Origin of the sequence: Streptomyces sp. NPDC091280 (assembly GCF_044768565.1) — a bacterium.
Lineage (GTDB): Bacteria > Actinomycetota > Actinomycetes > Streptomycetales > Streptomycetaceae > Streptomyces.
On the sequence record NZ_JBIVUZ010000010.1, the window covers coordinates 281,024 to 338,694 of the forward strand.

Consider the following 57,671-nt stretch of genomic DNA (forward strand, 5'->3'; position numbering starts at 1 on the left):
CGCGGCGGAGTTCACCTGGGGGCTGCTCCAGCGGACGGCCGTCAGGGAGTAGCGGCAGCCGCGAGCACCGCCTCCGCCACCACCGCCACCGACCCCGGATGCAGATCCAGGAACAGGTTCGGCTCGACCAGCTCCAGCTCCATCACACACGGCCGCCCGTCCGGCCCGTCGACCAGGTCCACGCGCGCGTACAGCAACTCCGACCCCTCCGGTACGGCGGCCAACGCCCGCGCGGCGACGTCGAGTTCGGCCTCGGTCGCGGTCCACGGCTCCAGATCCGGGTGGGACACCTTGTCGTCGTCGTAGGCGGTACCCCGCGCCAGCACGGCACCCTTCCGGGAGGCGTGCACATACCGCCCGCCGAAGAACAGCAGCGCCCGCTCCCCGCTGACGTCCACGTTCGTCAGATACGGCTGCACCATCGCGGTGAACCCCTCCGCGTGCATCCGCTCCAGCTGCCGCAGGGCCGTCTCGTGCTCGTCGGGCGTGTACCGGGCGGCGAAACGGGCCCCCGCGCCGGAGGTCGGCTTGACGACGTACTCGTGGTCACCGGGAAGCTCGACCGGATCACCGGCGGCGACATAACGGGTCGGCACGACGGGCACACCGGCCGCCGCGAGATCGCCGAGATACCGCTTGTCGGTGTTCCACCGCACGATCCGCACCGGATTGGCCAGCCGCGTCACCTTCCCGACCCGCTCGGCCCAGGCCACGAACTCGGCGGCCCGCCAGCTGTAGTCCCAGGTCGACCGGATGACAACCAGATCGAAGGCCCCCCAGTCGATCCCCTCGCCGTCCCAGGGCACGGCAACGACCTCACCCCCACCCACCCGCAACGCCTCGACCAGCACCGGCAGATCACGGTCCTTGCTCGGTTCCGCTCCGGGGTCGTAGGTGGCGAGTGCGATTCGGGGCACGGAAGTCTCCAGCTTCGTCCGACGACAGATCGTTTCCGCAGGGTAACCACGGCCCGTGCGCCCGGAGCAACCGGATTGACCTTCACCCTCGGCGAAGCCCCGGCGACGGCGGACGTGGTGTAGGAACGGGGGTGTCCCCGGCGTCCGGGGACCCATGCCCCGACAACCAAGGAGCGCGTCGCGTGTCCACCCTCTTTCCGGCTCTGGTGCGTCCGGGCCCGCGGCCCGCTCTCAGGTTCGGTGAACGGTCTCTGACCTATGCGGAGCTGGGCGCGGCGGCGGACGCGCTCGCGGGGCGGTGTGCGGGCGGTGGGCGGGTCGCGGTGTGGGCGGGCAACTCGCTGGAGACGGCCGTCGCCGTGGTCGGTGCGCTGCGGGCCGGGGTGGCCGCCGTGCCGCTGAATCCGAAGTCGGGCGACAAGGAGCTCGGGCACATCCTGGCGGACAGCGCGCCCACTCTGGTGCTCGCGGCGCCGGGTGACGAACTCCCGGACGCGCTACGGCACTTGGAGCGCGTCGACGTGGATGTGCGCGCGGTGGGGCCGGTACCCGAGGTGCGGGCGTCCGACGAGGATCCCGCCCTCGTCGTCTACACCTCGGGCACCACCGGCCCGCCCAAGGGTGCCGTCCTCCCGCGCCGGGCCATCGCCACGACGCTGGACGCGCTCGCCGACGCCTGGCAGTGGACCGGGGACGACGTGCTGGTGCACGGGCTGCCGTTGTTCCATGTGCACGGGCTGGTGCTGGGCATCCTGGGCCCGCTGCGGCGCGGCGGCTCGGTGCGGCACCTGGGCAGGTTCAGCACGGAGGGCGTGGCGCGGGAGCTGAACGACGGGGCGACCATGCTGTTCGGCGTGCCGACGATGTACCACCGCATCGCCGAGACCCTCCCCGACGACCCCGGACTCGCCAAGTCCCTTGCGCGGGCACGCCTGTTGGTCTCCGGTTCGGCCGCGCTGCCGGTCCACGACCACGAGCGGATCGCGTCGGCGACCGGGCGCCGGGTGATCGAGCGCTACGGCATGACGGAGACCCTGATGAACACGAGTGTCCGGGCGGACGGTGAGCCGCGCGCCGGGACGGTGGGGGTCCCGCTGCCGGGCGTGGAGCTGCGGCTGGTCGAGGAGGACGGCACACCGCTCGCCGTGTACGACGGCGAGAGCGTGGGCGAGATCCAGGTGCGCGGGCCGAACCTGTTCACCGAGTACCTCAACCGCCCCGACGCGACGGCCGCGGCCTTCACCGCCGACGGCTGGTTCCGCACCGGGGACATGGCGGTGCGCGACCCCGACGGCTATGTGCGGATCGTCGGCCGCAAGGCCACCGACCTGATCAAGAGCGGGGGTTACAAGATCGGCGCGGGCGAGATCGAGAACGCGCTGCTGGAGCATCCCGGGGTGCGCGAGGCCGCCGTCACCGGTGAGCCGGACCCCGACCTGGGCGAGCGGATCGTGGCCTGGATCGTCCCGGCGGACCCTCAATCCCCGCCCGCACTGGCCGAGTTGGCCGACCACGTGGCGAGCCGCCTCGCCCCGCACAAGCGTCCCCGTGTCGTCCACCACCTCGCCGCGCTCCCGCGCAACGACATGGGGAAGATCCTGAAGCGCTCCCTCGCCGAAGCCGACGACTGACGGTTGGCGGCCGGCGGCCGGCCCCTGATCGTCACTCACCGACGCGCTCCCCCTTGCCCTTTATCCGTTCTTTAGATCGGGCATATGCGACAAATACCCCCATTCAGCGGCACCCCGCCCGGCCCACCACAAGGCGCGCCGACCGCCCCGCCCCCGCACGATGCGAAAGAGGCCCGCCGCCCGGCGACGCCCCGGTCCGCTCTCGGGAGAACCTTCCATGACCGTCAGTCTGGAGCAGTTGCGACGCTGCCACTTCGCCGTCGACCTGGGAGCGGCCCGCACCCGTGTCTACGTCAAGGGCGCCGGGCTCGTCGTCGACCAGCCGTCCGCCGCCGCCGTGAACACGCGGACCGGCGCGCTGATCGCCGTAGGAGAGTTCGCGGAGAAGATGACGGGCCGTACGCCCGACTACATCCGGGTGGTGCGGCCGGTGTCCGGCGGGACCGTCGTCGACATCGAGATGGCGCAGCGCATGCTGCGGCACCTGATCGGCGACAAGGTGCGCCGCGCGCTGCGCCGCAAGCCCCGGCTGCGGGCCGCCGCGTGCACCCCGCACGACGCCGATCCGCTGGCGCAGCGGGCCGCGATCGAGACGCTGGTCGGGCTCGGGGCGCGCCGGGTGGAACTGGTCGACACGCTGATCGCCGCCGCCGTGGGCTGCGGGCTGCCCGTCGAGCGGCCCGAGGCCACCATGATCATGGTGTGCGGGGCCGCCGCGACCCAGGTCGCCGTGCTCTCCCTCGGCTCGATCGTGACCGCCGAGCGCATCCCGGTGGGCGGCGAGGCCGTCGACCACGCGATCGTCCAACACCTGCGCCACGAGCACGAGTTGATGCTCCCGAGCCAGTCCGTACGGCCCTTGCAGCTGGCGCTGTCCGGCAACGGTCTCACCCCGCAGGGCCCGACCACCACCGAGATCCACGGGCGGGACGTGGCGAGCGGCCTGGCCCGTTCCGTACGGGTCGACACCGCGGCCGTACGGGACGCGATCGAGACCCCGCTGACCGCCGTGCTCGACGGGATCGGCCGGGTGCTGCGCAACTGCCCGCCCGACCTGGTGGCCGACCTCGCGGACCGCGGGATCATGATGGTCGGCGGCAGCGCGCTGCTCCCCGGCTTCGACCAGATGCTGCGCGCGGCGACCGGGATGCCGGTGCACATCGCGGAGCGGCCGGACGTGTGTGCCGTACAGGGCCTGGGCTACATGCTGGAGGGCAAGATCGAGCCGCTGGTCCTGGACCCGCTGGCGACCGCCTGAACCCGGAACCGGCCGAACCCGCGGCCGAGCCCGCGGCCGGCGTCCCCGGTCTCTCCCGGCTCCTCGAAGCCGTCCTGAGCGTCGGTTCCGAGCTCGAACTGCGCACCACCCTCCAGCACATCGTGGACGGCGCGGCCGAGCTGACCGGCGCGCGGTACGCGGCGCTCGGCACGACGGACCCGGGGCAGGACGGCCTCACCGAGATCCGCAGCGGCGGGGCCGAGCCGCCGCCTCCCGGCGTGCTCAGCGTGCCGATCCACGTCCACGACGAGGTCTTCGGCCACCTCCACCTGGCCGGCAAGCGGCCCGCCGCCCCCTTCACCGCCGAGGACGAACAGCTGCTGCACGTCCTCGCCGCGCAGGCCGGCATCGCGATCGGCAACGCCCGCCTGTACGAGACGGCCCGGCAGCGCGAGCGCTGGATCGAGGGCGCGGCGGCCGTCACCACCGCGCTGCTCACCGGAGAGCGGGCGGCCGACGCGCTGACGACCGTCGCCGAGAGCGCCCGCGCGCTCGCCGACGCCGACGCGGGGGTGATCCTTCAGCCCACCGAGGCGGGCGGCATGGAGATCGTCACCGCCTCCACCTTCGAGGACCCGGGCGACATCGTCGGCACGACCATCGCACCCGGCAGCCCCGTCCTGGTGCAACTCCTGGGCGGCGAACCGGTGTTCATCGACGACTCGGCGACCGACCCGCGCATGACGACCCATGTGCGGCACCGGTTCGGCCCCAGCATGATGCTGCCGTTGCAGGCCGAGGGCCGTCTGATCGGCACGCTCGCGCTGCCGCGCCGTTCGGGCGACCGCCCCTACACGGCCGTGGAACGGTCGCTGGCGACACAGTTCGCGTCCCAGGCCGCGCTCGCGCTGGTGCTGGCCGACGCCCGGCACCGCCGGGAACGCCTCGCGATCTACGAGGACCGCGACCGCATCGCCCGCGACCTGCACGACCTGGTGGTCCAACGGCTGTTCGCCACCGGCATGTTGCTGGAGTCCGCGCAGCGCAGGGGCGGACCGGCCGACCCGGCGCACGAGGCCCTCGGACGTGCCGTCGACAAACTCCAGTCGACGGTCCAGGAGGTCCGCACGGCGATCTTCGCCCTCCAGCAGCCACCGCCCGAGGCCCCGACCGGGCTGCGCGGCAGGGTACTTCGGGAGGCGGCGGCCACGCTCACGGTCCGGCCCTCGACCCGCTTCAAGGGCCCGGTGGACACCCTCGTCCCCGACCGGGTGGCGGCCCGGCTCCTCGCCGCCCTGCGCCGCGCCCTGGCCACCGCGTGCCACGACCCGGGCGCCGACCGCCTGGAGATCACGGTCGACGTGACGACACCACTGCCGGACGGCCGGGACGCCGTACGTCTGAGGGTGTACAACGGCCATGGCACGACCGTGAGTTGGTGCTCGCCGCGATGAGCGGGGCCCCGGTGATCGGGGCCGCTCGGGTCAGTAGGGCAGGATGCGCCCCGACGGCGTCCTGCGGTCGATGGTGTCGTCGCGGGGCGTGGCGGGCCGGCGAATCACGCGAACACGGATCTGTCGGTTCATGGCGCCCTCCCGAGGCTCATATCTCCTATGCCCCTCTCCTATGCCCCACACTCTTCCCGGCGACCCCCAAGAAAATCTTCCTGGTCGCGGCGGCCTCGTACGGTGGGTGCCATGACCACGTTGACGCTTCTGCATCCCGGCGCCATGGGCGCCGAGGTCGGCCGCCAGGCGGCCCTCGCGGGTGCCCGGGTGCTGTACGTCCCCACCGGCCGCGGCGCCGCCAGCCTGCGACGCGCCCGGGACGCCGGCCTGGAGGCCGCCGAGTCCCTCCAATCAGCCCTCGCCACCAGCGACTTGGTGCTGTCGGTGTGTCCGCCGCACGCGGCGGAGGAGGTGGCCCACCAGGTCCTCGCGCACCCCTTCCGGGGCGTGTACGTCGAGGCCAACGCGATCAGCCCGGACCGTACGAGGCGGATCGCGGCGGCGTGCGCGGAGCGCGCGGTGCCGATGGTCGACGGCTCGATCGTCGGCGGCCCGCCGGGACCGGGCAGCGCGCCGCGGCTCTATCTGAGCGGCGAGGGGAAGGAAGTCGCCGGGGTGGCGGCGGTGTTCGACGGTACGCAGGTCCTGGCCCGCCCCCTCGACGCCGGGATCGGCGCGGCGTCGGCGCTGAAGATGTCGTACGCGTCGTTCCAGAAGTCCGCGCGGGTGCTGGCCGCCGTCTCGCACGCGCTCGCCGCGAGCCACGGCGTCGGGGCCGAACTCGCCTTGGAGGCAAGCTCGTTGACGTCCAACATCCTCGCCGAGACCGACCAGCTGCCGAGCGTCGCCGCCCGCGCCTGGCGCTGGGCACCGGAGTTGGAGGAGATCGCGGCGACCCTGCGCGCGGCGGGACTGCCGCCGGAGTCGGCCGAGGGCGCGGCGAGCGTGCTGCGCCACTGGGCCGACGACAAGGACCGCTTCGACCTGCCGCTGACGGAGGTGCTGGACCACCTCCGCACGGAGCGGTGAACGGTGAGCGGTGAGCGGAGGGACAACCTGAGCGGTGGCTCAGGAGGGCGACGCCTGCGGCCCGAAGGAGGGTGAGGCGGCGGGCCCGACCCCGCGCAACTCCTGTACGGTGCCGCCGAGTCGGGCCCGGAACCCGGCCAGGAGTTCCGGCCGCGCGCTGACGACCCAGCGGGTGCCGACGAGGTACTTGCCGCCGTAGACGGCCGCCGTGTCCAACCAGGTCACCTTGAACCGCTCCTCGGGGAACGTGGTGATCCGGTAGTCGCCCTGCTTCGTGCGGCACTGCCCCTCACGCAGTTCCTCGGCCTCGATCCGGATCTCGGCGGTGCAGCCGGTCAGCCCGGCGATCACCTCGACCTTCGCCGGGGCGACGACACCGGCCTCGGGCGCGGCGGTCACGGTCGCCACCCGCTTGCGCTCGGCCGCCGTCCCCTCGTCATCGCCTCCGCCGCAGGCCACGGCCAACGGCAGCAGGGCGAACGCGGCACCGCGCCGCAGACGGGAGGCGGGTCCTCGGGAGGCGGGCGGCCGGGTCTGTGTCTGGGGGGTCATGTCAGGGGGTACGGAGGTGTCGCGACGCCCGTTCACCGTGTCCCCGCCACCATGAGGATCATGACGCGCCACATTTCGGACACCGCCTCGGACACCGCCTCGGACACCGCGCCGGACACCGCGCCGGATGCCTCGACGGACACCGCCACCGACGCCGCCCCGATCCTCGCGGGGCTGCTCACCGACGAGGGGGCCGCCGACCCCCACCCCCTGTTCGAACGGGCCCGGACGCTCGGACCCGTCGTACCGGCCGGGGACGGGCTCCTGCTGGTGACCGGCTATCAGGAGGCGGAGCGGCTGACGCGCGACCGCGCCTTCGGGATCCTGAGCGGGGCGGCCCGCGAACCGGCCGATCCCGGCTCCGCCCCCGCCGCTCACCTCTCGCGGCGGATCGTCGCCGCCTCCCTCCTGGAGACCGACCCGCCCCACCACACCCGGCTCAGGTCCCTGGTGTCCTCGTTCTTCGCGGGCCGCAGGATCCGCTCGTTCGAAGCTCTGATCGCGGCCGAGGTGGACGACCTGCTCGACGGGATGCCGGACCACGCGAACCCGTCCGGCACCGTCGACTTCATGGAGGCCTTCGCCTCCCGGCTGCCGATGCGGGTGATCTGCGAACTGCTGGGCGTGCCGAGGGCGGACCGGCTGCGGTTCCGCGCCGCCGCGTCCGCCCTCACGCTCACCCTGGAACTCGCCCCGCCCCCCGACGCCGTGGCGGCGGCCGACCAGGCGGTGGCCGAACTCGTCGAGTACTTCGCGGGCTTGGCCGCCCGGCGCCGCGCGGATCCGCGCGACGACCTGGCGAGCGCGCTGGCCTCGGCGGCGCACGGTCCCGAACCCCGCCTCAGCGGCCACGAGATGCTGTCGATGTTCGTGCTGCTGCTCGTGGCGGGCTTCGACACCACGGTCAACCTGCTCGGCAACGCCACCGCCCTCGCCCTCCGACACCCCTTGGCTGCCGACGAGTTGCGCACCGGCCGGACACCCGCCACCGGCTTCACCGACGAGGTGCTACGACTCGAATCCCCCGTCCAGTACGCGGCCCGGGTACCGCTCCGTACGGGGCTCACCGTCGGCGGGGTGCCCGCGCCCCTCGGCACGATCGCCCTGGTGTTCCTGGGCGCCGCCAACCGTGACCCGAGGCAGTACGACCGCCCGGCGGAGTTCGACCCGCTGCGCACCGGCCCCCAGCCGCTGGCGTTCGGCGGCGGCGCCCACTTCTGCCTCGGCGCCCCGCTCGCCCGGCTGGAGGGGAACATCGCGCTGCCCGCGCTGCTGCGGCGCTTCCCCCGACTGCGTCCCGCCGGGGAGCCCGTACGACGGCGCGGACTCATGATGCGCGGCTACGAACGTCTGCCCGTGACCCTGGGCTGACCCTCGGCCGGTCTTCGCACGGCCTTCGCACGGGCGTTCCTCAACTCCCCCGTTACGGGTGGGCATTACGTCTCATATCACCCCCAAGGAGACAGGAAATCCGGGGTGTCACGGAGGGAATAGTTAAGCTGCAATGCACAAATAGACCGCATATCGATGCATTTCTTTTCGTCGGCCCGCCCGCTCCCCCTCCGCCGGACGAGAGGCACCACCCGTGAAGTTCCTGCACCAAGAACGCGCCACTCTGGAAGCCCTGTTGCCGGGGCTGGACGCGGCCCTGGCGCGCCACCCGCTGTCCGAGCTGGAGAGCGCGCCGAGCCCCGCCATCGCCGAGTTCCGCGCGGCGGGCGGCCCCGCGCTGCTGGTGCCCACCGAGAACGCGGGGATCGGAGCCGGCCCCCTCCAGGCCGTACGGGTGCAGCGTGCCGTCGGCGCCCGCTGCCCCTCGCTCGCGGTGGCGACCACCATGCACCACTTCTCGATCGCCGGACTCGTCCGGGCCGCCGCGTACGGGAACGGCGCGGAGGGGCTGCTGCTCGAAGCCATCGCGAAGGAGGGCCTGTTGCTCGCCTCCGGCTTCGCCGAGGGGAACACCGGCCAGAACATCCTGGGGCCGCACATCACCGCCCGCCGCACGGACAGCGGCACCGTCGTGCTGAACGGCAGCAAGATGCCGTGCAGCCTGTCCCGTTCGATGGACCTGCTGACCGCCTCCGTCATGATGCCGGACGACAACGGTGTCGACCGGCTCGCCGTCGCCCTGATCCCCGCCACCTCACCGGGACTTGAGGTACGGCCGTTCTGGAACTCCCCCGTCCTCGCGGGCGCCGAGAGCGACCAGGTCGTCCTGACCGATGTCGAACTCGACCCGGAGATGGTCGTGTTGACCCGGGTCACCGCCGACGCCGTGCCCGACGAGCTGAACCTCGCCGGCTTCCTCTGGTTCGAACTCCTGCTGACGGCCGGGTACATCGGGATCGCGAGCGCCCTCGTGGAGCGGGTCCTCGACAAGGCCGGCGGCCCGCAGGACCCGACGGCGTTCACCGTCGACATCGAGGCGGCGATGCTCGCCGTCGAGTCCGTCGCCCGCGCCATGGACACGGAGGCGTGGCACGACGCGCTGCTCGTCGACGCCCTGTCGGCGCGGTACGCGGCGCAGGACGCCATCGCCCGCACCACCACGGCCTGTCAGGCGGCGCTCGGCGGGATGGCGTTCATCACGGCACCCGACAGCACCTATCTCGCGTCCGCCGCCACCGGTCTCACCTTCCACCCGCCGTCCCGGGCCCGCATGGGCGCCCCCCTGCGGGACTTCCTCAACGGCGCGCCCCTGCGCATCGGTTGAGCCCGGCACCGACCACGGACGGGAGCGGACGGCACGACGGGCGGAGGGCGAGCGCCCCATGAAGCGGGAAGGTGGCGACCCATGAAGCGTGAAGGTGACGGAGGCGGTGCCGCCCGCCGCGTCGAGGTGCTGCGGTCGATCGACTCCCTGCCTGCGCCCGTGTGGCGCGAACTGGCCCCGCCGGACGACCCGATGTGGTCCCGTGCCGTCTTCGCGGCCATGGAGGACGGCGCCATCGGCCCCGACGGCTACGCCTACCTGGTGGTCCGCAGCGGCCCGCGCACCGAGGCCGTACTGCCCCTGGCGCTCTTCCGGAACCTGCGACTCGACGACATCGTCGGCCCGCGCGAGCGCCGACTCCTCGCCCCTGTAGGGAGATCGGCGCCCCGCCTGCTGCGGGTGCCGATGCTCTTCTGCGGCAACCTCCTCGGCCAGGGCCATGTCCTCACGCCCGGCCTGCTCACCGACGAGGTCGCCCGGGTGCTGGTCGACGCGGTGCTCCGGTTCGCACGGGCCGAACGCCTGGGCACCGTGGTCTTCAAGGACTTCACCCCGGCCGCCCTCGACCCGCTGCGCGAGGCCCTCGACGCGGCCGGCTTCTTCCCCGCGCCGAGCCAGCCCGACACCGAACTCTCCCTGCCGGCGGGCACGTTCGACGAGTACATCGAGCGGCTCCCGGCCAAGCCGCGGCGCAACGCGCGCAGCAACCTCCGCAGGTTCGCCGCCCGTCCGGAGCTGCGGATGGAGACCGTCGAGGACTTCCGCCCGCTGGTACCGCGGATGCTCGGTCTCTACGGGCAGGTCATGGACCGGGCGGACCAGCGGCTCGACGTCCTCGACGCCCGCTTCCTCACCGCCCTCGCCGCCCCGCCCGGACCGGACCGGCGGCTCGTGGCCTGCTTCGACGGCGAACGTCTCGTCGCCTTCCTGCTCTGCCTGTTCAGCGGCTCCGGCGCCACCGGGGCGCGGATCGGCCTCGACTACGCCCTCGCCCACGAGGCCCGCCTCTACCACAACGTGCACTACGCGGCGATCCGCCTGGCCCTCGACGCGGGCTGCCGGCACATCCGCTTCGCGCAGACCGCGTACACCCCCAAGATCGAGCTCGGCTGCCGGCTGGTCGAGCAGTCGTACGCGATCACCCATCTGCGTCCGCTGCCCCGCGCGCTGCTGCGCCGGCTGCTGCCCGCGACCCTCGCGGCGGCCCGCGCCCAGGCCCTCGGCCCGCACGTCCCCGCACGGGCCACCCGGCCCCCGGACCCCACCGACCGACAGCCCGGCCGACAACCCGACCGACGACCCGGCCGGGAACCCGGCCAAGACCCCGACCAGGACCCCGACGAGAAAGGCGCCCCCTCCCCATGCCCCGAGTAGCGGTCGAACTCCCCATCGCCGTACCACCGGAGGCCGCGTGGGCCGCCGTCGTGGACGTGGAGGCCTTCCCCGCGTGCATGGACAACGTGGACTCCGTGACCATCACCCGGCAGCCCGACGACCGCCACCGCACCAGCGCCTGGGCGGTACGGCTGAAGGGGTCGGTGCTCCAGTGGACCGAGGACGAGGTCATCGACCCGGTCGCCCGCCGCTTCGACTTCCGTCAAGTCACCGGCGACCTGGGCGAGTTCGCCGGCCACTGGGCCGTACGGCCCGCGCCCGGCGGACACAGCACGGTCAGCCTGGACGTCACCTTCGACATCGGCATCCCGCTGCTGGCCGACCTGCTCAACCCGGTCGCGGCGGACGCCCTGCGGGAGAACGCGGCCCAGATGCTGTCGGCACTGGAATACCGGCTGCTGACCGCCGGGGACCCGGTGAGCGTCCCCACGCCCGCCGACGAGGCCGAAGAGGAACACGACCGCGTATGAGCACCGGCATCGGCGCCCCCGCCGACACCTTCGAGCTGATCCGGCGGCACCTCTCCCCCCGGCTCGCCCTGACCGGCTCGTTCGCGGGGCGGGGCGCGACCGAGGTGGCGGCCGACGGCTGCCGGGTGGCCCTGTCCGACGGGCGCACCGCACTCGACTTCGGTTCCTACGCCGTCACCCTGCTCGGCCACCGGCACCCGGACGTGCTCGCCGCCGTACGCGCGCAGCTCGACGCGATGCCGACCTCGACCCGCAGCCTGGCCAACCCGACGGCGGCCGGGGCGGCGGCGCGGCTCGCGGAGTACTTCCAACTGGCCCTGCCCAAGGTGCACTTCGGGCTCAACGGCGCCGATGTCGTCGAGGTCGCCGTCAAACTCGCGCGGCTGGCGACCGGACGCAGCCGGGTGGTGGCGGTGCGGGGCGGCTTCCACGGCAAGTCGCTCGGCGCGCTGGCCCTCACCCACAGTCCGCTGTTCCGGCGGGGGTTGCTGGGTACGGCCGTCGACGTCGTGCACGTCCCGGCCGACGACCCCGACGCCGTACTGCGCGAGGTGCGGGGCGGGAACGTCGCCGCGGTCGTCTTCGAACCCGTGCAGGGCGAGAACGGCGCGGCCGTGCTGCCCGTCGACGTACTGCGCCGCTGGTGCGCCGACGCCGCCCGGCACGGCGCGTTCACCGTCTCGGACGAGATCCAGTGCGGGCTGCGCAGATGCGGGGAACGCTCGGTCGCCCTCGCGGCCGGTCTGCCCGTCGACGCCGTGCTGGTCGGCAAGCCGCTCGGCGGCGGGATCGTACCGCTGTCGGCGCTCGTCTGCTCCGAGGAGCTGTACGCCCCGCTGAGCGCCGACCCCTTCCTGCACTCGGCGACCTTCGGGGGCCATCCGCTGAGCTGCGCGGCGCTGCCCGCCGCGCTCACCGCGATCGAGGCGGCGGCCGGACACGGCGCGCGGCTCGCCGCCGCGCTGGACGGCGCGCTGGCCGAACTCGCCCGCAGGCACGGCGAGTCGATCGCCGGACTCCGCGGCACGGGCCTGCTGCGCGGTATTGACTTCGCCTCGCCCGCGGTGGCCGGCTCGGTGGTGGTCGAACTCGCCGGCGCGGGACTGCTGGTGTCGCCGTGCCTGGGCCGCCCGGCCACCGTACGGCTGCTGCCGCCGCTGGTCGCCGCCGAGTCGGACATCACGGAGGCGGCCGACATCCTCGACACGGCGATCGGCGTGGCGGCTCGCGGTGCCATGTGACGGCCGTACCCCCGCGGAAGAGAGAAGGACACCCATGGACCTGAGCACACCGACGGACTTGAACGCACCGACCGACTTGAGCACACCGGCCGACCGGGACGGCGCGGAGACCGCCGCCCGACCCGCCCTCACCCGGGCGCAGTTGTCGCTGACCGTCAGGACGGCCGTGTCGGACGTCCTCGGCACCGAGGTCGACGACATCAGCGAGACGACCCACCTCGGCGACGACTTCGGCATCGACAGCCTGGAGTTGATGGATGTCGGCGCCCGGCTGGAGACCGCGTTACGGGCCAAGATCCCGGTCTCCGACCTCCTGGAGGCGAAGACCGTGGGCGACGCCGTCGACCTGCTGGCGCGACGCCTGGCGGGGTCCGTATGAACGGCTCCCCGCCCGCCGGGCGGATCCGGGTCGCCGTCACCGGACTCGGCGTCAAGTCGCCCGCGGGCAACGACGTCGAGACGGCGTACGCGCGGCTGCTGGCCGCCGAGTCGACGGCCGCCGCGGCCAAGCACCTGGTGGCGGCGGAGCGCGGGCTCGCCGTCGAAATGGCCTGCCTGGTACCGGAGTTCGACATCGAGCCGTACATCACCAGACGGGAGCGGCGGCAACTCGACCGAGCGGCCGAGCTGTTGCTCTGCGCCGCCGTGGACGCGGTCTCCGACGCGGGCGGACCGGCCCTCGCCGACCTCCCGCCCTCGCGGGTGGGCGTCCAGGTCGGCACCGGGATGGGCGGCCTGGGGACGATGGAGGGCACCACCTTCGACTACGGCGCCGACCCGATGACGATGCCGGTGCACACCGTCCCCAGGACGATGGCGAACTCGCCGGCCTGCCGGGTCGCGATGCGCTACAACTTCCGTGGCAACTGCGCCACTTACGCCACCGCGTGCGCGAGCGGCAGCACCGCGATCGGCGAGGCCGCCCGGCGCATCCGGTACGGGGAACTGGACGCCGCGGTCGCGGGCGGTGTCGACACCCCGGTCACCACCACCATCGTGGGCGCCTTCGCCAAGATGCGGGCGCTGTCCCGGCGCGGCGACGAACCCGACCGTGCCAGCCGCCCCTTCGACACCGACCGCGACGGCTTCGTGATGGGCGAGGGCGCCGCCGTGCTCGTCCTGGAGCGGCACGACCTGGCCCTCGCGAGAGGGGCGCGGATCTACGGCGAGATCACCGGCTACGCGGCCAACTGCGACGCCTTCCACATCGCGGCGCCGGACCCCGAGGCGGCGACCGCGGCCGAGTGCATGCGGCTGGCCCTCGCGGACGCCGGCCTCGCACCGGCCGACATCGGGCACATCAGCGCGCACGGCACGTCGACGGTCCTCAACGACCGGGCGGAGGCGACCGCGGTCCACCGGTGCTTCGCGGGACAGTCGCCGCCGCTGACCGCCGTCAAGGGCGTGAGCGGTCATCTCATCGGCGGATCGGGCGCGTTGGAGGCCCTGCTCGGTCTGCTCTGCGCCGACCGGGGGGTGGTCCCGGCCGTCGCGAACACGCTCGGCAGCCCCGAGGCCGACCTGGTGGACGTGGTGATCGGCAGCCGCCGCACGATCGCGCGCGGCCCGGTGCTCTCCAACTCCTTCGGTTTCGGCGGCCAGAACGCGTGCCTGGTGCTGACGCCACCGGCCTGACCGCCCGCCCCCGGGTCCCCTCCTCCTCACAGAACGGTCGACACCCCTCATGCGAACCCTTGTCACCGGCGCCACCGGTGTCGTCGGCACCGAAGTCGTCGACCGGCTGCGCGCGGATCCCGCCCGCCCCGGGCCGCTCACCCGGGTGGCCCGGCGGGCACCGGACACGGCGGTGACGACCTGGAACATCGGGCACGAACCGGCCCCGCCCGAACTGTCCGGGCACTGGGACGTCATCGTCCACACCGCCGCCTCCACCCGCTGGACGATGACCAGGGCCGAGGCGCTCGCCGCCAACGTGGACGCGCTGCGGGCGGTGCTCTCACTGGCCGACCGGGACACCCACGTCGTCCATGTCTCGACGGCGTACGTCGGCGGGGTGCGGGCCCAGGAGGACCTGCGCGGACCGGAGTTCGAGGGCTACCGCAACGGCTACGAGTGGTCGAAGGCCGCCTGCGAGTCCCTCGCCCGCGAGGAGCACACCGGCCCCCTGACGATCGTCCGGCCACCGCTGATCGTGGGCCGGCGCGACGACGGGCGGATCGCCCGCTTCTCCGGGCCGTACACGATCATCCACGCCCTGGTCTCCGGCCTCGCGGCCGTCGTCGTGGGCGACCCGGACGGCTACGCGGAGATCAGCCCCGTCGACGACGTGGCGGAGGCCGTCGCCGCGGCCGTCCTGGCCGCGCCCCCGGCCGCCCCGCGCGTCGAGGTGATCGCGGGCGGGACCGGCAGCCTGCGCCTCTCCGACCTGATCGGCATCGCCTGCCGGACCCTCAACGAGTTCCGCGCGCAACACGGCGCCGCCCCCGTCGAACAGCCCCCGTTCGTCCCCACGGCCACCTGGAACCGCTTCTTCCTGCCCCTCGCGAACCAGTACCTGTCGCCGTTCCAGCACCACGCGGTCCAGCTGCTGGCCATGTTCCAGAGCTACACCAGCATGTCCACACCCTTCGAACCGACGCGAACCGTCCATGATCCCGGGGCGGTCATGGAGACGGCCGTACGGCACTGGGCCGCGCGAAAGCCCCGGCTGGCGCTGGCCCGGCCCAACCCCTGGACGCTGCTGGCGACTTGAGGACCGCGGGTACGGACCGCGTCACACCCAGAGCTTGACCGCCTCAAGCCAGCGCGTGTTCTCCAGCGCGCCGCCGAAGATGAAGCCGGGGCGTGCCTGGGTGCAGTCCGAACTGCCCCAGTCGAAGCCGTGGACCTTGGCCGACCGGCAGATCTGGCCGCTGCCGATGTTGATGGCGAAGCCCGTCATGTAGGGGGCGCCCGACTTCGTACTGCCGATGTAGTTGTTCTTGCCGTCGCCGATGATGGCCGTCCACTGCGGTTCCCACTTGCCCTGGCCGTTGGTCGACGCCGGATCGTGGACGAAGGCGTTGGCGGCCGAGCCGTCGCCGCCGTACACCGCGATGTTGAGGGCCTGGATCGGATGGGTGCCGCTCGTCGTGCCGGCGAGCGTGCCGTCGCACACGGGCTTCTGCCAGCCCTGGCCGGAGAGGTACGCGCGGTAGCAGATGTGCCGTCCCGACGGGTCGTTCTTGTGCAGCCGGTTCACCGCGGTGGCGGCGGTGTCCTGCGCGGGCTTCGCGGTCACGGTGGCCCGCGGTGGCTTCGCCGTCACGGTGACGGTGACTCCTCCCGGCCCTTCCACGCCTCCGCTTCCGCCCGTGCCTCCGGTGCCTCCTCCGGTCTTCGTCGCCTTCGCGCTCTTCGAGGCCTTCGGCTTGGCCGACGGCGAGGCGGGGGTCGCCCTGGGCGGGGTGGTCGCGGTCGCGCTGTCGTCCAGTGTGGTGTCCTCGGGCAGCGGAGTCTTCTTCTCGTCGCTCGAACGGGCGGCCTGCTTCTGACGCCCTCCGTCGTCCGACGCGCTGCTGCCCATGATCACCAGCGGCACGATGACGAGGGCGGCCACGGTGAGTGCCACCGGCCCGACGACCAAGGGCTTGTGGAGCAGACCGGGCGACTTGTACTCGTCGTCCGACTGACGCGTTCCGCCGCGCGGGGCGGCCTGCGGGCCGATGCGCGCGACGGGCGCGGGCTCCGGCGCGGGCGGAGGCGGCGGCGCGAGCGGAGGCGCCCCGGTGAGCGGCTGCTCCCGCGAGTACGCCCCGACGCCGAAGCCGTCGTCCTCGTCTTCGTCGTCGTCCACCTCCTCTTCGTCATCCTCGTCCTCGTCGTCCTCGTCGTCCTCGTCGTCCTCTTCGTCGTCCTCGTCTTCGCCCTTCACGTAGGTGTCGGCGCCTTCGGGCTCAGAGCTTTCAGGCTCGGCACCATCGGGATCCGAACCGTCGACATCGGGACCGTCGAAATCGGCACCGTCGACATCGTCGGCCACGGCAGGCTCGGACGGCGCATCGAGGTGTTCCTGCGGCTCCTGCTGGTCCAGCAGGCTGCTCGAACCGTCGGGGGCGACCTCCACGAACGCCACGTACCCCGCGGCGGGGTCGGAGATGGTCGCCGTCACACTGGCGTCCAGGTCCCGGGCGAACGCCTGGAGTCTGTCGAGGATCGCGGCGTCGACCGACTCCCCCTCCGCGACCGGTACGGGCTCACCGTCGATGGCGGCCGAGCCGTCCGCGGAGATGACCACCGAGTGGCGCGGCGCCGACTCGGGCGGCTCCCCGGCGGATTCCGGCTTGCTGAGGTCCAGCGGCGCTTCCTCTTCGCCCCGGCTCATGGCTCTTCCTCTCTGACGCCTCCCGGCCGGACGGTCCCGGGCGGGAGGCGGCGTGACGGTCTCTGCGGGTAGCGCAACGGGCGCCGCACGGGAACGGTTCAATCCCGCCGCGACGCGACACGACGACCGGGGGCAAAAGGTGACTTTCCATCAGGTGACGTTCCTGTAATGGCCGTTGAGTACAGTCCGGGGGGTGAACGGCTACGAAGCATCCGTACGTTTCGCCGTCCTGGGGCCGGTCCGGGCCTGGCGCGGCGGACATGAACTGGACCTCGGTTCGCCGCAGCAGCGGGCCGTCCTGGCAGCACTCCTCTTACGGCGGGGGCGCGCTGTCGCCCTCGCCGAACTCCTCGACGCGGTCTGGGGCGAGGAGCAACCCGCGGCTGCCGTGTCCGTGCTCCGGACCTATGTGTCGCGCCTGCGCAAGGTGATCGAACCGGGCCGGGACGCGGACGGGACCCGGCGGATGGTCGTGTCGGTCGGGGACGGATACCTGATCCGGCTGCCGGCGGACGGTCTCGATCTCACCGTGTTCGAGCAACTGGTCACCCGGGCGAGGACACTGCGCGACGCCGGGGAACTGTCCGCCGCCGCCGAGCTGTTGCGCGCGGCGCTCGACGGATGGCAGGGCACGGCACTGGCCGGTCTGCCCGGCCCGCTGGCCGAGTCCGAGGGCTCCCGGCTCAACGAGGAGCGACTGGCCACGCTGGAGACCTGGCTCGACGTCGAGGTGGCACGCGGACGCCACGGCGAGGTGGTCGCCGAACTGATCGCGCTGACCGGCAAGTACCCGCTGCGGGAGCAGCTGTGCCGACTGCTGATGCTGGCGCTGTACCGGTCCGGCAGGCAGGCCGAGGCACTGGCCGCCTACCGCGAGACACGCGCCACCCTGGTGGCCGAACTGGGCATCGAACCCGGTGCGCCGTTGCAGGACCTGCACGACCGCATCCTGGCGGCCGACGCGACCCTGGCCGCCTCCCGGCCCGAGCGGCCCGCGGCGCCGGAGGGACCGGAGGGTCCTGACGCCCTCTCGGCCCCGGCCGCTCCCGCCGTCGTACCCGCGGCCAGGCCGGCGCAACTGCCCGCGGATCTGCCCGCGTTCGTCGGCCGGTGTGCCGAACTCGACCGGGCCCGCGCCCTGTTGGCCGAGCAGGACGAGCCCCCGTCCAGCGTGGTGATCAGTTCGATCGGCGGTATGGCGGGCATCGGCAAGACCACCCTGGCCGTGCACTGGGCGCACCAGATGACCGACCGCTTCCCCGACGGACAGCTCTACGTCAATCTCCGCGGCTTCGACCCGACCGGCTCGCTCGTGACACCGGACGAGGCCATCCGCACCTTCCTCGGCGCGCTCGGTGTCCCGCCGCCACGCATACCCGCCGGCCTCGACGCGCAGACGGCGCTGTACCGCAGCATGCTCGCGCAGCGGCGGATGCTGGTCCTGCTCGACAACGCCCGCGACACCGACCAGGTCCGCCCGCTGCTGCCCGGCTCCCCCGGCTGCCTGGTCATCGTCACCAGCCGCAACCAGCTCACCGGCCTGGTCGTCGGCGAAGGGGCGCATCCGCTGCCGCTGGACCAGTTGACGCCCGCCGAGGCGCACGACCTGCTGGCGGCCCGTCTCGGCGCCGACCGGCCGGCGGCGGAACCGCGCGCGACGGAGGAGATCATCACCTGGTGCGCGCGGCTGCCCCTGGCGCTGGCCATAGTCGCCGCCCATGCCGTCGCCCACCCCGGCTTCCCGCTCAGTGCCATCGCCAAGGAACTGCGCGACAGCCACGGCAGCCTCGACGCCTTCGCCTCCGGCGACGACATCACCACCGACGTCCGGGCCGTCTTCTCCTGGTCGTACAAGGCGGTGTCCGCTCCGGCGGCGCGCCTGTTCCGGCTGCTGGGCCTGCACTCCGGACCCGACATCTCCGCACCCGCCGCGGCGGCCCTGGCCGGGCTCCCGCTCCGGGAGGCGCGCGGGCTGCTCGTCGAACTCACCCGCGCCAACCTGCTCACCGAGCACTTCCCCGGCCGCCACGCCCTGCACGACCTGCTGCGCGTCTACGCCGCCGAACGCGCCGACGCCGAGGAGACGCCCCCGGAGCGGGAGCGGGCGGTGGGGCGGCTGCTCGCCTGGTATCTGCACACCGCCGACGCCGCCTATCCGCACATCACTCCGCAGCGGCGCCGGATTCCCCTCGAACCGCTGCCGGACCTGTGCCGGCCCCTGGAGTTCACGACGCACGAACAGGCCCTGGACTGGTGCGAGACCGAGCGGGCCAACCTGGTCGCGGCGGTCCACCGGGCGGCCGGCTCCGGCCGGCCGGGGACCGCGTGGCGGCTGCCCGCCGTCCTGTGGGGGTTCTTCTATCTCCGCAGCCACACCCACGACTGGGTCGACACCGCGCGGGCCGGGCTGGCCGCCGCCCGCGCCGACGGCGACCTCCGGGGCGAGGCCCAGGGCCTCGCGGACCTGGCCGCCGCGCTGCGCGGTTCGGGCCGGTTCGACGAGGCCGCCGACCATTTCCGGCAGGCGATGGTCGCCTACCGGGACCTCGGGGACACCGACGCCAGGGCGTCCGCCGTGACCAACCTGGGAGACACGTATCTCCAGACGGGCCGGCTGGACAAGGCGGTCGAGTACATCCGCCGCGGACTGGCCGTCGAACGGGTCGTCGGCACCCCCTGGGGCGAGGGGATCTGCCTGTGCAACCTGGGGGACGTCTACCAGCGGCTCGGCCGGTTCGACGAGGCCGTCGAGTGCCTGGAACAGTCGCTGGACCTGCTGCGCGCCAACGGCAACCGCTGGGTCGAGGGCGTCACCCTCGACATCCTCGGTACGGTCCACCGCCGCCTCCATCGCTACGACGACGCCGTCGAGTACTACCACGAAGCCCTCAAGACGCACCGGGACGTCGGCAACCGGTGGGGAGAGGGCCACACCCTGGGCAACCTGGGGGACGCCCAACTCTCCGCCGACGAGCCGGAGGCCGCCCGCGACAGCTGGCGGCAGGCCCTGGCGATCTTCACGGAGTTCGACCACCGGGACGCCGAGAAGATCCGCGAACGCCTCGGCCGGCTGGCGCCCGCGGCCGGCCACGACCAGGCCGCGCCCCCGGTGCGAGCGGGGACGCGGCCGGGCGACACCCGTACAACGGACGGAAGGTGACAGGGGTTCAACTCCCGGCTCGATTCCCGTCTCGACTCCCGGCTCGACTTCGGCTCAACTCGCGTCCTGGTAAGCACGGCCACTGGCGTTGGCGGTCGTGCCGTCGTAGAGGCCGGTCGGGCTGGTCCGCGTGGAGAGCGTGAACCACGCGTAGCGCTCCACGAAGCTCAGGCTGTCCAGCATCTGTGTCGACGACGTGATGAAGGCGGTCTGCTGCTGCTCGCCGGGGTAGCGGGGAGTGGGCCCGGAGAAGTCGATCAGGCCGTACTCGGTCAGCCAGATCGGCTTGTGGTAGCGGTCCCAGACCCGTTGCAGATAGCCGCGCAGCTGGTTCGCGGCGTCCGGGCCGAAGTCGGCGCCGTACCAGTGCACCGGGATGAAGTCGACGCGCAGGTGGCGGTCGGCGGCTCCCTTCATGAAGCGGTCCAGCCAGCCGCCGTCGACATCGGCGTTGGCGGCGACCGCGGGCGCGCCCAGGCGCAGACCGGTGGCCTCCAGCCGGGGCCACAGGTCGAGCGCCTGCTCGGGGGTCATGTTCGCCTGGCCGCCGTTGTCGGGTTCGTTGAACCCGAGGAGTTCCTTGGTGCCGCCCTGGGTCGCGGCGCCCAGTTCGGCGTCGGTGACGGAGCCGGGGCCCCAGATCATCGGGACGTAGTCGACGCCGTCCGGCTTGGTGACCGCGCCGGTGGAGGAGGCCCAGTTGAAGTACCAGGAGGCGCCCGAGGCGGCGAGCGCCTGGGAGGCGCCGTCGACGGGATTGAGGCTGACGCCCTTGCGGACGGTCGCGGTGGCGGGGTTGGTGACCGTGGTGGGCTGCGCGGTGACGGGGTCGGACGGGGCGGCGCTGCCGGTCCCGAAGGCGACGGTCAGACCGCTGCACTTGGTGCACTGGTACACGACCTTGTTGCCCGGCTCGGCGTCCTGCTTCGACCAGGCGTACGCCGTCGGGCACTTCTGGTTGATCATGTCGCTGTACGGGGTCTTCGCGTCCCGGTTCGGGTTGACGCACACCAGCGACTGCCCGGTGGCCGGGTCCTTGGTCAGGTCCTCGGCCGGGCAGCCGGACAGCAGATCCTCGGCGCACCCCGCGACCGCGCACTCGCCGCTCGCGGGCGGAGTCACGTCGTTGGGCGTGATGGTGACGGGGACGGCGACGGCGTCGACATAGCTGACGTCGTACCAGGGGGCCAGCGAGTCGGCCGGGTCGAAGTTGAACTCGGCCAGCCCGGTGGGCTGTTGACCGACCGAGCAGTGATCGGCGTACGGTCCGCAGTCGCCGACGGCACAGTGGAACGTACTCCCGTCCACGCCACCGCACCCCTGGCGGGCGAAGAAGGTGCCGCGCCAGTGCCCGGCGCCCTCGTGCTCGGGGATGCTGATCGTCGCCGACTGGCCCGGATCCAGCGTCGGCAGCCCGGTGATCGCCGCCGAACCGTCCGCGTTGACCTCACTGCCGACCCAGATACGGCTGCCGGTGCGGTTCTGGAGAGTGATGGTGTGGTCGGCGACGTCCGCGGCCGGCGTCCCGTTGATGCTCGCGCCGCCGGACCGGTGGGTCTCGATGGCCACGGCGGTGCCTGTCACACCGACGATCACCAGGAGCAGGGCTAGGAGGAGTGAGGTGCGTCTGCGCACAGGGCGGGCCTCTCCGTTGGGATGGGGTTGTGCGGGTCGACCGGTGATCGGTTCTCGCCGCCGGTGGCACGACGGATGGGAGGTGGCGGACGGTTCATCCGGCGGCGGAAGCCCTCATCGCCGCATGATCGGAGACGCCTTCGGGGCAATGGACGGAGTTGTGGCGGGAGTTGACGGGGTCGCGCGCGGGGTGACGGGCGAGACGGGGCTGGGAGCGTCGCGAAGGACATCCTGTCCGGCCGCGTCGAGAAGGTGCGGCTGGAGCGGTCCACCGGGCGACGTCGGAGTCATGGAGCTGACGCCGATGTCCTCCAGGGGGGCATCCAAGAGATGCGCCGACGCCTGTTGTGCGATGAGGGCGTTGCTGTCATAGGTGCCGGCGTCCTCGTACGGGCTGAAGGTGGCGTTGCGGCGCTGCTCCGCCACTTCGAAGGCATGGCTGTCGACCGACCCGGTCTCCCACGGCAGGTCCTCGCGGTTCGACGGGAGCCGTATCGCCCCGTGTTCGGGGGCGGGGTCATCGAAGGCGTCCACGTCCCCGGAGGGGCTGTGCGACTCCTCCCCGGTGCGGGATGTCCCTTCCAGCAGCTCCCGCGTCTGCGCGTTGGCGACGTACCGCGCGACGGTCGGTATGCGCTCCGGGTACTTCTCGTAGGCCTCCTTCCACCGCTCGTCGAACATGACCAGGCGCATGATCTCGTTCTCGAAGGCCTCGTGTTCGAGCGTCGGATTCGTCTGGCCGGGTCCTCCGGTCCGCTCGGGGTGTACCAGCTGTCCGCGGGCGCTCTCCTGGGCGATGGTCAGCAGCGCCGACTCCTCGGGGGACAGCCTCTGTTGCGAGACCTCGCCCGACATCACCCGGCTCTGGTCCCGAGCCCGGTCCCGCGCCTGAGAGTACGGCTGTCCTTCCCCGCCGTACGCGTGCGCGGCCTGCTCGGGTGACAGGCCGGGGCCCTCGTCGCCGGGCAGCGAGGAGTAGTTCCCGCCGGACTCCGACGAAGACCTGCCCAGGACACGGTTCACCGCGCGGCGCAGTGACTTCCACATGTCCCCGATGAGCTGGTCGACTTCGGCCGAGAAGCTCGCCACGGAATCGTACGCGTCGTCGAAGATCCGCCCGATTCCCCGGCCGACCCGGCCGAGGGACGATTCCTGTGCCGGTCCGGGGGGATTCTTCCGCAACCTGTTCGGCTGCCGGCCTGCCCCGTTGTCGAACGCCACGTCGTCTCTCCTTCACATCGGAGGCGCCGCCCGGAGCCCGGACGGCGCCCGCACGGTCCGCTGCCGCGGCCCGTGGTTCACCGGCCGGCGGGCACCGCGTCGCGCAGGAGCCGGGCCGGGGTCGTGACCGTGGGGTCGAAGGACGGCCGCACCGCGGCCGGCGACACCGGTTCGAACCCCGCGGGCAGGAGCAACAGCCGGGCCGGCAACGGGACTTCGGGCGGCCTCGGTGCGTCGCCGACCGTGCGCGGCAGGTCCCAGCGGGGGTAGCACCCCTCCGCGTCCGCGCCGGGCGGGCGCCGTCGCAGCAGCCCGCGCGGAGCGAACCGGCCTCTGCCAAGGGGTATGGCTGCGTTTCCTTCGGACATGTGCGTTCCTCCCCGATCCGCCGACCGGGCTCGGTCGGCTGCGCACCGACGCCGGTTCAGGATGCCCAACGGATTCGGCACGCCCTGCGGTTCAACGGCGGTGGCGGAGCTGAACCGTTCATCTCACTCCCGCCGTTGTGCCGCCCGACCGAGTGGGCCCCGGTGCCCGCCACGAATCTCGGAGAGAGACGGTGGACAGATGCCGAACAAACCCTGGCTGGTATTCGGGCTGGACGGCAGGAACGAGAGCGACGTGCGCAACGCCGTTCAGCTCGGCTACCGGCGGTTCGACGCGGCGGAGAGCTACGGCGCGAGCACGGACGCGTTGGCACGGGAGATCAGCGACAGCGGCATGCCCCGGACCGACTTCGAGGTGCTGTACAAGTTCGACGTACGGCCGGACGAGACGCCCGAGCAGCTGCGCGGCCGGCTCACCGACGTGGCCGCGCGGTTCGGAGGGAAGCTGGAGGCCGTGGTCATCCACAACCTCGACGGCGACAACGGGCAGATCCGCGAGGCCTGGAACGTCATGCGCGACATGAAGCGCGACGGGCAGATCGGCAAGCTCGGTGTCGGCAACGTACTTCCTGAACACGCGTCACTGCTGCGGGAGTTGAAGACCAAAGAGCCCATCGACGTCGTCCAGCTCTCTCCGCTGAACTCGCCCCAGGGTTCCCAGCGTGGATCACAGCAGGGGTCGCAGCAGGGCTCGCCCAAGGGCGCCGACCGTACGCTGGGCGAGACCTCGTCGGACAGGTCCTCACCGCTGATCGGCGTGGTGGAGAACTCGGTCCGCAGCGTGCTCGCCAATCCCGAACTCCAGCCGTTGATGGCGGAGTTGGGCGACAGGACCACGCTGTACTACTACAACGTGGTCAATACCCTCCAGGAGATCCAGCAGCACTACGACCAGAGCATGGGCGCGGGCAACGCTCCCGACATGAGGTCGCAGGACGCCATGACCGCTGTCGCCCAGCTGGCCGGCTCCCATGTCGAGGGACCGTCCCACATGATCCTCAGCTCCGGCGATCCGGACAGGGCGAGGCAGAACCTGGAGGCCTACCGCGGTGACCCGATCGACCTGGCGATCACGGACTATCAGAAGTACGTCTACGACTGGGCGCAGCACCAGGAGGTGTGCCGGACCAACGACGAGACGCTCCTGCCGGACGGTGTCCTGGACAAGGTGAGGCCGCTCTTCGACGACCCGGCCACCAACCGTGCGCGGGCGGCGGCCTTCGCGGGCCGGCACGCCGACGGGAACCTGACCCGGGAGACCATGAGCAGGTGGCTCATGCAGGAGCACGGCTTCACCCGTGAGGAACTGGAGGGCGTCACCGTCCCCGACCGGGTCGGCCTGAAGCCCCAGTTCCAGAACATGAAGCTCGCCGATGTGCTCGCGGGGCATCTGGGCCCGCAGAACTGCAACCACAAGTGGGCCAACGAACTCGGCTACGCCCTGATGAACGACGCCGCTACGTGGAACAGCATCGGGCCCACACTGACCGAGATCGCGAAGGACCCGAACACCCTGCGGACGCCGTCACCGCTGTCCATGGCCGAGGCGGCGTCCCTCACCGGCGGCAGGAGCAGCGGGGCACCGTCTCCCGGCACGGAGCACAGCCCCGGGGGCACCCACGTCCCGCCGCCGCCCGTGCGTACGCCGTCGCCCACACGCTGAGTCCGGCATCCGGCCCCGGGGGCGAGTCGCCACCGGGGCCGGGTGTCTCTCGGACCGGATACGGCTCAGCCGGGGTACGGGTCCATGCCCGGTGCCTCCTTGGCACGATGGGCGCCGGGCTTGCAGCCGGCGAACGGGCCCTGGGCATCCCGTAGCGAGGCCATGATGTGCGTGAGGTAGTCGCGGTGCCAGGTCGCGGGCCCGGTTCCGGCGGACTCGGGGCCGGTCAGCTCCTGCCAGGCCATCCACAGCCCGTACAGCTGCGCCACCGCTTCCTTGTGATCCCACCAGCGGGTGCACCAGGGGGCGTTGGAGGTGACCTCTCTGCCGTACACGGGCAGCAGCAGATGGCGCACCCACAAGGTCAGACGGTTCAGGCCGTCCTGGTACTCGGCACCGTCCATGTAGAGGATGAAGGCGGGCTGCTTCGGCTGCTCCACCGGCTGCTCCTGCGTCGTCTTCGGCGCGAGGGTGGTCATGTCTGTGCTCCGTCCGCTCGATGGGCTCTTCGTCACCAGCACGACGGGGCGACGCGGCTCCTGGTTCAGTCGAGGTGTTGAACCCCCTGACGTGCGCGGTCCGTTGTGCGTGGCAGCCGGTGGCACCTGGCCACCGGGGCAGGAAGGAACGGGACATGCCCCTTCAGGACCCGGCGAACGAGCCCGAGGTGGTCCAGATGATCTGGTTCGGCGAGGAGATGAGCCAGAGCGCGAAGACAGGCCTGCGGGAGCTGAGCATCAGGTTCCCGAACTCGAAGAAGGAGCTCGTGGTGATGCCGCGGAGCCGTCCCGGGGAAGCCGGGCGGCAGCGGAGTGCGGAGCTGATGGCCGGATACCGCACAGAGGCGGAGCAGCACGGCGTCGAGGTGGTGAACGTCCGTGGCCGGACCGCTCAGCTGGCCAGGGCCGTCGAGGGCAAGTACACCGCGGACACCATCAGCGACATCTACAACATGGAGATGAGCAACCACGGCTACATCGCCGCGAAGGACCTGACCCAGTACCTGCTGCGCGGCACCGGCACCGGCCTCACCCTGGACCTGTCGCACCACCACATGACGGGCGAGGAGTGGGACGCGGTCCAGGCCGACCCCAACTTCTCCGAAGCCGTGGTGGCACCGGTCGACTTCTCCACCGCGGAGCTGAAGATCGTCGACCTCTCGCACGGCCAGGACGCCAACTACCGGCATGTCCTGCACGCGGGTTACCAGGCGCTCTCGGAGCACCACGACGAGGCCGGCATCGACTACCAGATGATGCCGCACCTCGATGTCTTCGCCATGTACACACGGGAGGGCACCCGGGGACAGCAGGTGGCGCAGGCCGCCGCGAGCCAGTACATCGGCTATCTGGCCCAGATGTCCCAGGACGAGGTGCGCAAGGGGAACGTCACCTTCCAGCCGAACGACACCAGCACACGGTTCCAGCCCGCGACCATCAACCTCGCGGACAACAACCTGCTGGCCGCCAAGTACAACACCCAGGACCCGGGCCGGGCCGACATCATCGGCCGGATGGCGGTCAGCGCCCTCGCCGACGGCATCCACCTCGTCTACGGCGAGCCAGTGACGCCGCCGGGCCAGACCTCCGAGGACATGCCGGTCATCAACGTACGCCCCGAGGTGATGAGCGACATCAGCATGCGGGCGTTCCAGGTCGGCAACTCCCGTGTCCTGCCGCAGCTGAGCCTGGGCAAGACGAACCAGGGCGAGTGGCGTACGGACGCCACGAACGACCCGGGCGACCTGAGCCAGATCCGCGGCGAGCGGGTCACCCTCGTCCAGGCCGCCAACCTCGGGGTCAGGCAGGCGGCCGAGATGGGCTTCGACGGATTGAACAAGCCGTCGCGCATCACCTACGACGTGCACCGCCAGGCCCGTTCGGAAGGCGGCTCGCCGATCCGCACGCCGAGTCCGGCCTCCTCCGAGGGGAAGGACATGAGCGAGATCGCGAGCGGTGTGGCCAATCTCCAGATGCCCCGGACTCCGTCCCCGGAGGGGGCGAACGCGACCGGCAACGTTTCCGAGCAGCCTCGGCCCTCAGTGCACCGGGCGGCGACCGCCGGGCCGGCACGCTAGAGCCGAAACGAAGGGGGTGGGGTGGCGAGCCCGACAAGGTCTCGCCGCCCCACCCCTTCGTCATGTCCTGAACCGCGCCGGCCGGGAGGGGCGGGTGGTCAGCGGCGGGGTCCCCCCTTCGCCCCCGCGAGCCACTTCAACGCGGCAGGCGGTTCCTTCGCGCTCTTCTTCGGCCTGGAGGACGATTCCGCCGACGTCGACTGCTCGAAGTGCTCCGGCTGCTCGAACTCCTTCGGCGGACTGGGAGTCCTGTTCCCCACCGATACCCCGCCCTCCGAGGACGAGTACAGAGGGACGCCTCCTCCCGAGGAGTCGGAGTAGTCGGAGAAGGAAGTAGTGGGGTTGAAGTTCTGGATGCCCTGGACCGGTGCCGTCGCCTGAGGGAAGTACTCGGTGCGGGGAAGTGTCGTCAGTGGTGAGATGCTCCCGCTGGAAAGACCATAGGGGGACATCCTGGCCATGCCCTGGCTCAGTTGCTCGGCGTTCCACTCCGCGGTGGCCGCATCGATCCGCTGCTGCTGTTGCGCCTCGAAGTGCGCGAGCTTCTCCTTCAGCGACTGCTTGCCCGCCTCCAGCGCGGCCATCTCGTTCAGGACGTTCGCCCTGGTGAGGTCGTCTCCTGTCAGCCCCCCAGTGCTCAGCGGAACACCGCCACCGGATGACGCCCTGGACAATTCTTCCGGACTCAGCGAGATGTCCGCCCCGTCGGCGTACGGGTCCGCGATACACACGATCGCGTTCGGATCGTCGAACACCCGGTGGAAGCTTTTGAGTCGTACGCCGCCGGACGAGCTGCTCTGTCCTGAACTGCTCGGAGAACTGGACGAACTGCTGGCGTTCCGCGCCTTCTCCTTGTTACGCCACCGAGTCTGCTTGTCCGCGAAGCCCGCGTCCGGGGAAGGGATTCGGTCGAACGTTCCTTGGGAGTGAACGTTGAAGCTCTCCCTTGTCGTCAGCGACCAGTTGGCCGAGTCCTCCGATTCATTCCTCCATCCCATCAGCTTGACATGCATGTGGGGAATCTTCCCCGCCTCGATCATTTTCTCCAGGTGCGGCCACTCGTACTTCGACAGCACGCTGCTCGCCACCCGCCCGCCGAGCATGACCGCGTTGACCGGTCCCGGCCCTTCGGCGCCGTCCACGTAGTGGTCGGACATCCCCGTCCAGAGCCGGGCCTGCACCGGGGCGTCCGACCAGGCCCCGAAACCGAAGTTCTTCCCGTTGAGGGCCTCGCCAGGCCACGAGGACTCCAGAATCATGCCACCGTCCGCCGCCGCCTTCCGCGCCGGATAGTACGGTTCCGTCTTGCTCCACAGGTACTTGTGCTTCTTGGCCTCTTTCGCTAGCTCCGCCAGCCTTTTGGTGAATGCCTTGGTGTAACCGTTGGCCTCGTACGCCTGCTGCCACTTGCGCGCCGGGATATGCAGCGCGTTCAGGCGATCGAACTGGGCCATCAGGTCGTCCGCAGCGGTGCCGGCCCAGGCCTCGTTGGGCGTGTGCCCTTCCTCGATCCACTGACCGTTCGCGGACAGCTGCTGCATATAGCCGTCGAAGGCCACCATGAACTGGGCGTCCTTGTGCAGCCCGAACTTCTTCAGCCGTTTCCTTACGGACGCTTCATCCGCGTTGAATTGATTCCGATCGAACGTCGCCGCCATGGCGAGGTCCTCCTCTTCGGAGATTCCGCTGATCCGATTCCGCCGCGAGGGCGGTCCCGGTGTTTCAACGGGCCCCCGCGGGCCCTTGGTTCAGTTCGTTGCGGAACTCGGTGAACCGGGTGCCCGGCCCCTGCGTTGCAGCCAGACAAAGAGTCGCTGTTCGCCACCGCCCGCCAGAGAGGACAGCCATGACGACGGTCCCGGCATCCGACGCGGAGATCCGGCCCCAACCGCCGGAGGGACCCCCCGCCGAGGCCCCGAAGAAGCCCGCCACGCCGAAGTTCATCCTCTACTTGGAGGGGCCCGAATACGGCCGTTCACTGCGCCAGTTGACCCTGTGGGTCCATCACGTGCTGCTGCCGGTCTACGGCCGTGAGGTCACCTCCCACAGCCCGTGGTGCTCCCGCTGGTGGGAGCACCCTGAAGCGGTGGCCCAGTTGCACGGGCTGTGGCTCGCCTGGGCGGAGTTGAGCGACACCGCCTCCGAGCCCGGCATGACCGGGCCGGCCGGCTGGCACCGCGACTACCTGAACCCGACCATGCAGATCCTGCGGGACCCGACGGGCCCCTTCGCCGGTTGCAAGCCGGGTTCGCACCGCTCGAAGCAGGCTCCGCCCGTCGACCTGGTCGACCCGTTCGGACCGCCGCCTCAGCCGCGCGGCGAGGACTGACGGACGCCGGACGTACGCGACGACGAGGGGCGGACCCTGACAGACCGCCCCTCGTCGTCGCGTACCCGATGTCACGCGTCCGGCCGCACCACCCCCAGAATCTCCATCGACGCCGCCGGCGACTCGTACACGTACCGCCCCGGCCGCGGCGCCGAGATGATGTTGCCGCCGCCGACGTAGAGCGCCACATGGCTGGCGTCGGAGAAGTAGATGATGAGGTCGCCGGGGCGCATGTCCTCGATGGGGATGTGCTTCAGTTGCGCCCACTGCATTTCCGATGTGCGGGGGATCGTGACGCCCGCCGCCAGCCAGGCCTGGCTGGTGAGGCCGGAGCAGTCGTAGGAGTCGGGGCCCTCGGCGCCCCAGACGTAGGGCTTGCCGATCTGTTTGACGGCGAAGGCGATGGCCTTGCGGCCGGCGGGCGTCGCGTCGGTGCCGATCTTCTTGAGGATGCCCGTGCTCTCCCACTTCGCCTGGGCCTGGTCGGACTCCCGCTGCTCCAGGGCGGCGAGGCGGGCCCGCTCCTGCGCGGCGAGCGAGGACTCCAACTGCTGTGCCTCGGCGATGTGTTGCTCGATGGTCCGGCGCTGCTTCGCCATCGCGCGGCGGCCGGCCTGCAAGCGTTCCAGTTCCGCCGCGGCCTCGTCGGTGCTGGTGTCCAGGGTCGACTTCGTCGTCTTCAGCTGGGTCAGCAGGTTCTGGGTGTTCTGCTGGGCCTGGAGCGCCAACCCCGCGTCGTCCAGGGCCCGTCCGGGGTCGCCGGCCAGCGCGAACTGGAGCTCGGCCGGCACGGTGCCGCCCCGGTACTGGGCTGCCGCCGCCGCGCCCGCCATCGAGGTGAGGCGGGTCAACTTGGCCTCGGTCGTGCGGATTTGAGCCTGGAGCGCGCTGACCCGCTTGCGCTGCGCGGTCACCTTTCCGTCGGCGGCGTTGTACTTGTCCGTCGCCACTTCCGCGTCGTGGTAGAGGCTCTGGAGCCTGGCCTGTACCTCGGTGAGGGTCTGGGGGTCGGCCTGGGCACCCTGTTGGCTCGCCGCCGTCAGGGCGCAGGCCAGGACGACGGCTGCCGCCGTCCGGTGGCCGTGTGTGCGCAGAGGCCGTCTCATCTGGGCCGAAGCTCCCTTCGTACGCGTCGGTGAGGATGCGTAGGCACAACGGGCGCCACCCGTACGGCGGTTCAGTGAAGAGGTGACGGCGTGAACCCGTGGCGGGCGGCAGACGTTGTGCGCGAAGAGGTACGACGGCCGGTGAAGGGGACCGTATGGACGCCAAGTTGCTGCTGCTCGCCCTGTGCACGGGGGTGGGTCTCGGGTTTCTCCTTCTGGCAGTACGGCAGTTGGTCGCCGTGGCGCGGCTGTTGATGCGCGGAGTGCTCGTGACGGGCACCGTGATCCCGCGGATCGCGGGCGACCGGCGGCGGACCGGGCTCGTGCTGTTCACCGACCATCTGGGACGGCCCGTCGTCGTCGACACCGGCGCCTACGGGCAGTTGCGCGGAGTGCCCCGGGTCGGCGGGACGGTGCCCGTGTGCTATCTGCGGACCCGGCCCACGGCGGCCCGGCTCTGGATCCCGCGGTATCTGCTGTCGCCGGCGTTCGGATGGTTCCTGACGTCGACGGTGCTGTTCGTGTGCGGGACCAGGCTGACCCGGTGAGCGGGCGCGAGGCGGCCGGTGCCGGGCGGGTCCAGGACGTCGATGTGCTGCGCGGGTTCGCCCTGTTCGGCATCCTGCTCGTCAACGCCCAGCTGATGGCGGGCCCTTACACGGCGCTCGGCGGTGGTCCGCACGCCTCCGGCGCCGACCGGGCCGCCGCCTGGGCGGTGACCGCGACCACCACCCTCTATCAGCTGTTCTCGTTCCTCTTCGGCTACAGCTTCGTCCTCCAGCAGCGCTCCGCGCATCCGGACGGCGGGCCCGCCGGACGCCATCTCCGGCGCACGGCCGGGCTGTTCGGCCTCGGTCTGCTGCACGCGGTGCTGCTCTTCAGCGGCGACATCCTGATGACGTACGCCGTCCTGGGACTGGTCCTGTACGGGCTGCGCGGGCTGAGTCCCCGGGCCGCGCTGCGGGTCGCGGTCTGTCTGGTGGCGGGCCTCGCGGTGCTGCTGCTGGGGTACGGGCTGCTGACCGTCGCCTTCACCCAGCCGGTCACCCCGGCGCGGTACGCCGCCGAGGTCGCGCCCAGTGTGACCGCCTACCGGGGCGGTTTCCTGTCCGTGGTCGGGGCCCGGCTGCGCGAGCTGCCGACGACCCTGGGCACGAACGTGCTGTACGCCCCCGACATGCTGGCCGCGTTCCTGGCCGGCCTCGCGGCGGCCGAGGCGGGCCTGGTGGAGCGGCGCGGCCGGGACCGCGAGTGGCTGCGGAAGGTCGTCGTACGGTGGCTGCCGGTCGGTCTGGCCGGTGGCGTGGTCACCGCGTGCTGTGCGAACGGGCCGCTGGACAGCCGCTGGTTCCTGGTCGGGCACGCGGTGTCGCTGCTGACCGCGCCCGCGCTGACGGCGTCGTACGCCTGCGGGCTGCTCCTGCTGCTGACGGCCGTGCGCCCGGCGGCGGCGCGGGTGCTGGCCGCCTCCGGGCGCATGGCCCTCACGCAGTACCTCTCGCAGTCCCTGGTCCTCGCGCTGGTCTTCACCGGCTACGGCCTCGGTCTCTACGACCGGGTCGGCACCGCCGCCGTCCTGGCCGGGTGCCTCGTGCTCTACGGCGTCCAACTCGCCCTGGGCGCCTGGCTGATGGGGCGGGTGCGGTACGCGCCGGCCGAGCTGGTGCTGCGGACCGTCACGCTCGGACGGCGCCCCGGTCGCTCTCCTTCCCCAGGCTCAGGCCCGGCAGCAGCCGAGCCGCTGCGCGTTCCGTGATCGCCGCCGCCTCCGCCTTCGCGTCGGCCGAGATCTCGGCGGCGCCGGGCTCCTTGTACCAGGGGCGCAGCCGGATGAGGGCCGGTTTGACGCCGGTGGCCAGCAGCAGGGCGGTGCCCTTGGGGAGGGCGCGGATCTTGTCGGGCGGCAGGACGGACTCCTGGCGGTAGGAGTACGAGCGTGAAGTGCCGTCCTTGCTGCGGGAGATGCTCGGGGTCTTCACGTCGTGCTGGCCGACCAGGGTGGAGATCTTCTGCACGAAGTCGGCGTCGTCGAGGCCCGCGCCGAGGAGTTTGACGGTCGCCGCGCTCCACAGCGCGTCCATGCCGACCTCGCCCCACACGCGGGCGCCCTGGCGGTAACTCTGGAGCAGGGTCACGACGTTGATGCCGCGCGAGCCGAAGTGGGAGTACAGGTCGGGGAGATCGGAGATGCGGCACACGTTGGCCGCCTCGTCGAGGACCGCGGTCAGCGGCGGATCGAGCCGGCCGCCCATGCGTTCGGCGGCCACGACGCCCGCCCGCATCGTCGCGTCGGCGAGCCCCGCGATGACGCCCGCCGCCGAACCGCCGCCGTCCTTGGACAGGAGGTAGAGGGTGTCGGTACCGAGGACGTGCTCGTGCGGGCGGAACTCCGGGAGGTTCGGGTCGGGGGTGACCCAGGCGAGGATCTCGGGGTCGAGGAGGCAGGACGCGGTCTGGCGGGCGGTCTCGTAGATGCCGTCGCGGGTCTCCACCGCGCCGCGCACGGTGCCCTGCAACTGCTCGGCCATCGCGACGAGTCCGACCTCGCGGAGCAGGTCGATCGGGGTGCGGTCGGCGGGGTCGGCGAGCCAGGCGAGGAGTTCGGTCAGCGGGGCGTCGCCCCGGGCCGCGGCCAGGAACAGCGCGGTGAGGGTGTTCTGGGCGGCCGAGATCCAGAAGTCCTTCTTCGCGGTGTCGTCGTTGACGGACGCCACGAAGTGCCCGGCCATCCGGCGGGCGCCCTCGATGGTGTGGCACTCGCCGAGGATGTTCCACCACATGGCGCGGGGGGCGTGGGCGATGCCCTGCGGGTCGAACGTCCATACCGTGCCCGCCCTTTCCCGCTGGGCCCGCGTGACGGCGTACACGTCGGACTTGTTGGAGGTCAGCAGGACGGCGCCCTGGGCGCGCAGTACCCGGGGCACGGCGATGCCGGTGGACTTGCCGGCCCGGGGCGCCATCAGGTCGAGCTCCACGTCCTCGTAACTGCTGCGCAGTTCGGGGCCCTTGGGGTCGAGGTCGCCGAGGAGGTTGCCGGTCTCGTCGGGGTGGAGCTTCTCGCGGCCCTTGAGGGTGGGGCGCAGTTCGCGGGCGCGGGCCTCGATGCCCTGGGGGCACATGGCGGCGAGTTCGCGCCTCCCGGCGAGGCCCTTGGGCGCCTTGCCGCGGCTCATGAAGAAGTTGACGACGAGGGCGGCGGGCACCGAGACGAGCGCCAGCACGCCGAACATGCCCGCGTAGAGCACGGCGGCCGGGGCGGCCGGCCACAGCGCGGCCGGCCCGGCGGAGAGCAGGGTGGAGACGGTGGACAGGGCGAACGGCGGGGCGTCCCAGCCGTAGCCGGCGAGACCGGCGCCGAAGGTGCCGCCGGCCCAGACCATGGTGAACGCGAGGATGCCGAACCCGGCCAGCAGGGCGATGGCCCACTGCGCCTGGTCGCCGAGGTCCGTGCTGCGGGGTCCGCTCATGCCGTCCACCCCCCGGCCGATGCCTCCGTGGCGGGGAAGCCCGGGTCGCCGGGCAGGGCGAGGGCGGCCGGGCCGCCCGGGAGGGCCAGCGGCAGCGGGCCTTCCTGGGCGAGCCGGGCGACGTCCCGGGCGGCGCGGGCGGCGGCCTGTTCGACGGCGGCCTCGTTGGTCGTCCAGCGGGTGTTGGTGTTGTGCAGGTCGCGCTCGGCGTTGGTGATGGCGACCTTGATCGGGATGCCGGGGCGGCCACCGACCTTGATGAGGAAACGGCCGCGGCCCGGGGGTTCCTCGTCCTCGCCGCGCACGCCCCAGCCCGGTGGTGAGGACCAGGACGACACGAGGTCGATCTCGCGGCGGGAGAGTCCGACGACCTTGCCGAGGTCCTCCATCTCGGTCTTCGGCAGTCCCGCGCAGACGACCATGCCGGCCCGCTCGACGAAGCCGCGTGCCTTGGCGCGGTCGGCGTCGGTGCCGAGGGCCTCGGCGTCCTTGAGGGTGTGGGTGATCTTGGCGTCGCCGAGGCCGAGGGAGCGGTTGAGGCGGGTGAGGGCGTCGATGCGGTCGACGATGCCGGAGGCGGCGCGCAGTGGGCGCCACAGCTCGTCGAGGACGGTGAAGAACCAGCGCCGGGGCGCGAGTCCGGCGTCCGCGAGGGCGTGCGAGGCGGCGACCGTGCCGAGCCCGTCGGACCAGGCGGCGAGCATCGCGGCGGCGGTGAGCTGGGTGTCGGCCTCGCCGATGCCGGAGATGTCGATGCACACGGCGGGCGCGTTCGCGTCGATGCGGGTGGACGTCTCGGAGGCGAAGGTGTCGCCGAGCGGGCCGTCGAGAATGCCTAGGAGGGAGCGGTGCAGCGGGTCGACGGCGTCCCGGTAGCGGGTGTCGGACCCCCGGTCCAGGGTGACCGCGCGAACCCGGTCGGGGCCCTCGGTGAGGACCCGTAGGACGTCGGGCAGCAGTACGGGCCGGCCGGGGACGGCGCGTTCGCGCAGGTGGTGCAGGACGGCGGAGAGCACGGACTGCTCGTGGTCGTCCATGGGCCGGCCGCGCACGATGGTGACGAGGGCGGCGACCATGTTCAGCACCCGGCCGTGGGCCTCCGCCTTGAGGACCTCGCCGGCGTCGCCGCCGATCTTCGCGGCGGCCTCCCCCATGGCGCCCGGGTCCAGGACGTTGATGCCGCCCCGGCCGCGGCCGATGGAGATGACCTGGCCGCCGAGCGCGCGCACGGTGTCGGCGTAGTCGGGCTTGAGGTCGCCGAGGACCAGCGGGACGACTCCGGTCGCGGCGAGCCCGATCAGCATCCGGTTGATGAGGGTCGACTTGCCCAGGCCCGGCATGCCGAGCATGAACAGGGAGGGGTTGGAGATGTAGCGGGCGCGGGTGAACCAGTTCAGCGGGTCGCCGCAGACCGTGGCGCCGGTGAACAGGTGCTGGCCGAGGGGCACTCCGATCATGGGCGAGCCCGAACCGGCGGCGAACGGCCACATGCCGCAGGCCTGCACGGTGGTGGCGCGCCACATGGTGGGCGGATCCATGTACCCGACGCGGCCACCGCCGGCCCCCGGCCAGCCGCGCGCCGGGACGTACGGCTCCCGGGGCCTGGCCGGGGCCTTGCCCTTGTCGGCGCGCTTGGTGTCGGCCGCGGTCGTGTTCTTGCTCTTGCTCTTGCTCTTCGCGGACTTCCTCGTGTCGCCCCAGACACCGGATCCGTCCAGGCCGACCAGCCCCGACCCGCCCGCGGCCAGGTCGCGGAGCGCCTCCTCCTCGGCCATCAGGTCGGCCCGCTCGGCCAGCTTCTCTTCGCTACGGCGGCTCACAGGGCCTCCTGGAGTTCGTGCGGGACGAGGGTCTGTTCCCACGGAAGGATTCCGGCGGGCAGGGTGCAGCTGAACGCGGCGGCCTGCATCCGGTCGGCGGGCCGCATCAGCACGCGGGAGGCCGCGGTCAGGTTGCGCACGGTGACGCTGGCGTCGGCGAGTTCCTCCATGGTGTCGACGGTGACCGTGAGCATCAGGGAGAACTCCACGAGCCCGGCGCCGGACGCCTCCTCGGCGGCGGTCTGTTCGGCCGCCCGCACCTCGGAGGCCGCGCGCGCCTGGACCATGCCCTTGCCGGACGTGGCCATGAACTGGGCGCTGCGCCGGTCGGCCTCGACGATACGGGCCGAGGTGGCGGGGTCGATGGCCCGGTAGACCAGGGCGACCCGCTTGCGCCGGGTGCCGGGGGCGGCCTCCAGCATGCCGCGCAGCACCGAGGAGCGGACGGTGCCGCGGGGTGCCAGCGTCAGCATCCAGGTCCGGGAGACACCGGAGTCGTGCTGGTAGGCGTTGACGGTCTCGACGGCGGCGGCGGGGCCGGCGTCGTCCCACTCCAGGCCCGTTCCGCCTTCCTGGGCGCGGGCGTTGAGGACGTCGGCGGCGACGGCGGGGTCGTAGGCGACCCGGACGACCTCGGCGATCCGCTCGGCCGACAGCGGGTAGGCGGCACCGCCGCCGGCCGCGACGAGGCCGCTGAGCAGGCCGGGGATGCGGATGGCCAGTTCGGTGATCACGTCCTCCTTGCGGCGCCGCTGGCCGGCCGGGTTGCCGTAGGTGAGGGTGACGTAGGTGTGCATCTCGGAGGAGGCGCTCGGGTAGTTGTCGACGACCTCCTCCATCACGGCGCGGGCGGCGGCCGGCGCGTCGGGGTGGATGCGCGGGAGCACCTCGTGGGCGAGCCGGGTGCCGGGGTCGGGGGCGGTCTCCACGATCACGGTGGCGCCCTTCAGGCCGGGTTCGTGGGAGAGGCGGGCCAGCCACTCGCCCCACAGCGCGACCCAGACGTCGACCTGGTCGGGGTCGATGAGCGAACCGCCGTCGGGATCGCAGCCCAGGACGATGGTGTACAGGTCGCGCTGCGGGTGGTGCAGGATCCCGAACGGACGGTCGTAGGCGTCCCGGCCCTCACTGGCGGTGACCTTGTTGAGCAGCCCCGGCGGGCGGAACCGGCCGCCGGGGCGGGCGGACAGCGGGCCGGAGACGTAGAGGTGCGCGCCCGCGGCCTTCCGGCGCCACCAGCCGACGCGCAGCGCGAAGAGCTGGTAGACGTTGCGGCCGTCCTGGGTGCGGATGGCGAGCGGGATGAGGAAGAGGACGACCGGTACGAACACGATGATCGCCGCGTACAGCGAGATCAGCGAGGCCAGCAGGGTGGCGACGAGCCCGCCGAAGATCACGAAGGTGCCGAGGAGTCCGAGCGGTCCGAGCCCCGCGCGCCTCGGCCTGCGCCAGTTCCCGTAGGTCGGGTGGGACACGGCTTCCGTGGACATGTGACCGGTTTCCTTTCGTGAGGTGCTGCGGGTACGGCGTGGGTCGGGGGCCGGTGGGGAGACCGCCGGACGCCCTGGGGGAAGGGCGCCCGGCGGCCGTCGTGCGGGGGAGCCGACACCGGGCGGCGGTGCGGGCCGGCCGCCCCGGTGTCGTGGACTCCCCCGGGCTCACTTGTTGTTGCCGAGGTCTCCGTCGGCGCCCTCGACGGCGCCGGAGACGGTCGCACCCGCGGTCTGGGCCGCGGCCACGGCCGCGAGGATCGCGATACCGGCGGGACCGCCCAGTGCCGCTCCGGCCTCCCCCGCACCGCCTGCGGCCTTGCCCGCGCCGCCACCGCCCTTGCTCGCCCCGCTCGGACCGCCCGAGCCGGACGCGCCGTCCGCGCCGCCGGCGCCGGACGCGCCGTCCGCGCCCGCGCCCCCGGACGCGCCGCCGGCACCGCCGGTGCCGCTGGCTCCGCTCGGGCCCTTCTGTCCGCCGCCGCCTCCGCCGGACCCGCCGCTCATGGCGCCGACCTGCACGGCACCGGTCGCGAGCTGGTTGCCCGCCTGGCCCATGGCGGACATCGGGTTGCCGGTGCCCATGGCCGCGGCGGCGGGTACGACGAGTTTCAGCAGTGCGGGGAGCGCGATGGCGGACAGCAGCATCACGCCGATGCCGGCGATCCGGGTGTTGACGTCGGCGCCCGTCGGACTGTTCTGGCCCTCGGTGATCATCGCCATGCCGGCGTTCAGCACGAGGGCGACCGCGGGCTTGTACAGCAGCCAGGAGATCATCCAGCCGATGTGCTTGCGCCACCAGCCGGCGCCCCAGTCCGTCATCGAGGCCGCGGCGGCCATCGGCAGGGTACCGAGCATGATCATCATGACGCCGAGCCGGATGTACATCAGGACGGTGTGCAGGATGCCCGCGAGCAGCAGCAGGAAGGCGAGGATCAGCAGCAGGAAGGACTGGATGTTGCTGTTGTCGCCGCAGGCGCCGATGTTGTCCAGCGCCTTCTGCACGGAGTCGTCGAACAGATAGGTGGCGTAGTTGTCCGCGAGCCTCGCGGCGGCCAGGCACACGGTGGTGGCGGCGCCCGAGACGAGGACGACCCGCAGGATGCCCTTCAGGGCGGTGACGCCCGCGGTGCCCCTGCGTTCGATCGCCATCTTGCCGGCCGCGAACAGCAGTGAACCGACGGCCAGATAGACCACGATCCACGAGGTCTTGTCGCTGAGGTCGTGCGAGGTGGTGGTGTCGTCCAGGGTCGGAACGGTCTTGGCCAGCCCCGCGAACACCGCGATGGCGGCGGCGAGGATGGTCTTCGCGATCAGACCGATGACGGTCCCGACGGGGTCGCCGAGAAAGCTGAAGAACCCGGTGATCGCGTCCGCCAGCGGATTGCCGTTGCTACAGGCCGCCACGTCAGGCCCCCCAGAGTGTGTAGCCGACGGCGCTCTGCTCGGAGGCCAGCTGCGAGTAGAGGCTGCCGCTGCTGTCGGGCTGGATCTTCCAGTCGCCGCCGCTCCAGCGGACGTAGACGGTGGTCTTGGCGTAGCCCTGTTCGTTCTTGATCAGCAGCACGACGGCCGCCGCCTTGGCGGTGTACGAGGTCACCTGGAACCCGGCGTACGACGACGTGGTCGCGGCGCCGCTCGAACCGGTCGTGTCCGGTACGGCGGTGCGCTGGAACACGAACAGTTCGCGTTCCTGTCCGGCGACCACCTGCTGGTCGGTGACGGTGCGCCACTGGGTGCCGCTCATCTGGGTGGGGATGTCGGTGGCGGCCAGCACGGCGCCCATCGGGGTGTGCGCGAAGCACCACCACACGGCGCCCTGTTTCCTGGTCGGTCCCGCCGAGGCGGAGACCGGCACCCGCCCGATGTCGAGCGTATGCCAGGTGATGTCCTTGGGTACGGACGTCGGTATCGCGTCGCCCGCGCTGTCGTCGGTACGGCAGCCGCCGGGGCGGCCGTCCTTCTTGGCCACGGTGCCGGACAGCGGGCCTTTGGACACCGACGCCTCGGCACGGGCACGGGAGCCCGAGCCGGACGTCACCGTGGCGATCACGCCCAGGACGACGACCAGCGCGAGGAACCCCGCCGACGCCTGCCAACTGCGCTGTTTCCAGTACGGCCCGGACTCCTCGGGCCGCTGTCCTCCGCGCTTGAAGATGCCCACTGTCCCGCGCTCTCTAGTTGAAGACGAACTGGACGAGCGGGCCGGCCGTGGCCACCAGGACACAGCCGCCGAGCACCATGCCGAGGCGGCTCATGTGCTCCGAGCTCTCACCCCGCTTGACGGAGATGGCCATCATGGCGCCGGTCACCAGCACGCCGCAGACACCGGCCGCGGTGCCGGCCCAGGCGAGGATGCCGAGGACGAGGTTGACCTTGCTGGTCAGTTCGCCGGGGGCGTTGCTGGACGGCTGCGGAACGCTGGCCGCGAGGACGTTGGTGGCATCGAGCAGAGCGGACATGAGGATTCTCCGAGGAGTCGGCGCCCTGTCTGAGCGGGCGGCGGGAAGGTGAACTGGCGTTACTGGAAGGCCTGTTGGCCTGTCGGCCTGTTGACCGGTCGGCCTCAGGGACCTTGAAGGGTCAGAGCGCCGAGGAACGAGACGAGCGGACCGGCGGTGGAGGCGATCACACAGGCGAGGACGACGAAGAAGACCCCGCGGAAGTGCTCACCGCCCTCGCCCGGGTCGCCGCGGCGCAGCTGGAGCGCCATCTGCATGCCGACGATGATCAGTCCGGCGACGCCACAGGCGGAGGCGCACCAGCAGAGCGTGTTGATGATCGTGGCGCCGTCGGCGCCCGGGTCGAACCCGTCGGCCAAGTACTGGGTGGCGGAGAGGAGTTGACTCACGACCTGGTTCCCTCGTCGTAGACGTCGCTGCCCACCAGCCGGGAGAGCGTGACGAGTTGTCTGGGGATGTACTTCAGCTGTCCGTCCGTGCGCCACGCCGGGATCCACGGCACCCGGTGCACACGGGCGACGGAGCGCAGGACCCGGATGCGGCGCAGCAGACTCAGCGGCAGCCGTCCGGGGGCGTCGGCGACGAGCACCACGGCCAGCAGTTCGAGCCCCTGCGGGGCCTTGCCCTCCTTGAGCGCGCCGAGCGCCTGGGACACGGACCGCAGTCCGCGCGCGCTGGTCCGGCCGACCAGGACGATCCGGTACGGCTCGCCCCGCGCGGGCTCCGGCCAGCGCGCTCCGACGTCCACTCCGCCCAGCGCCTCGACCAGGGAGGTCGCCCCGGAGCCGCCGTGTGCCTGGACCCACCCGACGTCCTCGCGCGACCTGCCGCGCAGCGCCGTCCTGGGCCGCTTCGGCTGTCCCCGGCGCTGTTCCGCCGGGCGGCCCGAAGTGGCCTTGCGCGAAGGGGTGTTGGGCCGGGGAGCGACCTGCACGGGGGCGGCCGGGGCGACGGCCCGCACGGCGGGCTGTACGGCGGTCAGCGCCTGCGGCGGTCCTCCGACGGGGGTCCGGTGTCCGGCCGGTGCGGGATGTCCGGCGGGGGCGGTGGTGGTGCCGTCCGCCGCCGGCCGGGCCGGCTGCGTGGGCTTCGGTCCCCGGACCCATGACTGCGGGTCCGGCTGTGGTGCCGAAGGAACGCCCATGATGTTTTTCCCGCCCCCCTCTTGGCTCGTGCTTCCGCTGCTCTGACTCATCCGGTTTTCCACTGTTTTGAACTTTTTCGCCGCGGGGCCCGTTGCGCTGTATCGGGTCCGGCGGACAGCACAACGGGCCATGTGGCCGCAGCGGTTCAAGACGAGCGGAAGAAGACGGAGGACGCGGATGGGTGCCGCGGAGGGTGAGGACGGCGCGGGTTCGAAGGCCGTGCTGTACGGCGTGGCCGGCGCCGGCGTGGGCGGCTGCGTGATGATCCCGCTCGCCGTGGCGGGCGCCGTGCCGTTGATCATCATCTTCGGCGGCCTCGGGGTCCTGCTGGCCCCGCTGATCGCGCTGATCCTGCTCTTCGGGGGAGGCGGCGGCAGCGCCGACGACTACAGCGCCGACAACGACACGGCGAACCAGATGATCACCGTCATCCAGGGCGACGGGAAGGGCGAGTTGGACACCTCCACCGTCCCGTCGGACCTGGTGGACCCCATCCAGAAGGCCGGTGAGCAGTGCGACGCGATCGGCCCGATCGTCATCGCCTCCCAGTTGGAGAAGGCGTCCGGCTTCAACTCGACCGTGGTCGGCGCGCACGGCGAGACGGGCATCGCCCAACTGACACCGGACATCTTCAGCAAGTACGGCAAGGACGACGACGACAACGGCAAGACGCAGGCGACGGACAACAAGGACTCGATCATGGCCCTGGCCCGCTACATGTGTGATCTGGCGGGCCAGGGACAGACGTTGCTCGACAACGGCACGGTCGTGAAGACCACCGACAAGGACGGCAACACCACCAACAGCGTGCTGGACCTCGCCCTGGCCGGCTACGCCATCGGGATGGACGCCGTGAAGGCCGCCAAGGGCGTCCCGCAGTCGAACGACGCGCTCAGCTATGTCCTCGCCATCCGCGCCCAGTTCGCCAAGTACCAGGGCATCGCCGCCCCGCCCTCGGGCGCCACCCCGGGCGTCACGCCCACCCCCACGAACTGACCACCCCGCTCCCCCGGATCCGCCGTACGAGAAGGACAGCCATGGACCGCTTCCAGGTGTACGTCTCCGACGAAGGCCTCGCCGAGATCGACGGCGAGCCGCTCGTCCCCGCTCCTGGCCAGTCCGTGCACGAGGCCGTGCTCGACCGGCTGCACCAGTACGCCGAGGAGTCCGGCGCGGCCGTGGACGCCACGGTCGGCGACGGCCCCGGCGCGACCCACTTCGTCCTGCGGGTCCTGCCGGACGGCTCCAGCCACGTCCTCGCGCCCACGCCCGGGGACACACCGGAACCCGAACCGGCGGCCCCCCGGCCGGAGTCGGAGCCCGAGCAGTCCCCCGAGGCCACCGCACCGACCACCGCACCACCCGCCGCTCCGGCCGCCCCGGCCGTCGCGGCCCCGGCCGTGGGGACCTCCGCCGTCGCGACCGCCGTGGCCCGCGCCCGCGCCACGGCCGCCATCCGCAACGCCATGCGGCAGCCCGAACCCCTCGTCGAGCCGCCGCCGGCCGAACTCTCCGAACAGATCGGCCACATCAACGAGTTGGGGATCGCCGGCCGGCTCGACGAGGCCTTCGCCCGGGCGACCGTGCTGCGCCAGAAGCTGACCGGCTCGGTGGGCGCCGAGCATCCGCACGCGGTGGAGGCACGGGCCGTGGAGGCCTACCTCGCGCATCTGCGCGGCGACCATCGCGAGGCCGTCGTACTGGCGCTGGCCGTGGCCCGCATCCGGTGCGGGGCCGGGGACGAGCGGGCGCCGATGGACGTGGCGCGGGCGGCGGCGGCCTGGCGGCAGCTCGACGACTCCCCGGCCACCGTCGCCCACGGCCACGAACTCCTGCACATGTGGAACATGTTGAGCCGCCGGGAACCGCTGCCGCCGGGCCACGCCGAACTCGCCGAGGAGGTCCGCAGATACATCGAGGAGCTGGAGGGGGCGTACGTCTGAGCCTCTGAGCACCACCCGGCGCACTCCGGCGCACACACGCTGACCGGCCCGTCAATCCCCTCGTACAACAGGCGTCAAACAGACGTGGACCGTCCCTCGGAACACTCCCTTCCCCACGAGCCCCACTCCGGCCCCCGAGCGGCCGGGGCGGTCAACCGAGGAGCAGGAGCACTTCCATGAACGTGACGGCCATCGGATCGGCGAGCGCGGTCTCGCCCGAGGAACGGGCGCTGCGCGACCTGTATCTGGAACACGGGCCGGACCTCTACTCGTACGTGCTGCGCATGGTGGACTGGGACACGCACCGCGCGGAGGACGTCCTCCAGGAGACACTGCTGCGCTGCTGGAACAACGGGAACCTGACCGACGCGGAGGGCATGGCCGTACGCCCCTGGATGTTCCGGGTCGCCCGCAACCTCGTGATCGACGCGCACCGCACGCGGATGGCGCGCCCGCTGGAGATCAGCGGCACCAACTGGCTGGGCGACATGTACTCCGAGGAGGACGACATAGAGCGGATGCTGTCGTCCATGGTGCTCCAGGACGCCCTCCGGACGCTGACGCCCGCGCACCGCGAGGTGCTGCGGGCGACGTTCTTCGCCGACCGTACGACCCAGCAGGCCGCGGAGGACCTGGGGATTCCGCGCGGGACCGTGAAGTCCCGCGTGTACTACGCGCTGCGCAGCCTGCGCCTCGCGCTGCGGGAACACGGGGTCGCGATGGAGGAGACGCGGGAGGAGCGCGGGGAGGCGGAGCAGGACGTGGCCTGCTGACCCACGGCCCCGGGCCGGCCCATCACGGCGTCAACGGCCTGTCGGTGCCTCCGGCCCGCCGCTGTCCCCGTCGATCTCGCGCAGGACCGCGCCCACCTCGTCGGCGTCCGGGTGGCCCAACTCCGCCAGCAGCGCGAGGGCCGACCGCAGCGCCTCGCGGGCCGCGTCCCGGTCACCGGTGGCCCGGTGGGCGTCGCCGAGGTGCCGCAGGACGTCGGCTTCGAGATAGTGGTCGCCGGTCACGGCGAACAGGCGCGCCGAGCGCTTGAAGTGCTCGATGGCCTCCGGGTACTGGCCGAGGTGGTGGTAGGCGTAGCCGATCGTGTCCTGGGTCGAGGCCGCTCCGTAGGGGTCGCCCATCTCGTCGTAGAGGGCCAGTCCCTCCCGGCCGCAGTCGAGGGCTTTCTCGTGGTCACCGATCAGGATGTACGTCCAGGCGACCTGGTTGAGGACACCGGCTTCGCCGTTGCGGTCGCCCTCGGCCCGGAACAGCGCGCGGGCCAGCGCGTAGTGGTCGAGGGCGGCCGGGCGCCGGTCCGTGCGGTTGCCCAGGTAGGCGAGGCCACGGTGGACCCGGGCCTGCCCGAACGGGTCGCCCTCGGCACGGAACAGGTCCAGCGCGCGTTCGAGGCAGTCGGCCGCGGGTCGCGCGTGGTTGAGCTGCGAGTGGGCCACGCCCAGACCGCACAGCGAGTACGCCTGCCCGATGCGGTCGCCGAGCCGCTGTGCCGCCGCCAGCGCCACCGCGTTGATCTTCAGCAGGTCGTGCCAGAACCCGAGCCGGTTGAAGTAGACGTCCAGGGCCGCCGCGGTGCGCCAGGCGTGTTCGTCGTAGCCGTGGGCGGCGGCGTGTTCGACGATCGCGCCCAGGACGTACCGCTCCGTGCGCAGCCAAGTGGTCGCCTCCGCCCGGTCGTTGAACCGAAGGGGCGCACTGCCCGTTGTGTTCGGTGGCAGGGCGATGCTCTCGCGGAACGGGTCGAGCACCGAGGAGGCGTTGTGGGCGGTGCGCAGGAAGTGGTCGTGCATCCGCAGCACGGCCGCCCCGCGGGCGCTCTCGCCGTCCTCGACGTCGGCGAGTTCGCCGGAGTAGGCGCGCAGCAGGTCGTGGAAGACGAACCGGCCCGGAGCACGTTCGATGAGCAGGCTCGCCCCGGTCAGTTCGGTGAGCAGGGCGCGGACTCCGCGGGGTGGCGCGCCGGCCAGGGCGACAGCCGCGGCCGTGGTGATGTCCGGGCCCGGATGCAGGGCGAGACGACGGAAGAGTCCGGCCGCCTCCGGCGACAGCGCCCGGTAGGACCAGGAGAACACGGCACGCGCGTCGGTGCCCGGGTCCTCACCGACGAACGCGTCGAGGCTGCCATGGTGGTAGCGGAGTTCCTGGGCGATGTCGGCGAGCCGGAAGCCGGGATGGTGGGCCGCGCGGGCCGCCACGATGGCCAGGGCCAGCGGCAGCCGGGCGCACAGCTCGACGATCGCCGCGACGGCCGCCGGTTCGGCGTCGACCCGGGCACCGCCGAGCCGCCGGGACAGCAGTTCGTACGACTCCTCGGTGCTCAGCAGTCCCGGCGTGAGCGGGTGGGCGCCGTGCTTGGCGACCAGCCCGCCGAGCCGGTTGCGGCTGGTGACGATGACGAGGCTGCCGGGGGTGCCGGGCAGCAGCGGCCGTACCTGCTCGGCGTCACGGGCGTTGTCGAGCACGATCAGGACCCGCCGGTCGGCGAGGATGCTGCGGTAGAGCGCGGCCTGCGCGTCGAGTCCCTCCGGGACGGCCTGCGGGGTCACGCCGAGCGCCACGAGGAACATCTCGATCGCGGTGCCCGGGGACACCCGGGAGCCGGAGGGGTCGTAGCCGCGAAGGTTGACGTGGAGGCTGCCGTCGGGGAACCGGTGGGCGATCCGGTGCGCCCAGTGCACGGCGAGGGCGGTCTTGCCGCTGCCCGCCATGCCGTCGACGACACCGACGACCGCGGTGCCGGGCGGCCCGTCTCCTGCGGGCAACAGGCCCGACAGATAGTCGAGTTCGGTGCGCCGACCGGTGAACAGGGGCAGATCGGCGGGGAGTTGCGCGGGACTCACCACACCGGCCCGGCGGCCGGGCGAGGGCAAGTCCGGCTCCGCCCCGGTCACTTGACCGGGGCGCTGCGGGGCGGCCGTGTCACCGGACGGTCCGGGGGGCGCCGGCCGGGCGAGCGCGGGGTCCGCGGCCAGGATCCGCGCGTGTACGGCACGTAAGGAAGGGCCCGGATCGATGCCCAGTTCGTCGGCCAGCACGCGGCACGTGCTGGCGTAGGCCTCCAGCGCCTCGGCCTGCCGCCCGCTCCGGTACAGGGCGGTCAGCAGCAGTTCGCTCACCGCCTCGCGCAGCGGGTGCGCGTCACGCAGCGCCAGCAGTTCCGGCACCGCCGCCTCGTGCCGTCCCAGCTCCAGTTCGACGGAGAGCCTCGACTCCAGGGCGCGCAGCCGCCGTTCGGCGAACGCGGTCCGCGCGGAATCGGCGTACGGACCGGGCACGCCGGCCAGTGCGGCACCGTCCCCGACGGTGAGCGCGGTACGCAGCGAGTGGAGCGCGCCGGCCGCGTCCCCGGCGGCCCGCAGCCGCTCGGCCCGCGTGACAGCCGCCTCGAACTCGGCCAGGTCGCTGGAGACCCGGTCGGTCCGCAGGGCGTATCCGTCCCCGATGGACACCAGCAGCCCGGACGGCAGCCCCGGCGCCCGCTCGGGCTCGAACAGCTTGCGGAGCCGCGAGACGTAGGTACGCACCATCGCGACGGCGCCCCGGGGCGCCGTCGCGCCCCAGACCCCCGCCACGAGCTCGGCCACCCCGATCGCCTGCCCCCGGCCCAGCAGCAGCATCGCGAGCACCGCACGCTGCTGAGGGGGCCCGAGCGCCACTTCGGCGGACCCCCGCCAGGCACGCAGCGGACCGAGCAGGGAGAACCGGAAGGGCTTTATTCCACTTTCCTCCACGGTCCAGCACAGTAGTCGCCACAATGCCAAACGTTTGACCGAACAGCCGATCCCGGCCAGACACCCACCTGCCGCGGACACCCCTGGGAAAACCGCGTCTTCGCAGCTCAGAGACGATGCGACAACCCGGCCCGCGACCGACTACACGCCCGGCCGAACCCTCAACTGGCCCGACCCTCCAGCGAAATTGCTGGTCAGATCGATTCTGCTCGCGTAGCGCGTGGTGGGGCGGGTGGGACTCGAACCCACGGCCGACGGATTATGAGTCCTTTGAGGATCTTGGCGACCCTTGTCGATCCATGCCCATCTTGATCGTTTTACCAGGTCAGAGCAGGTTTGGCGTCTCGGTCCTTCTCGGTCCTTGTCAGTCTTTTCCGATCCTTGCGTCCAACCTGCGTCCAGAACGCGTCCCGGATGGACGAGCCAGGCCGCCACAGGGTCGGTCCTCCCAGCTCGGCGAAGAGCGCCGAAACCGCGAGAAACGGATGTACGTTCCAACGCGTAGAGGCTCCGCCCAGCCCTTGGGGGCCTGTCGCGGAGCCGCCTCTCCCGTGCCGTCATGAAGGCGTGGTGGGTGTGACAACCTGTGCTACGCGGCGGCTGCCCGGCGTGTCCCGTCCCTTGCGGCCCGACGCGCCGAGGCTCTCGAAGGAGAGGTCCTCAGCGCGTCGGGCCGATCAGCGCGACGCGGAATCCCGGCCGACAGTCGCCAAAGGCGGTGCTCAGCCCGCCTGTCCCTGCTCCGTACCGGTCGCCGGCGGGACGACTCGCAGGTTCGCGTCGGGCTGCACCCAGGACAGGTCCGCGCCCTCGACGCTCTCGAGATCGACGACGGCGTGCCAGCCGGGGGACAGTTCGGAGAACTCTCCGAACGGCGCCCGGTGGATCCGGACCACCCGGGCCGGGGAGAGTGCCCCGGGATCCGGTGGGCTGTCCACCGGAAGCACCGAATCGCCGGGGAAGACACTCCGCCCCACACTGATGCAGCGGGCGTGGCAGACCACCTTGTCCGCCGAGGGCCGCTCGTACACGGTCTCCACCTGCAGCAGCCCCTCAGGCTCGGTACCGGTCACGTTCTCACCCGCGGCACTCAGTCCGCCCGTTCCTGCTCCGGGCCGGTCGCCGGCGGCACCACCCGGAGGTCCACCATGGGCTGCACCCAGGACAGGTCCGTGCCCTCGGGGGCCTCCAGATGTACGACGGCGCTCCAGCCGGGGGTCAGTTCGGTGAACTCCCCGAGGGGCTCTCGGTGTATCCGAAGCACCCTGGCCGGGGAACCCCCCTCTCCCGATGGGCTGTCCACCGGGAGCACCTCGTCGCCGGGGAAGACACTCCGCCCCACACTGACGCAACGGGCATGACAGACCACCGTGTGCGCTGAGGGCCGCTCGTACACGATCACGACCTTCAGCAGTCCGACAGGCTCGGTACCGCTCACTCTGCGGATGCCTCCATCCAGGTCAGAACCAGTTCATTACCTTGTCGGCCACATCGGACGCCACACCGCTGCCGATGAGGCCTCCGACGACGCCTCCGACGACACCGCCGATGACGGTACCCGCACCGGGAATGGCCGAGCCGATGGACGCACCTACCTCCGCCCCGTAGGTGGCGCCCGCCAGACCGCCCGCGAGGCCCGCGGCGTCCCGGGTGGCGGTGTGGAGCCGCTGCGCGGGCGGCGCCTTGGCGACGTCGTACGCGGAGAGGGCCACCGCACCGACGAAGAGGCTGCCCTTGAGCGCGCCGCCCACCGTGATGAAGCCCGCGTCGCCACCCGCCGAGCCCGCCAGCTTGCTCGCGGTCGAGGCGGCACCGCTGCCCGAACCGCCGGTCGCCCCGGCGTTCTTGGCGAAGTCCTCGATCTGAGCCGGGGTCAGCTTGGGGGTCTTGATGAGGTTGTCGTCCAGGTCGCCGAGCCTGGTGGACGGATCGACGTCGATCCCCATCTTGGACAGCATGCTCCTGGCCTGCTCGACCGGGATCGTCACCCTGGCCCGCTTGGCGAGATCGGTGGCGGACCCCTCGACCCACACCTCACTCTCGTGCGGGATCGACTGGTAGTAGTTGTCCACTATCTCCAGTTCGACGAGGTCCTGCCGGTTCAGGATGTGGAGCACGCCCTGGCCGTGGTAGTCGTTCGCGGCCTGGGTGGCGAAGTGGGTGGAGACACCCGGATCCGAAGAGGTCGGCGTGGACCCGGTGGACTGGATGTTCGCCGATCCGCCGAACCCCTCCGTGGTCCCCCGGAAAAGCCAGTCCGTCGAGTCCGTCGGCGGACGGTAGGACGGCCCGGGGCCCATGTCCGCCGGGTACATCTGGCCGCTCGGGTCGGCGTTGGTGACGGGGTTGTCACCGGCGTAGGCGTAGCCGCCGAGCTCCTGCGGGTCGGTGGCCTCGAACTTGGGGTCGACGCTGATGAAGCGCCCCAGCGCCGGGTCGTACTTGCGGACACCGACGTCGGTGTAACCGGTCGCGGCCTCCTGGGACTTGCCGAGGAACGAGTGAGTAGGGTCCGCCCACGGGGTGTCGTTGGCGTTGGCCCGCTGCTGCCCGTACGGCGTGTACTGCTGACGGGACACCTTCTGCGTGGTGGTGTCCATGGCCATGGTGCCGGTGCCGTGCGGGTCGTCGAAGAGGTAGTCGGTGCCTCCGCCGGGCAGGCTGGAGCGGACCGCCACCGGGCTGCCGGCACCGCCGTGCGCGTAGGTGCGTACGGCGCCGAGCAGGACATTCGGGGTCACGCCGGTGTTGACGACGATCTCGGTGTCGCCCGCGAACAGCGTGGTCTTCCCGGGGTCGCGGCGGATCAGCTGGTTGCCGTCGGCGTCGTAGACGTACTTCGTGGTGCCGGCGCTGCTTCCGGTGGTGTCGACCTGGGCCAGGTGGCCTTCGTCGTCCCAGGTCAGGCTCTGGCCCGCGCCGCTGCCGGTGGGGGTGCGGGTGAGCAGGTTGCCCGCGGCGTCGTAGACGAAGTCGGCCGGGTTGCTTCCTCCGGTGGTCTTGGTGAGGGTGTGCGGCTGGGCGCCGGTCGCGTTGCAGCCGGTGGTGCAGCCCTCGACGTAGCCGGTGGTGACGTCCGCCCCGCCGGTGGTGGAGTGGTCGACCACCTGGGTGCGGTCACCGATGGCGTTGTAGCTGTAGGACTGCCAGTACGACCCGGCAGTGCCGGCGACGGTCGCGGCGGTGGGGTCGGTACCCTGCGCCGGGCAGGCGGTCTTCGCGGTCCATGCCTGGGACAGCCGGGCCAGTGCGTCGTACTGGTAGCACTGGGTGTCCTTGACCGTGTTGCCGGTCTCGGACTGCTGGTCGGCGGTGGTCAGCGGGTTGCCGGCGGCGTCGTAGGAGTACGTGGTGTCGTCCACCTGCGGCCCCGGGGCCTGCGTGCGCGAGATGAGCCGCTCGGTGGGCTTGCGGGTCTGGTCGTCGTAGGAGTAGGTGATCCAGGCGGGGTTGGTGGACGCTCCCAGCGTGAGCTGCGAGGGCTGGCCGTAGTTGGTGTATACGGTGCCGCCGACGTAGGTCTGGATGCTGCTCGCGGTCGTGGTGGGGTTGCCGAGCACGTCGTGCCCGTAGGTGATGGTCTCGTTGTTCAGGCCCTGGGTGCGCGGGTCGGCCTGCGTGGCCAGCAGCTGCGTCTTGGGGGTGTAGGTGTAGGTGGTCTGGTAGCTGGCCGACAGCGGTGCCTCGCTCGTGGGCAGCGTGATCTTCGTACCGGTCGACTTGCCCAGGGTGGTGTAGCCGGTCGTCGCGACCGTGTATCCGCCCGTCACGCCCTGCACATAGCTGGTGGACGAGGTCAGCTGGCCGATCCGCAGGGAGTCGTACAGCCAGGAGGCGACCTTGAAGTTCTTCGCCTTGTCCGTCTCGGTCAGCTTGCGGCCGAGCAGGTCGTAGGTGAAGTCCAGCTCGTTGTTGCGTGAGTCGGTGGTGGAGACGAGGTTCCCGGCGTCGTCGAAGCCGTAGTGGCTGGCGCCGGCGTCCGGGTCCGCCTGCGAGGTCTTGCGGCCCAGCAGGTCGTAGCCGAAGCCCCACACCGCGTTGTCGGGGCCGGTCACCTTGTTCTGAAGGCCGGCCGCGTCGTACCCGTAGCGGGTGGCGTGGGACGTCCCACCGGTGACGGTGAAACCGTCGGTCGCGTTGCCGCCCACGGTCGGCGCGACGGTGAACTGGTCGAGCTCGGTGTTCTGACCGCGCGCGTCGGCCACCGTGGTGGTGGCGACCGCCCCGGTGGGCGGGATGACGGTGGTCCTGTCACCCGTGTAGGCGGTGCGGGTGTTCCAGGTCTGGACCCCGTCGTGCTCCTCGGTGCTGCGGGTGGTGCGTCCCATCGCGTCGTGGTCGGTGACGGTGGTGGCGGGGATGCTCACCTGGGAGACCGACACCAGACTGGGGCGCGGGTCGCCGTCGACCGCGTAGCTGTTGTCGGTGACCACAGTCCAGCCGTGCGAGTCGTACTGGGTGTCCGAGACCGTGGTGCTGCCGTTCTCGGCCGTCACCTGGGTCTGCAGGGTGCGCAGCATGGCGTCGTACAGCGTCTCGTTGATGCTGTAGCTGCCGTTGTCCAGCAGGGTGCCCGTGGACACCACCGAAGGAGCGGTGGCGGACAGCGCGTAGCTGTAGGTCATGCTGGCGGCGGCGCCGGCGCCCTTGTTCTCGTTGGGCAGCCAGACACCGGTCAGCCGGCCGAGCGCGTCGTAGGACAGCGATGTGACCAGACCGGCGACATCGGTCTTGGTGAGGGGCACGCCACGGGCGGCATCCAGCCCGGAGGACGCCACCTGGCAGTCCTTGGACGAGGTGGTGGCCGGGGTGCAGGTCGTGCCCGGGGTGATCTGGGTGGCCGTGGTGGTGCCGGTGGGCAGTGCGCCGCTGGCCGGCGTGTAGGAGGTCGCCACCGTCTGGGCCAGGCTGCTGCCGTCCGGGGCGGTGGAATGGGGCGTCCGGGTGGCCAGTACCACTCGGCCGTAGGAGTCGTACGTGCTCTGGGTCTGGTCGACGAACTTGGTGGCGGTCGCCCCGCTGGACGCCGACGCCTTCTGGACGAGAGTGGCGTCGCCCGTGCTCGGCTGGTCCGGGTTGGACTGACCGTCGCCGTTGTAGGCGAAGGCGTGGCCGTCGAACGACGTGCGGGTGTCGGACACCAGGTTTCCGGAGGGGTTGGCTCCGGAGCTGTTGCAGTCCTGGTCGGTGACGATGCTCTCGGCGGTGATCACCACGGTTGCGCGGGTGCCGTCGAGATAGCGGGTGAAGGTGCACTTGGCGGTGTTGCCGGTGGCACCCGTCTCACCGCGGTCGTCGCTCTGGACGGCCATGCCGGTGGTGGTCTGGCCCAGGGTCGTGTTGTAGAAGGTGTCGGTCTCGGTCTTTCGCCAGCCGTAGGAGACGGCCTGGCGGGTCAGCGTCCTGGCGGGGCGGACCATGTTCGCCGTCAGGTCCGCGACTCCGGTCCGGGCCCGCGTGGCGGTGGGGCCGATGATCTTCGGAACGTTGACGACGGCCTTGTCGATGCCGCCGTTCGCACCGGTGTAGGTGTCGGTCTCGAAGACCTGCCCGGCCAGCGCGTTGTCGTCGGCGACACTGACGCTGCCGTCCTGGCTGGTGAGGTCGGGCGCGCTGCGTGTCCCCGACGGCATGGTGTCGCCGTTCATGCCCAGGAAGTAGTAGGTCTTGGTGAGGGTCTTCTGGTCGTAGACCTTGGCCCCGTCGGTGTAGTGGAAGACGTTCGGGTCACCGGTGGTGACGTCCACTTCGGGGAATCCGCGGAACTGGCCCCAGGTGCGGTTCTTGCTCTTGACCGTCTCGTTGTCGTCGTAGTGCCAGCCGGGGTTCCCCTTGTAGGAGTACTCCGTCAGCAACTCCGGCTCGGTGCCGTCCTGGTAGCTATTGTGCGGGTCGACGGTGGACACCGATCTGACCGGGTGCAGGAAGAACCAGTCCAGCATCGGCGCGGGCTGTCCCTCTGGCGTCCAGTACACCGGGAAGCACCGCAGTTTGTTCGTCGACGCGAACCCCTTCGCCGCCGCGTCCGCCGGGTCGGACGGATCACTCGCCGGGGCGCTGGAGCAGTCCGGGGTGTCGTAGGCCACCGTGGTCTGCGCACCGGTCTCGGTGGTGACCGACTGGATCCGGTCGTGGTACATCAACGGCATCTGCGGGATCGTCCCGACCCGGTTCGCCAGCTGCAGCGGCGGATCGAAGCTCACCGAGGGCGTGGAGGTGCTCGCGGAGGCCCCGCCGAGCAGGTCCAGGCCGGTGTGCTTGATGCTGTCCAGCCACAGGGTCGGGGCGTGGTCGCCGCCGTCGGGGAAGGACTGGGTGAAGTCGTAGCGGTCCACCTGCTTGGTCGCCCCGCCGACCTGCACCTGCGTGGTGATCGAGGTCAGACGCTTGCGCGACCAGAAACTGGGGCCGTGGTTGGTGCAGTCCGTCGCGTCCTTGGCGCAGTTCAGGTCGATCGGCACATCCGGCCAGTACTCCGGGTTGGACGTGGTGAACTGGGAGTCCGAGCACGTGTTGCCCGCGGGCGTGCCCGAGATGCAGCGCTCCGCCGTCGCGTCGAACAGGATCTGCTCCGGCGCGGTGGCCGAGTAGACCGTGGACGAGGTCATGCCGTAGTCGATGCGCTTCAGCGTTCCGCCGCGGGTGTAGGCCACCGCGGTGTTCTTCATGTTCGGGCCGTAGTAACCCGTCTCCGGCGCGTAGTAGTACGCCATCGCGTTGCTGTGGCGGTCCACGACGTAGTCCAGGTTGAACCGGTAGCCCAGGGTGCAGGAGCTGGACGCGAAGTCGGTGCCCGCGGGGCAGTCGGAGACGCCGCTGTGTGCCTTGTAGACCGGCATCGTCCAGGCCGACTTGGTCTCCTCCTTGCCCGAGCTCCAGCCCGGCAGGCGGTTCCAGCCGAAGTAGTACTGGGTGCCGTTCTCGGTGACCTTGAAGTACTCGCCGTTGTCGGTGCCGTTGGTCGCGCCGGTCAGGTCCTCGATCTTCGTGGTGGAGTCGTCCTGCGCGGCGCGGAACGTCTTGGTGCTGTCGTCGTAGACGATCGGGGTGGACTTGCCGTCCAGTGACAGGGTTAGGACCTGGCCCGCCCAGCACTCGTCGCCGTCGTTCTTGGGCGCGTCCGTCGACGAGTCGTCCTTGCAGGACTTGTAGGTCCGCTCGATGTAGTTGTCCGAGGTCGACCAGCCGTCGCCCAGCCACGAGGACTGGTTGTTGGTCCCCTCGGTACGCGAGTCCTGCGTCGCCGAGTTGTAGTTCAGGGTCAGCGTGGGTGCCGAACCGCCGATCGCTCCGGGCACGGCGATGGGGTAGTTGTAGGTGAAGGCCCCGGTGTTGCCCGAGGTGGACCACGTGCCACCGGACGACAGGCTGGTAGCCGCGTAGTCGCCGGACGAGCCGCTGGTGCCCGCGGTCGCGGCCAGCGCCACCACACCGCCGGACACCCCGGCGGTGTGTGCGGACGAGGACTTGGACGTCGTCGCCGGCAGCGAGACCTGGGCCGACAACGGTGCGCCGGCCCTGGTGCGCAGCGACGTCTGCGACTGGCAACGCGGCAGTCGGGGGGTCGTCAGTACGCAGGCCGGCAGCCGCACCAGGTGCAGCCGTGCGGCGTAGTCGCCGCCGAAGGCGTTGCGGAAGGCCGAGTCGTCCACGTCGACCCCGACGCTGCCGGAGCCACCCGCGCTCCGCAGGGTGAACAGCACGCCGTGTACACCGGCGGCCCGTGCGGTCTTCTGGTCGACCGTCTTCACCTGGACCCGGCGCGCCGTGGTACCCGAACGCGCCGCCGACAGCAGTACCGGCGACGACCCCGCCCGCCGGGAGGCTGCCGAGCCCGCCGCGACGTGCGCCGGACGCCCACCGGTGGGCGGAACGGTCAGCGACACCGTCGAGCTACCGCCACCGGGCAACGAGGCGTGCCCCGCCGGATCGAACCGGGTGAACTTCTTCGACGCCGCGGCCGCCTTCGGCTTCGCGTGGGTGAAGGGGATCCGCTTGTCCTTGGCCACCGCGGGAGCCGGGACGTGCCGGTGCGCGTTCGGCGAAGCCATCGCATCCGCGGCGGGGATGAGCATGCTCACCAGGAGGACACCTGTGGTCGGGAGGCTGAGACCACGGAGCCGTCTGGCGCCCCGCAGCATCCGTCTCCCCAACCCGGCTGTTCGCGTCATCGTGGGCCTTCCCCCGTTCCCGGCCCAGGGCATGCGGAAACCGCCCCCCGGGTGTTGCTGTGGGCACCCAAGCGGCCTTCGTTCCCGGCCGGTTGAGCGCATGCCAAAAGGAGAGGCAAGTTTGATCAAACCCCTCACGGAAGCCTCACGCTAGGTCCTGAGATCAACATGGATCACAAAGGGAATGCACATGGAAAGCAAAGGAATCCCCTAGTCTTGAACTCAATTTGACTGCCATACGTCAAAAACGGACCCCGCTTGGTCACCAGGTGATCAATTGACGATGGACCCTGCTCACATCAGCCCCACAGAATGCACTTCGGCGCGGGGCCCACGGGGGGAACCGCCTGAAAAGCGGAGGACCCCAACCTTCATGTCCGTCCATAGCAGTTCCTTGCACAGGTCCAGACGCCGGCTGGCGAGACCGATCGCCACCGCTCTCGTCACGGCCCTGACGGCGGCTTCGCTGGCCGCGGCGGCACCCGCGCACGCAGCGCCCGACGCCTCACACCGGGCCAAGCCGAAGAGCGCCGGCTCTTCGTCCGCCACCCGGCGTCTCAACCCCACGGAGGCGGCGTCCGCGCGGGCGAAGGCCACCGGCAAGCCCGTGACGATCGACCAGCTCACCGGCACCGGAACGCTGGTGGTGGCCAACCCGAACGGCACCTTCACCCGCACCGACTCCTCGATGCCGCAGCGCACACTGCAGCACGGGAAGTGGGTGCCGATCGACACGAAGTTGGTGCGGCAGGCGAACGGAACCTGGGCGCCCAGGGCCGCGGTCACCGACGTGGCGTTCTCCGCCGGCGGTTCGGACGCGCTGGTCACGATGCGCAGCGGCAGTGCCGAACTGGGCTTCTCCTGGCCGGGCAAGCTGCCCGCGCCGGTGATCTCGGGGAACACCGCCACCTATCCCGAAGTCCTGCCGCAGGTGGACCTACAGCTGACCGCGGACGCTTCCGGCTACTCCTCGATCCTCGTGGTCAAATCCCGCAAGGCGGCGGCCGATCCGCGCCTGCGCAGCCTCGCGCTGAACACCACCTCGTCCCATGTCCGGGTGACTCCCACGCGCGACGGTGGGGCCCAGGCCATCGACAAGCGCACCGGCGAGACGGTGTTCCACAGTGACACCGCGCTGATGTGGGACAGCGCCGGCAAGAAGTCCTCCGGCGTGTCCTCGGCCCGCACGGCGACCGTCTCCCTGGCCCGTGCCGAGCAGAAGGCGGCAGCCAAGGTCGGCAAACACCGCGCACAGGTCCGGGTGAACCTGAAGCACGGCAAGCAACTGCTGGGCCTGGACCAGAAGTTGCTCACAGCCAAGAGCACCGCCTACCCGGTCTACATCGACCCCGAGTGGAGCGGCAGACCCTCCCAGCTGGACTGGGCGCGGATCTCCGACAACGGCTGGAACGTCTACAACTCGACGTCCACCTCGGGGGCGACCAACGCCCGTGAGGGGTGGGACAACAGCAGCCCCGGCAACGGTGAACGGGCCCGCACCTACTACCAGATGAACACGAGCGGCATCAAAGGCGCGGTGGTCACGCATGCCTCGCTGTACGTGAAGCAGCTCTCCGCCGCCTCCTGCTCGGACACCCCGGCCGCTGTCTACGGCACCGACCGCCCCGCAGGCTGGAGCTCCTCGTCGCTGTACTGGGGTCATGAGCCCGGTGGGCGCACCGGCTCGCTGGGCACCAACCCCAAGAGCCACGAGGCCGGCACCTGCCCGGTCACCGACGGTGCCAACTCCTGGGTCAGCCCGCCGTCACTGGAGTTCGACGTCACCTCCCGCGCGCAGAGCGCGGCGGCCGGCGGCTGGAAGAGCATGACGCTGATGGTCCAGTCACCCGACATGAACGACGCCACCCAGTGGAAGCAACTCGCCTACGGCGGCGGCGCCACCATGTCAGTCACCTACAGCTACCGCCCCAAGCTCAAGAACGGCACCGGTACCCCCGCCATCAAGCCGTCCACGGTGAATCTGGGCAAGACGATGACCACCACCCACACCCCGACGCTGTCGGCGCGCGCGGTCGACCCCGACCTGGCCGGCGGAAGCGAGCTGGTGCGCGTCGAGTACAACGTCTACAACTCCTCGGGCACCCTGATCCACCAGGGCTTCGGCCCCAGCACGGACTCGAAGAAGCACGCCCGGTACAACACCAACGGCAGCGACTGGACCACTCCGAGCCTGCCCGACGGCACCTACACCTGGAAGGCCACCGCGCAGAACGCCGCCGGTTACTGGGCCGGCACCGGCTCGGGTATCTGGACCAAGACCCAGACCTTCACGGTCGACACCAGCGCACCGCCGGCCCCTACGGTGACCTCAAGTCAGTTCCCGGCCAAGCAGATCGGCGCCGCCTTCGGCGACAAGGGCACCTTCACGCTCAGCAACAACCACACCAACAACATCACCGGCTATCTGTTCGCCCTGGACGCCACGCTCGGCAACACGGTCTACACCACCAGCGTCACCCACTGGACCACGAGCACGACGATCGTGCCGGGCCACGTCTACTACGCCACCTCGGACAACGGCCCCGGCACCGGCACCGTGGTCCTCAACGGCAGCGCCTCACCGGCTTTCGCCCCCGCCAAGGCGGGGCCGCACACGCTGTACGCCAAGGCCGTGGACCAGGCGGGCTCGACGTCCATCTCCCAGACGACCTACGCCTTCTACGCCGGCACCAGCACCCCGACGTACGCCTACGGCGACAAGATGATCGCCGGCTGGACGGCCACCAACACCGACGGCACCACCACCGTCGTGCCCAAGGCGACCACCACGTCCAAGGGCGGCCAGCTGATCAGCCAGGCGGCCGGCAGCGGCTACGAGTTCGCCGACGGC

Annotated in this window: 44 protein-coding genes (2 of these 44 running past the window's edge); 23 read left to right on the forward strand and 21 right to left on the reverse strand. The window is 71.5% G+C overall.

The genetic code is table 11. From position 1 onward, the window contains the following. A protein-coding gene (locus ACIQPR_RS29775) for a hypothetical protein (RefSeq protein ID WP_403654504.1) crosses the window boundary here: on the forward strand, nucleotides 1-52 show its end. 548 nt of this gene lie to the left of the window's left edge; 52 of the gene's 600 nt are visible here — the last part of the coding sequence; its start codon lies off the left edge, out of view; it ends in the stop codon at nucleotides 50-52. Here ACIQPR_RS29775 and ACIQPR_RS29780 read toward each other — a convergent pair. After that, the gene (locus ACIQPR_RS29780; RefSeq protein WP_403654506.1) at nucleotides 42-917 is read right to left on the reverse strand and encodes a RimK family alpha-L-glutamate ligase; all 876 of its coding nucleotides are present in this window, start codon (nucleotides 915-917) and stop codon (nucleotides 42-44) included. The two genes, ACIQPR_RS29775 and ACIQPR_RS29780, sit on opposite strands and share 11 nt — an antisense overlap. A gap of 182 nt (nucleotides 918-1,099) precedes the next feature. On the opposite strand from ACIQPR_RS29780, the gene ACIQPR_RS29785 reads away from it, so the two are divergent. From ACIQPR_RS29785 to ACIQPR_RS29800, 4 genes are all read left to right on the forward strand, one after another. After that, nucleotides 1,100-2,548 (forward strand): acyl-CoA synthetase, encoded by a 1,449-nt coding sequence (locus tag ACIQPR_RS29785; RefSeq protein ID WP_403654508.1) that lies wholly within the window; start codon nucleotides 1,100-1,102, stop codon nucleotides 2,546-2,548. Nucleotides 2,549-2,765: 217 nt separating this feature from the next. Continuing rightward, entirely contained in the window at nucleotides 2,766-3,806 is a 1,041-nt protein-coding gene (locus ACIQPR_RS29790) for a rod shape-determining protein (protein ID WP_403654510.1), read from the forward strand. Then, nucleotides 3,803-5,221: a GAF domain-containing protein gene (locus ACIQPR_RS29795; RefSeq protein ID WP_403654836.1), complete on the forward strand. Its 1,419-nt coding sequence runs from the start codon at nucleotides 3,803-3,805 to the stop codon at nucleotides 5,219-5,221. The genes ACIQPR_RS29790 and ACIQPR_RS29795 overlap by 4 nt, the downstream gene beginning before the upstream one ends. A gap of 243 nt (nucleotides 5,222-5,464) precedes the next feature. Beyond that, nucleotides 5,465-6,304, forward strand: coding sequence for a DUF1932 domain-containing protein (locus ACIQPR_RS29800; protein ID WP_403654512.1), 840 nt, complete (start codon nucleotides 5,465-5,467; stop codon nucleotides 6,302-6,304). A gap of 39 nt (nucleotides 6,305-6,343) precedes the next feature. Here ACIQPR_RS29800 and ACIQPR_RS29805 read toward each other — a convergent pair whose 3' ends face one another. Continuing rightward, complete coding sequence (locus ACIQPR_RS29805) at nucleotides 6,344-6,856, reverse strand: hypothetical protein (RefSeq protein WP_403654514.1); 513 nt, start codon at nucleotides 6,854-6,856, stop codon at nucleotides 6,344-6,346. Nucleotides 6,857-6,916: 60 nt separating this feature from the next. On the opposite strand from ACIQPR_RS29805, the gene ACIQPR_RS29810 reads away from it, so the two are divergent. From ACIQPR_RS29810 to ACIQPR_RS29845, 8 genes are all read left to right on the forward strand, one after another. After that, on the forward strand, nucleotides 6,917-8,227 hold the full coding sequence (locus ACIQPR_RS29810; protein WP_403654516.1) for a cytochrome P450: 1,311 nt from the start codon (nucleotides 6,917-6,919) through the stop codon (nucleotides 8,225-8,227). 214 nt (nucleotides 8,228-8,441) lie between these two features. After that, nucleotides 8,442-9,572, forward strand: coding sequence for an acyl-CoA dehydrogenase (locus ACIQPR_RS29815; RefSeq protein WP_403654518.1), 1,131 nt, complete (start codon nucleotides 8,442-8,444; stop codon nucleotides 9,570-9,572). Nucleotides 9,573-9,653: 81 nt separating this feature from the next. Beyond that, entirely contained in the window at nucleotides 9,654-10,946 is a 1,293-nt protein-coding gene (locus ACIQPR_RS29820; protein WP_403654520.1) for a GNAT family N-acetyltransferase, read from the forward strand. After that, nucleotides 10,934-11,437, forward strand: coding sequence for a type II toxin-antitoxin system RatA family toxin (locus ACIQPR_RS29825; protein WP_403654522.1), 504 nt, complete (start codon nucleotides 10,934-10,936; stop codon nucleotides 11,435-11,437). Before ACIQPR_RS29820 ends, ACIQPR_RS29825 begins: the two co-directional genes overlap by 13 nt. Further along, on the forward strand, nucleotides 11,434-12,678 hold the full coding sequence (locus tag ACIQPR_RS29830) for an aspartate aminotransferase family protein (protein WP_403654524.1): 1,245 nt from the start codon (nucleotides 11,434-11,436) through the stop codon (nucleotides 12,676-12,678). The genes ACIQPR_RS29825 and ACIQPR_RS29830 overlap by 4 nt, the downstream gene beginning before the upstream one ends. A 34-nt stretch (nucleotides 12,679-12,712) precedes the next feature. Continuing rightward, on the forward strand, nucleotides 12,713-13,057 hold the full coding sequence (locus ACIQPR_RS29835) for an acyl carrier protein (RefSeq protein ID WP_403654526.1): 345 nt from the start codon (nucleotides 12,713-12,715) through the stop codon (nucleotides 13,055-13,057). Then, nucleotides 13,054-14,313, forward strand: coding sequence for a beta-ketoacyl-[acyl-carrier-protein] synthase family protein (locus ACIQPR_RS29840; protein ID WP_403654528.1), 1,260 nt, complete (start codon nucleotides 13,054-13,056; stop codon nucleotides 14,311-14,313). The genes ACIQPR_RS29835 and ACIQPR_RS29840 overlap by 4 nt, the downstream gene beginning before the upstream one ends. Nucleotides 14,314-14,362: 49 nt before the next feature. Then, nucleotides 14,363-15,391, forward strand: a complete 1,029-nt coding sequence (locus ACIQPR_RS29845; RefSeq protein ID WP_403654530.1) for an SDR family oxidoreductase — start codon at nucleotides 14,363-14,365, stop codon at nucleotides 15,389-15,391. Nucleotides 15,392-15,412: 21 nt separating this feature from the next. On the opposite strand, the gene ACIQPR_RS29850 is transcribed toward ACIQPR_RS29845, so the two are convergent. After that, entirely contained in the window at nucleotides 15,413-17,002 is a 1,590-nt protein-coding gene (locus ACIQPR_RS29850; RefSeq protein WP_403654532.1) for a hypothetical protein, read from the reverse strand. Between the two features lie 193 nt (nucleotides 17,003-17,195). Here ACIQPR_RS29850 and ACIQPR_RS29855 point away from each other — a divergent pair, with 193 nt between their 5' ends. Next, entirely contained in the window at nucleotides 17,196-20,162 is a 2,967-nt protein-coding gene (locus ACIQPR_RS29855; RefSeq protein WP_403654534.1) for an AfsR/SARP family transcriptional regulator, read from the forward strand. A 54-nt stretch (nucleotides 20,163-20,216) separates the two neighbouring features. On the opposite strand, the gene ACIQPR_RS29860 is transcribed toward ACIQPR_RS29855, so the two are convergent. The 3 genes from ACIQPR_RS29860 to ACIQPR_RS29870 form a co-directional block, all read right to left on the reverse strand. Further along, on the reverse strand, nucleotides 20,217-21,797 hold the full coding sequence (locus tag ACIQPR_RS29860) for a glycosyl hydrolase (RefSeq protein WP_403654536.1): 1,581 nt from the start codon (nucleotides 21,795-21,797) through the stop codon (nucleotides 20,217-20,219). Between the two features lie 114 nt (nucleotides 21,798-21,911). Next, nucleotides 21,912-23,018, reverse strand: a complete 1,107-nt coding sequence (locus tag ACIQPR_RS29865) for a hypothetical protein (protein ID WP_403654538.1) — start codon at nucleotides 23,016-23,018, stop codon at nucleotides 21,912-21,914. Between the two features lie 77 nt (nucleotides 23,019-23,095). Further along, nucleotides 23,096-23,386 (reverse strand): hypothetical protein, encoded by a 291-nt coding sequence (locus ACIQPR_RS29870; RefSeq protein WP_403654540.1) that lies wholly within the window; start codon nucleotides 23,384-23,386, stop codon nucleotides 23,096-23,098. 199 nt (nucleotides 23,387-23,585) lie between these two features. Here ACIQPR_RS29870 and ACIQPR_RS29875 point away from each other — a divergent pair, with 199 nt between their 5' ends. After that, entirely contained in the window at nucleotides 23,586-25,067 is a 1,482-nt protein-coding gene (locus tag ACIQPR_RS29875) for an aldo/keto reductase (protein ID WP_403654542.1), read from the forward strand. Nucleotides 25,068-25,132: 65 nt separating this feature from the next. Here ACIQPR_RS29875 and ACIQPR_RS29880 read toward each other — a convergent pair whose 3' ends face one another. Beyond that, nucleotides 25,133-25,546, reverse strand: coding sequence for a DUF4913 domain-containing protein (locus ACIQPR_RS29880; protein ID WP_403654544.1), 414 nt, complete (start codon nucleotides 25,544-25,546; stop codon nucleotides 25,133-25,135). Nucleotides 25,547-25,701: 155 nt separating this feature from the next. On the opposite strand from ACIQPR_RS29880, the gene ACIQPR_RS29885 reads away from it, so the two are divergent. Next, nucleotides 25,702-27,144: a hypothetical protein gene (locus ACIQPR_RS29885; RefSeq protein ID WP_403654546.1), complete on the forward strand. Its 1,443-nt coding sequence runs from the start codon at nucleotides 25,702-25,704 to the stop codon at nucleotides 27,142-27,144. Nucleotides 27,145-27,242: 98 nt separating this feature from the next. Here the strand turns inward: ACIQPR_RS29885 and ACIQPR_RS29890 are convergent, their stop codons facing one another. Next, nucleotides 27,243-28,802, reverse strand: coding sequence for a hypothetical protein (locus ACIQPR_RS29890; protein WP_403654548.1), 1,560 nt, complete (start codon nucleotides 28,800-28,802; stop codon nucleotides 27,243-27,245). Nucleotides 28,803-28,990: 188 nt separating this feature from the next. Between ACIQPR_RS29890 and ACIQPR_RS29895 the strand changes: the two genes are divergently transcribed. Further along, nucleotides 28,991-29,473 carry a DUF4913 domain-containing protein gene (locus tag ACIQPR_RS29895; RefSeq protein WP_403654550.1) on the forward strand — a complete coding sequence of 161 codons (483 nt, stop codon included), beginning with the start codon at nucleotides 28,991-28,993 and terminating at the stop codon, nucleotides 29,471-29,473. Between the two features lie 71 nt (nucleotides 29,474-29,544). Here ACIQPR_RS29895 and ACIQPR_RS29900 read toward each other — a convergent pair whose 3' ends face one another. After that, a complete protein-coding gene (locus ACIQPR_RS29900; RefSeq protein ID WP_403654552.1) occupies nucleotides 29,545-30,579 on the reverse strand; it encodes an NlpC/P60 family protein in 1,035 nt (344 codons plus the stop codon). Between the two features lie 155 nt (nucleotides 30,580-30,734). Between ACIQPR_RS29900 and ACIQPR_RS29905 the strand changes: the two genes are divergently transcribed. Together ACIQPR_RS29905 and ACIQPR_RS29910 are read left to right on the forward strand one after the other, a co-directional pair. Beyond that, nucleotides 30,735-31,127 carry a hypothetical protein gene (locus ACIQPR_RS29905; protein ID WP_403654554.1) on the forward strand — a complete coding sequence of 131 codons (393 nt, stop codon included), beginning with the start codon at nucleotides 30,735-30,737 and terminating at the stop codon, nucleotides 31,125-31,127. Next, nucleotides 31,124-32,335: a DUF418 domain-containing protein gene (locus tag ACIQPR_RS29910; RefSeq protein ID WP_403654556.1), complete on the forward strand. Its 1,212-nt coding sequence runs from the start codon at nucleotides 31,124-31,126 to the stop codon at nucleotides 32,333-32,335. The genes ACIQPR_RS29905 and ACIQPR_RS29910 overlap by 4 nt, the downstream gene beginning before the upstream one ends. Here ACIQPR_RS29910 and ACIQPR_RS29915 read toward each other — a convergent pair. The 8 genes from ACIQPR_RS29915 to ACIQPR_RS29950 all read right to left on the reverse strand — a co-directional run bounded on the left by ACIQPR_RS29915 (nucleotide 32,256) and on the right by ACIQPR_RS29950 (nucleotide 40,962). Further along, complete coding sequence (locus ACIQPR_RS29915) at nucleotides 32,256-34,046, reverse strand: type IV secretory system conjugative DNA transfer family protein (RefSeq protein WP_403654557.1); 1,791 nt, start codon at nucleotides 34,044-34,046, stop codon at nucleotides 32,256-32,258. The two genes, ACIQPR_RS29910 and ACIQPR_RS29915, sit on opposite strands and share 80 nt — an antisense overlap. Further along, a complete protein-coding gene (locus tag ACIQPR_RS29920; protein ID WP_403654559.1) occupies nucleotides 34,043-35,866 on the reverse strand; it encodes an ATP/GTP-binding protein in 1,824 nt (607 codons plus the stop codon). The genes ACIQPR_RS29915 and ACIQPR_RS29920 overlap by 4 nt, the downstream gene beginning before the upstream one ends. Then, entirely contained in the window at nucleotides 35,863-37,356 is a 1,494-nt protein-coding gene (locus ACIQPR_RS29925) for an SCO6880 family protein (protein WP_403654561.1), read from the reverse strand. The genes ACIQPR_RS29920 and ACIQPR_RS29925 overlap by 4 nt, the downstream gene beginning before the upstream one ends. Before the next feature lie 168 nt (nucleotides 37,357-37,524). Next, nucleotides 37,525-38,763 (reverse strand): hypothetical protein, encoded by a 1,239-nt coding sequence (locus ACIQPR_RS29930; protein WP_403654563.1) that lies wholly within the window; start codon nucleotides 38,761-38,763, stop codon nucleotides 37,525-37,527. A 1-nt stretch (nucleotide 38,764) separates the two neighbouring features. Further along, complete coding sequence (locus ACIQPR_RS29935) at nucleotides 38,765-39,520, reverse strand: hypothetical protein (protein WP_403654565.1); 756 nt, start codon at nucleotides 39,518-39,520, stop codon at nucleotides 38,765-38,767. A gap of 13 nt (nucleotides 39,521-39,533) precedes the next feature. Beyond that, nucleotides 39,534-39,818, reverse strand: coding sequence for a hypothetical protein (locus ACIQPR_RS29940; RefSeq protein ID WP_403654567.1), 285 nt, complete (start codon nucleotides 39,816-39,818; stop codon nucleotides 39,534-39,536). 104 nt (nucleotides 39,819-39,922) lie between these two features. Then, the gene (locus tag ACIQPR_RS29945) at nucleotides 39,923-40,207 is read right to left on the reverse strand and encodes a hypothetical protein (protein ID WP_403654569.1); all 285 of its coding nucleotides are present in this window, start codon (nucleotides 40,205-40,207) and stop codon (nucleotides 39,923-39,925) included. Further along, nucleotides 40,204-40,962, reverse strand: coding sequence for a hypothetical protein (locus ACIQPR_RS29950; protein WP_403654571.1), 759 nt, complete (start codon nucleotides 40,960-40,962; stop codon nucleotides 40,204-40,206). Before ACIQPR_RS29950 ends, ACIQPR_RS29945 begins: the two co-directional genes overlap by 4 nt. A gap of 178 nt (nucleotides 40,963-41,140) precedes the next feature. Here ACIQPR_RS29950 and ACIQPR_RS29955 point away from each other — a divergent pair, with 178 nt between their 5' ends. The 3 genes from ACIQPR_RS29955 (at nucleotide 41,141) to ACIQPR_RS29965 (ending at nucleotide 43,679) form a co-directional block, all read left to right on the forward strand. After that, nucleotides 41,141-41,959, forward strand: coding sequence for a transglycosylase SLT domain-containing protein (locus tag ACIQPR_RS29955; RefSeq protein WP_403654573.1), 819 nt, complete (start codon nucleotides 41,141-41,143; stop codon nucleotides 41,957-41,959). A gap of 41 nt (nucleotides 41,960-42,000) precedes the next feature. After that, on the forward strand, nucleotides 42,001-42,906 hold the full coding sequence (locus ACIQPR_RS29960) for a hypothetical protein (protein WP_403654575.1): 906 nt from the start codon (nucleotides 42,001-42,003) through the stop codon (nucleotides 42,904-42,906). Nucleotides 42,907-43,082: 176 nt separating this feature from the next. Continuing rightward, on the forward strand, nucleotides 43,083-43,679 hold the full coding sequence (locus ACIQPR_RS29965) for a sigma-70 family RNA polymerase sigma factor (RefSeq protein ID WP_403654577.1): 597 nt from the start codon (nucleotides 43,083-43,085) through the stop codon (nucleotides 43,677-43,679). A gap of 30 nt (nucleotides 43,680-43,709) precedes the next feature. Here ACIQPR_RS29965 and ACIQPR_RS29970 read toward each other — a convergent pair whose 3' ends face one another. From ACIQPR_RS29970 to ACIQPR_RS29985, 4 genes are all read right to left on the reverse strand, one after another. After that, complete coding sequence (locus ACIQPR_RS29970) at nucleotides 43,710-46,649, reverse strand: AfsR/SARP family transcriptional regulator (RefSeq protein WP_403654579.1); 2,940 nt, start codon at nucleotides 46,647-46,649, stop codon at nucleotides 43,710-43,712. A 722-nt stretch (nucleotides 46,650-47,371) separates the two neighbouring features. After that, nucleotides 47,372-47,722, reverse strand: coding sequence for a hypothetical protein (locus ACIQPR_RS29975; protein WP_393793439.1), 351 nt, complete (start codon nucleotides 47,720-47,722; stop codon nucleotides 47,372-47,374). Between the two features lie 17 nt (nucleotides 47,723-47,739). After that, the gene (locus ACIQPR_RS29980) at nucleotides 47,740-48,087 is read right to left on the reverse strand and encodes a hypothetical protein (RefSeq protein WP_403654581.1); all 348 of its coding nucleotides are present in this window, start codon (nucleotides 48,085-48,087) and stop codon (nucleotides 47,740-47,742) included. Between the two features lie 22 nt (nucleotides 48,088-48,109). Next, nucleotides 48,110-54,724 (reverse strand): RHS repeat domain-containing protein, encoded by a 6,615-nt coding sequence (locus ACIQPR_RS29985; RefSeq protein WP_403654838.1) that lies wholly within the window; start codon nucleotides 54,722-54,724, stop codon nucleotides 48,110-48,112. A gap of 490 nt (nucleotides 54,725-55,214) precedes the next feature. On the opposite strand from ACIQPR_RS29985, the gene ACIQPR_RS29990 reads away from it, so the two are divergent. Continuing rightward, a protein-coding gene (locus tag ACIQPR_RS29990) for a LamG-like jellyroll fold domain-containing protein (RefSeq protein WP_403654583.1) crosses the window boundary here: on the forward strand, nucleotides 55,215-57,671 show its start. The gene runs 3,666 nt beyond the window's last position; 2,457 of the gene's 6,123 nt are visible here — the first part of the coding sequence; its start codon is at nucleotides 55,215-55,217; the stop codon falls past the right edge of the window.

Excerpts from the sequence above, each read along its gene's own strand:
- ACIQPR_RS29790 (WP_403654510.1), top strand. The coding sequence starts at position 2,766 with ATGACCGTCAGTCTGGAGCAGTTGCGACGCTGCCACTTCGCCGTCGAC.
- ACIQPR_RS29800 (WP_403654512.1), top strand. The coding sequence starts at position 5,465 with ATGACCACGTTGACGCTTCTGCATCCCGGCGCCATGGGCGCCGAGGTC.
- ACIQPR_RS29805 (WP_403654514.1), bottom strand. The coding sequence starts at position 6,856 with ATGACCCCCCAGACACAGACCCGGCCGCCCGCCTCCCGAGGACCCGCC.
- ACIQPR_RS29810 (WP_403654516.1), top strand. The coding sequence starts at position 6,917 with ATGACGCGCCACATTTCGGACACCGCCTCGGACACCGCCTCGGACACC.
- ACIQPR_RS29820 (WP_403654520.1), top strand. The coding sequence starts at position 9,654 with ATGAAGCGTGAAGGTGACGGAGGCGGTGCCGCCCGCCGCGTCGAGGTG.
- ACIQPR_RS29825 (WP_403654522.1), top strand. The coding sequence starts at position 10,934 with ATGCCCCGAGTAGCGGTCGAACTCCCCATCGCCGTACCACCGGAGGCC.
- ACIQPR_RS29830 (WP_403654524.1), top strand. The coding sequence starts at position 11,434 with ATGAGCACCGGCATCGGCGCCCCCGCCGACACCTTCGAGCTGATCCGG.
- ACIQPR_RS29835 (WP_403654526.1), top strand. The coding sequence starts at position 12,713 with ATGGACCTGAGCACACCGACGGACTTGAACGCACCGACCGACTTGAGC.
- ACIQPR_RS29840 (WP_403654528.1), top strand. The coding sequence starts at position 13,054 with ATGAACGGCTCCCCGCCCGCCGGGCGGATCCGGGTCGCCGTCACCGGA.
- ACIQPR_RS29845 (WP_403654530.1), top strand. The coding sequence starts at position 14,363 with ATGCGAACCCTTGTCACCGGCGCCACCGGTGTCGTCGGCACCGAAGTC.
- ACIQPR_RS29850 (WP_403654532.1), bottom strand. The coding sequence starts at position 17,002 with ATGAGCCGGGGCGAAGAGGAAGCGCCGCTGGACCTCAGCAAGCCGGAA.
- ACIQPR_RS29870 (WP_403654540.1), bottom strand. The coding sequence starts at position 23,386 with ATGTCCGAAGGAAACGCAGCCATACCCCTTGGCAGAGGCCGGTTCGCT.
- ACIQPR_RS29875 (WP_403654542.1), top strand. The coding sequence starts at position 23,586 with ATGCCGAACAAACCCTGGCTGGTATTCGGGCTGGACGGCAGGAACGAG.
- ACIQPR_RS29880 (WP_403654544.1), bottom strand. The coding sequence starts at position 25,546 with ATGACCACCCTCGCGCCGAAGACGACGCAGGAGCAGCCGGTGGAGCAG.
- ACIQPR_RS29885 (WP_403654546.1), top strand. The coding sequence starts at position 25,702 with ATGCCCCTTCAGGACCCGGCGAACGAGCCCGAGGTGGTCCAGATGATC.
- ACIQPR_RS29890 (WP_403654548.1), bottom strand. The coding sequence starts at position 28,802 with ATGGCGGCGACGTTCGATCGGAATCAATTCAACGCGGATGAAGCGTCC.
- ACIQPR_RS29895 (WP_403654550.1), top strand. The coding sequence starts at position 28,991 with ATGACGACGGTCCCGGCATCCGACGCGGAGATCCGGCCCCAACCGCCG.
- ACIQPR_RS29900 (WP_403654552.1), bottom strand. The coding sequence starts at position 30,579 with ATGAGACGGCCTCTGCGCACACACGGCCACCGGACGGCGGCAGCCGTC.
- ACIQPR_RS29905 (WP_403654554.1), top strand. The coding sequence starts at position 30,735 with ATGGACGCCAAGTTGCTGCTGCTCGCCCTGTGCACGGGGGTGGGTCTC.
- ACIQPR_RS29915 (WP_403654557.1), bottom strand. The coding sequence starts at position 34,046 with ATGAGCGGACCCCGCAGCACGGACCTCGGCGACCAGGCGCAGTGGGCC.
- ACIQPR_RS29925 (WP_403654561.1), bottom strand. The coding sequence starts at position 37,356 with ATGTCCACGGAAGCCGTGTCCCACCCGACCTACGGGAACTGGCGCAGG.
- ACIQPR_RS29940 (WP_403654567.1), bottom strand. The coding sequence starts at position 39,818 with ATGTCCGCTCTGCTCGATGCCACCAACGTCCTCGCGGCCAGCGTTCCG.
- ACIQPR_RS29950 (WP_403654571.1), bottom strand. The coding sequence starts at position 40,962 with ATGGGCGTTCCTTCGGCACCACAGCCGGACCCGCAGTCATGGGTCCGG.
- ACIQPR_RS29955 (WP_403654573.1), top strand. The coding sequence starts at position 41,141 with ATGGGTGCCGCGGAGGGTGAGGACGGCGCGGGTTCGAAGGCCGTGCTG.
- ACIQPR_RS29960 (WP_403654575.1), top strand. The coding sequence starts at position 42,001 with ATGGACCGCTTCCAGGTGTACGTCTCCGACGAAGGCCTCGCCGAGATC.
- ACIQPR_RS29965 (WP_403654577.1), top strand. The coding sequence starts at position 43,083 with ATGAACGTGACGGCCATCGGATCGGCGAGCGCGGTCTCGCCCGAGGAA.
- ACIQPR_RS29985 (WP_403654838.1), bottom strand. The coding sequence starts at position 54,724 with ATGCTCATCCCCGCCGCGGATGCGATGGCTTCGCCGAACGCGCACCGG.